The sequence below is a fragment of the Streptomyces sp. NPDC017056 genome (assembly GCF_044332485.1).
Taxonomy (GTDB): domain Bacteria; phylum Actinomycetota; class Actinomycetes; order Streptomycetales; family Streptomycetaceae; genus Streptomyces.
Genome location: NZ_JBIRPD010000003.1, coordinates 57,484 through 114,403, shown reverse-complemented (window position 1 = coordinate 114,403; position 56,920 = coordinate 57,484). Strand labels below are relative to the sequence as shown.

Annotated in this window: 51 protein-coding genes and 4 tRNA genes (2 of these 55 running past the window's edge); 32 read left to right on the top strand and 23 right to left on the bottom strand. The window is 72.6% G+C overall.

Going from position 1 to position 56,920, the window contains the following annotated elements; genetic code table 11:
- The 3 genes in view from grpE to ACH4OW_RS06190 are tightly spaced (at most 42 nt apart) and all read left to right on the top strand, a layout consistent with a single transcriptional unit that may run on beyond the window.
- On the top strand, positions 1-561 hold the 3' portion of the coding sequence (gene grpE, locus ACH4OW_RS06200; RefSeq protein WP_360138550.1) for a nucleotide exchange factor GrpE. It extends 102 nt beyond the left edge of the window; the window shows 561 of its 663 coding nt (coding positions 103-663); its start codon lies beyond the left edge, outside the window; its stop codon occupies positions 559-561.
- A 42-nt stretch (positions 562-603) separates the two neighbouring features.
- Entirely contained in the window at positions 604-1,782 is a 1,179-nt protein-coding gene (gene dnaJ, locus ACH4OW_RS06195) for a molecular chaperone DnaJ (RefSeq protein ID WP_360138547.1), read from the top strand.
- A gap of 5 nt (positions 1,783-1,787) precedes the next feature.
- Complete coding sequence (locus ACH4OW_RS06190) at positions 1,788-2,243, top strand: heat shock protein transcriptional repressor HspR (RefSeq protein WP_360138619.1); 456 nt, start codon at positions 1,788-1,790, stop codon at positions 2,241-2,243.
- 83 nt (positions 2,244-2,326) lie between these two features.
- On the opposite strand, the gene ACH4OW_RS06185 is transcribed toward ACH4OW_RS06190, so the two are convergent.
- The 3 genes from ACH4OW_RS06185 to ACH4OW_RS06175 form a co-directional block, all read right to left on the bottom strand.
- Positions 2,327-2,731, bottom strand: coding sequence for a hypothetical protein (locus ACH4OW_RS06185; protein ID WP_360138544.1), 405 nt, complete (start codon positions 2,729-2,731; stop codon positions 2,327-2,329).
- Entirely contained in the window at positions 2,728-2,976 is a 249-nt protein-coding gene (locus tag ACH4OW_RS06180) for a hypothetical protein (RefSeq protein WP_360138541.1), read from the bottom strand. The genes ACH4OW_RS06185 and ACH4OW_RS06180 overlap by 4 nt, the downstream gene beginning before the upstream one ends.
- 164 nt (positions 2,977-3,140) lie before the next feature.
- The gene (locus ACH4OW_RS06175; protein WP_360138538.1) at positions 3,141-3,545 is read right to left on the bottom strand and encodes a TIGR03618 family F420-dependent PPOX class oxidoreductase; all 405 of its coding nucleotides are present in this window, start codon (positions 3,543-3,545) and stop codon (positions 3,141-3,143) included.
- A 416-nt stretch (positions 3,546-3,961) separates the two neighbouring features.
- Between ACH4OW_RS06175 and clpB the strand changes: the two genes are divergently transcribed.
- Positions 3,962-6,601: an ATP-dependent chaperone ClpB gene (gene clpB, locus ACH4OW_RS06170; RefSeq protein ID WP_398025363.1), complete on the top strand. Its 2,640-nt coding sequence runs from the start codon at positions 3,962-3,964 to the stop codon at positions 6,599-6,601.
- Positions 6,602-6,757: 156 nt separating this feature from the next.
- Positions 6,758-7,294, top strand: a complete 537-nt coding sequence (locus tag ACH4OW_RS06165) for a YbjN domain-containing protein (protein WP_360138532.1) — start codon at positions 6,758-6,760, stop codon at positions 7,292-7,294.
- A 75-nt stretch (positions 7,295-7,369) separates the two neighbouring features.
- On the opposite strand, the gene ACH4OW_RS06160 is transcribed toward ACH4OW_RS06165, so the two are convergent.
- Both ACH4OW_RS06160 and ACH4OW_RS06155 read right to left on the bottom strand, forming a co-directional pair.
- Positions 7,370-8,587 carry a hypothetical protein gene (locus tag ACH4OW_RS06160; protein ID WP_398025361.1) on the bottom strand — a complete coding sequence of 406 codons (1,218 nt, stop codon included), beginning with the start codon at positions 8,585-8,587 and terminating at the stop codon, positions 7,370-7,372.
- A 149-nt stretch (positions 8,588-8,736) separates the two neighbouring features.
- Entirely contained in the window at positions 8,737-9,915 is a 1,179-nt protein-coding gene (locus ACH4OW_RS06155; protein ID WP_398025359.1) for a pyridoxal phosphate-dependent aminotransferase, read from the bottom strand.
- A 250-nt stretch (positions 9,916-10,165) separates the two neighbouring features.
- Between ACH4OW_RS06155 and ACH4OW_RS06150 the strand changes: the two genes are divergently transcribed.
- From ACH4OW_RS06150 to ACH4OW_RS06090, 13 genes are all read left to right on the top strand, one after another.
- On the top strand, positions 10,166-10,447 hold the full coding sequence (locus ACH4OW_RS06150) for a hypothetical protein (protein WP_360138523.1): 282 nt from the start codon (positions 10,166-10,168) through the stop codon (positions 10,445-10,447).
- Positions 10,448-10,833: 386 nt separating this feature from the next.
- Entirely contained in the window at positions 10,834-11,352 is a 519-nt protein-coding gene (locus ACH4OW_RS06145) for a DUF2617 family protein (protein WP_360138520.1), read from the top strand.
- A gap of 232 nt (positions 11,353-11,584) precedes the next feature.
- Positions 11,585-13,270, top strand: coding sequence for a polyamine aminopropyltransferase (locus tag ACH4OW_RS06140; protein ID WP_398025356.1), 1,686 nt, complete (start codon positions 11,585-11,587; stop codon positions 13,268-13,270).
- 103 nt (positions 13,271-13,373) lie between these two features.
- Complete coding sequence (locus tag ACH4OW_RS06135) at positions 13,374-14,156, top strand: SRPBCC domain-containing protein (RefSeq protein ID WP_398025354.1); 783 nt, start codon at positions 13,374-13,376, stop codon at positions 14,154-14,156.
- 78 nt (positions 14,157-14,234) lie between these two features.
- Complete coding sequence (locus ACH4OW_RS06130; protein WP_398025352.1) at positions 14,235-15,074, top strand: aldose 1-epimerase; 840 nt, start codon at positions 14,235-14,237, stop codon at positions 15,072-15,074.
- Positions 15,075-15,116: 42 nt separating this feature from the next.
- Positions 15,117-15,659: an orotate phosphoribosyltransferase gene (gene pyrE, locus ACH4OW_RS06125; RefSeq protein WP_360138508.1), complete on the top strand. Its 543-nt coding sequence runs from the start codon at positions 15,117-15,119 to the stop codon at positions 15,657-15,659.
- Between the two features lie 195 nt (positions 15,660-15,854).
- Positions 15,855-16,877 carry a class II fructose-bisphosphate aldolase gene (gene fbaA, locus ACH4OW_RS06120; RefSeq protein ID WP_360138505.1) on the top strand — a complete coding sequence of 341 codons (1,023 nt, stop codon included), beginning with the start codon at positions 15,855-15,857 and terminating at the stop codon, positions 16,875-16,877.
- A gap of 654 nt (positions 16,878-17,531) precedes the next feature.
- The gene (locus ACH4OW_RS06115) at positions 17,532-17,945 is read left to right on the top strand and encodes a DUF3151 domain-containing protein (protein ID WP_360135907.1); all 414 of its coding nucleotides are present in this window, start codon (positions 17,532-17,534) and stop codon (positions 17,943-17,945) included.
- Positions 17,946-18,172: 227 nt separating this feature from the next.
- Complete coding sequence (locus tag ACH4OW_RS06110) at positions 18,173-19,027, top strand: tryptophan 2,3-dioxygenase family protein (RefSeq protein ID WP_360135909.1); 855 nt, start codon at positions 18,173-18,175, stop codon at positions 19,025-19,027.
- Positions 19,020-20,198 carry a kynureninase gene (gene kynU, locus ACH4OW_RS06105; protein WP_398025348.1) on the top strand — a complete coding sequence of 393 codons (1,179 nt, stop codon included), beginning with the start codon at positions 19,020-19,022 and terminating at the stop codon, positions 20,196-20,198. The genes ACH4OW_RS06110 and kynU overlap by 8 nt, the downstream gene beginning before the upstream one ends.
- On the top strand, positions 20,195-20,953 hold the full coding sequence (locus tag ACH4OW_RS06100; protein ID WP_398025346.1) for an alpha/beta hydrolase family protein: 759 nt from the start codon (positions 20,195-20,197) through the stop codon (positions 20,951-20,953). The genes kynU and ACH4OW_RS06100 overlap by 4 nt, the downstream gene beginning before the upstream one ends.
- A gap of 67 nt (positions 20,954-21,020) precedes the next feature.
- Positions 21,021-22,379 carry a sensor histidine kinase gene (locus tag ACH4OW_RS06095; protein ID WP_398025344.1) on the top strand — a complete coding sequence of 453 codons (1,359 nt, stop codon included), beginning with the start codon at positions 21,021-21,023 and terminating at the stop codon, positions 22,377-22,379.
- On the top strand, positions 22,376-23,032 hold the full coding sequence (locus tag ACH4OW_RS06090; protein WP_360135917.1) for a response regulator transcription factor: 657 nt from the start codon (positions 22,376-22,378) through the stop codon (positions 23,030-23,032). Before ACH4OW_RS06095 ends, ACH4OW_RS06090 begins: the two co-directional genes overlap by 4 nt.
- A gap of 24 nt (positions 23,033-23,056) precedes the next feature.
- Here ACH4OW_RS06090 and ACH4OW_RS06085 read toward each other — a convergent pair whose 3' ends face one another.
- The 4 genes from ACH4OW_RS06085 to ACH4OW_RS06070 all read right to left on the bottom strand — a co-directional run bounded on the left by ACH4OW_RS06085 (position 23,057) and on the right by ACH4OW_RS06070 (position 27,084).
- The gene (locus ACH4OW_RS06085; protein WP_360135919.1) at positions 23,057-23,245 is read right to left on the bottom strand and encodes a hypothetical protein; all 189 of its coding nucleotides are present in this window, start codon (positions 23,243-23,245) and stop codon (positions 23,057-23,059) included.
- Between the two features lie 147 nt (positions 23,246-23,392).
- Entirely contained in the window at positions 23,393-24,103 is a 711-nt protein-coding gene (locus tag ACH4OW_RS06080; protein ID WP_398025341.1) for a DUF6082 family protein, read from the bottom strand.
- Between the two features lie 402 nt (positions 24,104-24,505).
- Complete coding sequence (locus ACH4OW_RS06075; RefSeq protein ID WP_398025339.1) at positions 24,506-26,146, bottom strand: ABC transporter permease; 1,641 nt, start codon at positions 26,144-26,146, stop codon at positions 24,506-24,508.
- Positions 26,143-27,084, bottom strand: coding sequence for an ATP-binding cassette domain-containing protein (locus ACH4OW_RS06070; protein ID WP_398025337.1), 942 nt, complete (start codon positions 27,082-27,084; stop codon positions 26,143-26,145). The genes ACH4OW_RS06075 and ACH4OW_RS06070 overlap by 4 nt, the downstream gene beginning before the upstream one ends.
- A gap of 101 nt (positions 27,085-27,185) precedes the next feature.
- On the opposite strand from ACH4OW_RS06070, the gene ACH4OW_RS06065 reads away from it, so the two are divergent.
- Positions 27,186-27,704: a MarR family transcriptional regulator gene (locus tag ACH4OW_RS06065; protein ID WP_360135927.1), complete on the top strand. Its 519-nt coding sequence runs from the start codon at positions 27,186-27,188 to the stop codon at positions 27,702-27,704.
- A 25-nt stretch (positions 27,705-27,729) separates the two neighbouring features.
- Here ACH4OW_RS06065 and ACH4OW_RS06060 read toward each other — a convergent pair whose 3' ends face one another.
- On the bottom strand, positions 27,730-28,620 hold the full coding sequence (locus ACH4OW_RS06060) for a hypothetical protein (protein WP_398025334.1): 891 nt from the start codon (positions 28,618-28,620) through the stop codon (positions 27,730-27,732).
- A 235-nt stretch (positions 28,621-28,855) separates the two neighbouring features.
- On the opposite strand from ACH4OW_RS06060, the gene ACH4OW_RS06055 reads away from it, so the two are divergent.
- A complete protein-coding gene (locus ACH4OW_RS06055; RefSeq protein WP_360135931.1) occupies positions 28,856-30,142 on the top strand; it encodes an adenylosuccinate synthase in 1,287 nt (428 codons plus the stop codon).
- Positions 30,143-30,242: 100 nt separating this feature from the next.
- Here ACH4OW_RS06055 and ACH4OW_RS06050 read toward each other — a convergent pair whose 3' ends face one another.
- Entirely contained in the window at positions 30,243-31,916 is a 1,674-nt protein-coding gene (locus tag ACH4OW_RS06050) for a serine/threonine-protein kinase (protein WP_360135933.1), read from the bottom strand.
- Between the two features lie 478 nt (positions 31,917-32,394).
- On the opposite strand from ACH4OW_RS06050, the gene ACH4OW_RS06045 reads away from it, so the two are divergent.
- The 4 genes from ACH4OW_RS06045 (at position 32,395) to ACH4OW_RS06030 (ending at position 36,445) form a co-directional block, all read left to right on the top strand.
- Positions 32,395-33,198: a polyphosphate polymerase domain-containing protein gene (locus ACH4OW_RS06045; protein ID WP_398025331.1), complete on the top strand. Its 804-nt coding sequence runs from the start codon at positions 32,395-32,397 to the stop codon at positions 33,196-33,198.
- Positions 33,199-33,472: 274 nt separating this feature from the next.
- Positions 33,473-34,831 (top strand): aspartate aminotransferase family protein, encoded by a 1,359-nt coding sequence (locus tag ACH4OW_RS06040; RefSeq protein ID WP_398025329.1) that lies wholly within the window; start codon positions 33,473-33,475, stop codon positions 34,829-34,831.
- A 233-nt stretch (positions 34,832-35,064) separates the two neighbouring features.
- On the top strand, positions 35,065-35,742 hold the full coding sequence (locus tag ACH4OW_RS06035; protein ID WP_360135939.1) for a GntR family transcriptional regulator: 678 nt from the start codon (positions 35,065-35,067) through the stop codon (positions 35,740-35,742).
- 52 nt (positions 35,743-35,794) lie between these two features.
- A complete protein-coding gene (locus ACH4OW_RS06030) occupies positions 35,795-36,445 on the top strand; it encodes a hypothetical protein (RefSeq protein WP_360135941.1) in 651 nt (216 codons plus the stop codon).
- Between the two features lie 281 nt (positions 36,446-36,726).
- Here ACH4OW_RS06030 and ACH4OW_RS06025 read toward each other — a convergent pair whose 3' ends face one another.
- Positions 36,727-37,470 carry an SLATT domain-containing protein gene (locus ACH4OW_RS06025; RefSeq protein ID WP_360135943.1) on the bottom strand — a complete coding sequence of 248 codons (744 nt, stop codon included), beginning with the start codon at positions 37,468-37,470 and terminating at the stop codon, positions 36,727-36,729.
- Positions 37,471-38,063: 593 nt separating this feature from the next.
- Between ACH4OW_RS06025 and purD the strand changes: the two genes are divergently transcribed.
- The 3 genes from purD to ACH4OW_RS06010 all read left to right on the top strand — a co-directional run bounded on the left by purD (position 38,064) and on the right by ACH4OW_RS06010 (position 43,483).
- Positions 38,064-39,323: a phosphoribosylamine--glycine ligase gene (purD, locus tag ACH4OW_RS06020; RefSeq protein WP_398025326.1), complete on the top strand. Its 1,260-nt coding sequence runs from the start codon at positions 38,064-38,066 to the stop codon at positions 39,321-39,323.
- A 483-nt stretch (positions 39,324-39,806) separates the two neighbouring features.
- Complete coding sequence (locus ACH4OW_RS06015) at positions 39,807-41,714, top strand: hypothetical protein (RefSeq protein WP_398025975.1); 1,908 nt, start codon at positions 39,807-39,809, stop codon at positions 41,712-41,714.
- A gap of 290 nt (positions 41,715-42,004) precedes the next feature.
- Positions 42,005-43,483, top strand: coding sequence for a N,N-dimethylformamidase beta subunit family domain-containing protein (locus ACH4OW_RS06010; RefSeq protein ID WP_398025324.1), 1,479 nt, complete (start codon positions 42,005-42,007; stop codon positions 43,481-43,483).
- Positions 43,484-43,512: 29 nt separating this feature from the next.
- Here the strand turns inward: ACH4OW_RS06010 and ACH4OW_RS06005 are convergent, their stop codons facing one another.
- Positions 43,513-44,433: a LysR family transcriptional regulator gene (locus tag ACH4OW_RS06005; RefSeq protein ID WP_398025322.1), complete on the bottom strand. Its 921-nt coding sequence runs from the start codon at positions 44,431-44,433 to the stop codon at positions 43,513-43,515.
- A gap of 100 nt (positions 44,434-44,533) precedes the next feature.
- On the opposite strand from ACH4OW_RS06005, the gene ACH4OW_RS06000 reads away from it, so the two are divergent.
- Together ACH4OW_RS06000 and ACH4OW_RS05995 are read left to right on the top strand one after the other, a co-directional pair.
- Positions 44,534-45,823, top strand: a complete 1,290-nt coding sequence (locus ACH4OW_RS06000; protein ID WP_398025320.1) for an MFS transporter — start codon at positions 44,534-44,536, stop codon at positions 45,821-45,823.
- A 122-nt stretch (positions 45,824-45,945) separates the two neighbouring features.
- Positions 45,946-46,845, top strand: a complete 900-nt coding sequence (locus ACH4OW_RS05995) for a phosphoribosylaminoimidazolesuccinocarboxamide synthase (protein WP_360135952.1) — start codon at positions 45,946-45,948, stop codon at positions 46,843-46,845.
- Between the two features lie 44 nt (positions 46,846-46,889).
- Here ACH4OW_RS05995 and ACH4OW_RS05990 read toward each other — a convergent pair.
- From ACH4OW_RS05990 to ACH4OW_RS05950, 9 genes are all read right to left on the bottom strand, one after another.
- A tRNA-Gly gene (locus tag ACH4OW_RS05990) sits at positions 46,890-46,962 on the bottom strand.
- Between the two features lie 34 nt (positions 46,963-46,996).
- Entirely contained in the window at positions 46,997-47,638 is a 642-nt protein-coding gene (locus ACH4OW_RS05985; protein ID WP_360136051.1) for a response regulator transcription factor, read from the bottom strand.
- A gap of 55 nt (positions 47,639-47,693) precedes the next feature.
- The gene (locus tag ACH4OW_RS05980) at positions 47,694-49,106 is read right to left on the bottom strand and encodes a sensor histidine kinase (protein ID WP_398025317.1); all 1,413 of its coding nucleotides are present in this window, start codon (positions 49,104-49,106) and stop codon (positions 47,694-47,696) included.
- 2 nt (positions 49,107-49,108) lie between these two features.
- Complete coding sequence (locus tag ACH4OW_RS05975; protein WP_398025315.1) at positions 49,109-49,915, bottom strand: ABC transporter permease; 807 nt, start codon at positions 49,913-49,915, stop codon at positions 49,109-49,111.
- Positions 49,912-50,883 (bottom strand): ABC transporter ATP-binding protein, encoded by a 972-nt coding sequence (locus ACH4OW_RS05970; RefSeq protein WP_360135958.1) that lies wholly within the window; start codon positions 50,881-50,883, stop codon positions 49,912-49,914. Before ACH4OW_RS05970 ends, ACH4OW_RS05975 begins: the two co-directional genes overlap by 4 nt.
- A gap of 221 nt (positions 50,884-51,104) precedes the next feature.
- Positions 51,105-51,177: transfer RNA gene (locus tag ACH4OW_RS05965), tRNA-Gly, on the bottom strand.
- 75 nt (positions 51,178-51,252) lie between these two features.
- Positions 51,253-51,324 (bottom strand) — tRNA-Gly (locus tag ACH4OW_RS05960).
- A 45-nt stretch (positions 51,325-51,369) separates the two neighbouring features.
- A tRNA-Gly gene (locus ACH4OW_RS05955) sits at positions 51,370-51,441 on the bottom strand.
- Positions 51,442-51,649: 208 nt separating this feature from the next.
- Positions 51,650-51,970 (bottom strand): Lsr2 family protein, encoded by a 321-nt coding sequence (locus ACH4OW_RS05950; protein ID WP_360135960.1) that lies wholly within the window; start codon positions 51,968-51,970, stop codon positions 51,650-51,652.
- A 300-nt stretch (positions 51,971-52,270) separates the two neighbouring features.
- Between ACH4OW_RS05950 and purS the strand changes: the two genes are divergently transcribed.
- Genes purS through purL form a run of 3 tightly spaced genes read left to right on the top strand, consistent with a single transcriptional unit; the run spans position 52,271 to position 55,475 of the window.
- The gene (gene purS, locus ACH4OW_RS05945; RefSeq protein WP_360135962.1) at positions 52,271-52,528 is read left to right on the top strand and encodes a phosphoribosylformylglycinamidine synthase subunit PurS; all 258 of its coding nucleotides are present in this window, start codon (positions 52,271-52,273) and stop codon (positions 52,526-52,528) included.
- Entirely contained in the window at positions 52,525-53,229 is a 705-nt protein-coding gene (gene purQ, locus ACH4OW_RS05940; protein WP_360135964.1) for a phosphoribosylformylglycinamidine synthase subunit PurQ, read from the top strand. The genes purS and purQ overlap by 4 nt, the downstream gene beginning before the upstream one ends.
- Positions 53,226-55,475 carry a phosphoribosylformylglycinamidine synthase subunit PurL gene (purL, locus tag ACH4OW_RS05935; protein ID WP_398025312.1) on the top strand — a complete coding sequence of 750 codons (2,250 nt, stop codon included), beginning with the start codon at positions 53,226-53,228 and terminating at the stop codon, positions 55,473-55,475. The genes purQ and purL overlap by 4 nt, the downstream gene beginning before the upstream one ends.
- A gap of 173 nt (positions 55,476-55,648) precedes the next feature.
- Here the strand turns inward: purL and ACH4OW_RS05930 are convergent, their stop codons facing one another.
- A protein-coding gene (locus tag ACH4OW_RS05930) for an MFS transporter (protein ID WP_398025972.1) crosses the window boundary here: on the bottom strand, positions 55,649-56,920 show its 3' portion. It continues 183 nt past the right edge of the window; only the last 1,272 of its 1,455 coding nucleotides appear in the window; its start codon lies off the right edge, out of view; the stop codon is at positions 55,649-55,651.

The following is a 56,920-nucleotide window of genomic DNA, read 5'->3' as shown; positions in this document are numbered from 1 at the left end:
GCGGGCTCGGCCCCGGCCGGGGATGCGAACCAGGACGTAGCCGTCACGGCGCAGCTGGACCAGGTGCGCACCGCGCTCAACGAGCGCACCGCGGACCTCCAGCGGCTCCAGGCGGAATACCAGAACTACCGCCGCCGGGTGGAGCGGGACCGGGTGTCGGTGAAGGAGATCGCCGCGGCGAACCTCCTCACCGAGCTGCTGCCCGTCCTCGACGACATCGGGCGGGCCCGGGAGCACGGCGAACTGGTCGGCGGCTTCAAGTCGGTGGCCGAGTCGCTGGAGACGGTGGCCGCGAAGCTGGGCCTCCAGCAGTTCGGCAAGGAGGGCGAGCCCTTCGACCCGACGATCCACGAGGCGCTGATGCACTCCTACGCTCCGGATGTCACGGAGACCACGTGCGTCGCCATCCTCCAGCCCGGGTATCGCATCGGTGAGCGAACGATCCGCCCCGCGCGGGTCGCGGTCGCCGAGCCGCAGCCGGGCGCGCAGCCCGGCAAGGCCGCCTCGGAGGACGATGCCAAGGCTTCGGACGAGGAGAGCGGTGGCCCGGAAGAGGGCTGACGCGGCGGCGGAAGAAGCAGTACGGGAGGAGGGACGTCGGGGATGAACACCAAGGACTTCGTGGAGAAGGACTATTACAAGGTCCTCGGCGTCCCGAAGGACGCCACCGAGGCGGAGATCAAGAAGGCGTACCGCAAGCTGGCCCGGGAGTTCCACCCGGACGCCAACAAGGGGGACGCCAAGGCCGAGGAGCGCTTCAAGGAGATCTCCGAGGCCAACGACATCCTCGGTGACCCCAAGCGCCGCAAGGAGTACGACGAGGCGCGGGCGCTGTTCGGCAACGGCGGCTTCCGCGCGGGCCCCGGCGGCGCCGGTGGCGGATCGTTCAACTTCGACCTGGGCGACCTCTTCGGAGGCGGCGCCCAGGGCGGCACGGCGGGCGGCGGCTTCGGCGGCGGGCTCGGCGACGTCTTCGGCGGTCTGTTCAACCGCGGTGGTGGCGGCACGCGTACGCAGCCGCGCCGCGGCCAGGACGTCGAGTCCGAGGTGACGCTCAGCTTCTCCGAGGCGGTGGACGGGGCCACGGTCCCGCTGCGGATGTCCAGCCAGGCGCCCTGCAAGGCGTGTTCGGGCACCGGCGACAAGAACGGCACGCCGCGGGTGTGCCCGACCTGCGTCGGCACCGGGCAGGTCAGCCGGGGTGGCGGTGGCGGATTCTCGCTCACCGACCCGTGTGTGGACTGCAAGGGCCGCGGCCTGATCGCGGAGACCCCGTGCGACGTCTGCAAGGGCAGCGGCCGGGCGACCAGCGCGCGCACGATGCAGGTGCGCATCCCGGCGGGCGTCTCCGACGGGCAGCGCATCCGGCTGCGCGGCAAGGGCGCTCCGGGCGAGCGCGGCGGCCCGAACGGCGACTTGTACGTCGTCGTGCACGTCGACGCGCACCCGGTGTTCGGCCGCAAGGGCGACAACCTGACGGTCACCGTGCCGGTCACCTTCCCGGAGGCGGCGCTGGGCGGCGAGGTGCGGGTGCCGACGCTCGGCGGCCCGCCGGTGACGCTCAAACTGCCGGCCGGGACGCCCAACGGACGTACGATGCGCGTGCGCGGCAAGGGCGCGTCGCGCAAGGACGGCACCCGCGGCGACCTGTTGGTCACCGTTGAGGTGAGTGTCCCCAAGGACCTCGGCGACACCGCACGCGAGTCGTTGGAGTCCTATCGCGAGGCGACCGCGGGTGAGGACCCGCGGGCGGAGCTGTTCCAGGCCGCGAAGGGAGCATGAGTCGGATGGATGGCCGGGGCGGGCGTCGGAACCCGTATCAACTGACCGAAGAGTCGCCGGTGTACGTCATTTCCGTCGCGGCTCAGCTGTCCGGTCTGCATCCGCAGACCCTGCGCCAGTACGACCGCCTGGGGCTGGTCTCGCCCGACCGTACGGCCGGGCGCGGCCGCCGCTATTCGGCCCGGGACATCGAACTGCTCAGGGAAGTCCAGCGGTTGTCGCAGGACGAGGGCATCAACCTGGCCGGCATCAAGCGCATCATCGAGCTGGAGAACCAGGTCGCGGCCCTGCGTCAGCGGGTCGCCGAGCTCCAGCACGCGGTCGAGGGCGCGGCTGCCACCATCCAGCAGCGGGAGGCGGCCGTGCACGCCTCGTACCGGCGCGACCTGGTGCCTTATCAGGACGTGCAGCAGACCAGTGCGCTGGTCGTGTGGCGGCCGGGGAAGAAACGGTCCGACTAGCGGATCGTCGTGAGTTGCAGGCCGTGGGGCCGGGGCAGTACGTACCCCGGCCCCACGGCCTTTCGTGTTGGACGACGGCCGTTTCAGCAGCCGTTGTAGCCGGCCGTCGGCATGGACAGGCGGCGGTGCACATGGGACTTCATCGCGCTGGTGTACACCGGCTCTTCGTAGCCGGCGATCTCCAGCCGGACGCCGGCGGCGAGGCAGCGGTCGGTGAACTCGTCGGCCGACGCGATGGCGTTCTCCAGGGCGCGGCGGTTGGCGGCGACGAACACGTCGACCAGGCCCGCTTCCACGTCCTGCCAGAGCGCGGCGTGGCCGGCGGGCAGCTGGTGCAGGCTGAGGCGGCAGGTCAGGTCGTAGTCGCGGGCCTGCGCCCACTGGGTGCACATGGCGTGCTGGCGGCGGTCGTCCACCAGGAACGGGTCGTCGTCGAGCCCCGACAGCGGCATGAGGCAGGCGATCGCCGTCACTCGGACCGAGTTCATCGTGCCCCCCGGGGCGTGGCGAGTGTGGGGGTGACGATACCGCCGCGCGCGTACCGGGGTGGAGGGGCGGCGCCGGGCGGTGAGGCGTAGCCGCAGGCGTGACAGATGGCCCAGCCGTCCTGGTTGACGGCGAGCTGGCCGCCGCAGCGGGGGCACAGCTCGGCGCGCGGGGGCTGCCGGAGGGTGGCGGTCGGGCGGGCACCGGTTCGGGAGTCGACCGGTTCGGTGCGCGATGAGTACGCCATGCGGTCTCCAGCAGCCGTTTTTGCTCTGTGAAGTTCTGTGAGGCTTCGCTTGTGAGCAGTTTTCTCCGCACTCTGGATAGCAGGGCCAAGCCGAGGGGCGGAATCGTGCCGTCCGAATCCGGCCAGGTACGGACCTGCCGCGGCGTGCGCCGCCGGGGCGGGGGTTACGCGCGGCCCAGCGCCCGGGTGACGGTGATCTCCACCATGACCCGGTCCGGGTTGGGCGACGGGACGCGGCCGTACCGCTCGGCGTAGCGCCGTACCGCGTCCGCCACCACGTCGGTGTCCGTACGGATCCGGGCGACGCCCTCCAGGGTGGCCCACCTGCGGCGGGCCACCTGGCACACCGCGACGCGCGCGCCGTCCGCCCCACCGGCCAGGATGTTGGCGACCTTGGTGCTGTCCTTGCGGGTGATGACGCGCGCGATGCGCTGGTTCGCGTCGAAGGTGACACCGACCGGGACGACGTGGGGCGTGCCGTCCGGGCGCAGCGTGGTCAGCGTGCACATCAGGTGCTCGCTCCAGAAGGCGAGGTACTCGGGGGCGAGGTCGTCCAGGTCGTGGGCCATGACCGGAAGAGTAATTGGGGAAACTGTGGGGGCTCGTGCGGAGGGGCTGCAAAGGGACGAAGTAGGCGACGTGAAGAAGGCGTGGAGGCGCGGTGAGAACTGCGGTGCCCTGGGGCTGCGGTGGGCCGGCCGTTCCGGCGCCGCGGCGCCGGTGGCCCGCCGAAACCGGGGCGACGGAGGCAGGTCGGCGCCGGTGACCGGGCCGCGACGGCCTGTCGCGCGGGACTGGGCGGGCCCCGGTGGCATGGTCCGGGGCGCGGGGGTTCACTCGCAGAAAGGGCCGGAAGGCGTCCGTACCGGCCCCGGAATCACCTTGAGTGGAATAGACTCAACTTATCGGACGTTGAGCTGAGCAGGTTCACCCGAACGGACCGGCGGTGCCGGTCACGCACACGAGCACAAGGAGGAGCGCGCGAGTGGACGCCGAGCTGACCAACAAGAGCCGGGAGGCGCTGAGCGCCGCCAACGAGCGGGCGGTGACGGCGGGGCACGCGGACATGACGCCCGCGCATCTGCTGCTCGCGCTGCTCACCGGCACGGACAACGAGAACGTCATGGACCTGCTGGCGGCCGTCGAGGCGGACGCCGCCGCGCTGCGCTCGGGCGCCGAACGCCAGCTGGCCGGGCAGCCCAGCGTGCAGGGCTCCACCGTCGCCCCGCCGCAGCCCGACCGCGACACGCTGGCCGTCATCGCGGACGCCGCGCAGCGCGCGAAGGAGCTGGGCGACGACTTCATCTCCACCGAGCACCTCCTCATCGGCATCGCCGCCAAGGGCGGCCGCACCGGCGAGCTGCTGGCTCAGCAGGGCGCCACGGCCAAGAAGCTGCTGAGCGCCTTCGAGGACAGCCGGGGCGGCCGGCGGGTGACCAACCCGGACCCGGAGGGCACCTACAAGGCGCTGGAGAAGTTCGGTACGGACTTCACGGCCGCCGCGCGCGACGGCAAGCTGGACCCGGTCATCGGCCGCGACCAGGAGATCCGCCGCGTGGTGCAGGTGCTGTCGCGGCGCACGAAGAACAACCCGGTGCTCATCGGCGAGCCCGGCGTCGGCAAGACGGCCGTCGTCGAGGGCCTGGCGCAGCGGATAGTGAAGGGCGACGTCCCCGAGTCGCTGCGCGACAAGCGGCTGGTGGCCCTGGACCTGGGCGCGATGGTCGCGGGCGCCAAGTACCGCGGCGAGTTCGAGGAGCGGCTCAAGACCGTACTGGCGGAGATCAAGTCCAGCGACGGCCAGATCATCACGTTCATCGACGAGCTGCACACGGTCGTCGGCACCGGCGCCGGCGGCGACTCCGCCATGGACGCGGGCAACATGCTCAAGCCCATGCTGGCCCGCGGCGAGCTGCGGATGGTCGGCGCGACGACCCTGGACGAGTACCGCGAGCGCATCGAGAAGGACCCGGCGCTGGAGCGGCGCTTCCAGCAGGTGCTGGTCGCCGAGCCGACCGTGGAGGACACGGTCGCGATCCTGCGCGGTCTCAAGGGCCGTTACGAGGCGCACCACAAGGTGCAGATCGCGGACTCCGCGCTGGTCGCCGCCGCCACCCTCTCCGACCGCTACATCACCTCCCGCTTCCTGCCCGACAAGGCCATCGACCTCGTCGACGAGGCGGCCTCCCGCCTCCGTATGGAGATCGACTCCTCGCCCGTGGAGATCGACGAGCTCCAGCGCTCCGTCGACCGGCTGCGCATGGAGGAGCTGGCGCTCAAGAACGAGACCGACGCCGGCTCCGTCCAGCGCCTGGAGAAGCTGCGCAAGGACCTCGCCGACAAGGAGGAGGAGCTGCGTGGCCTGACCGCCCGCTGGGAGAAGGAGAAGCAGGGCCTCAACCGCCTCGGCGAGCTGAAGGAGAAGCTCGACGAGCTGCGCGGCCAGGCCGAGCGCGCCCAGCGCGACGGTGACTTCGACACCGCTTCCAAGCTGCTGTACGGGGAGATCCCGGGCCTGGAACGGGAGCTGGAGGAGGCCGCGGCGGCCGAGGCCGAGCAGGAGGCGTCCGCCGACGGCAAGTCCTCCATGGTCAAGGAGGAGGTCGGCCCGGACGACATCGCGGACGTGGTCGGCTCCTGGACCGGCATCCCGGCCGGGCGCCTGCTGGAGGGCGAGACGCAGAAGCTGCTGCGCATGGAGGACGAGCTGGGCAAGCGGCTGGTCGGCCAGACCGAGGCCGTCCGCGCGGTGTCCGACGCGGTGCGCCGCACCCGCGCCGGCATCGCCGACCCGGACCGCCCCACCGGCTCCTTCCTCTTCCTCGGCCCGACCGGCGTCGGCAAGACCGAGCTGGCCAAGGCGCTCGCCGACTTCCTCTTCGACGACGAGCGGGCGATGGTCCGCATCGACATGAGCGAGTACGGCGAGAAGCACAGCGTGGCCCGCCTGGTCGGCGCCCCGCCCGGCTACGTCGGCTACGAGGAGGGCGGCCAGCTCACCGAGTCGGTCCGCCGCCGCCCGTACTCGGTCGTCCTCCTGGACGAGGTGGAGAAGGCGCACCACGAGGTCTTCGACGTGTTGCTCCAGGTGCTCGATGACGGCCGGCTGACCGACGGCCAGGGCCGTACGGTCGACTTCCGCAACACGATCCTGATCCTGACCTCCAACCTGGGCTCGAACTTCCTGATGGACCCGCTCCTGAAGGAGGACCAGAAGAAGGAGAAGGTCCTGGAGACGGTGCGGTCGTCGTTCCGGCCCGAGTTCCTCAACCGGCTGGACGACCTGGTGGTCTTCCACCCGCTCGGCACCGACCAGCTCCAGCGCATCGCGCGGATCCAGCTCGACCACCTCCAGCGCCGGCTCGCCGACCGGCGGCTGACGCTGGACGTCACGGACCGCGCCCTGACCTGGCTGGCCTGGCTCGGCCAGGAACCGGCCCTGGACCGGCCGCAGGACGCCCCCGACCTCTCGTACGGCGCCCGCCCGCTGCGCCGCCTGGTGCAGACGGCCATCGGCGACCAGCTCGCGAAGGCGATCCTGGCGGGTGACGTGGTGGACGGCGACACCGTACGGGTGGACGTCGCGGAGGACGGTCAGTCGCTGGTGGTCGGCCCCGTACGGTGAGCGGCGCGGCCCGCGGCGGCGGGCCGCCGTCCGCCGTTCCGCCGTCCGTCGGCCCCGGCCGGTTTTTTAGCCCGCAGCGGAGAGACGGTGCCGGGCTTGCCAGGACGGGGCCAGGATGGTGAAGGATGGCCAGGACCATACGAAGGGAATTCCACGGTGAGCATCGACCCGTCCTCGATCCCGAATTTCGGGGGCCAGCCCGAACCGCAGCCGGCGGGGCCTGATGGTCCCGTCCTGCCCGACCAGGACCTGGTCAAGCAGCTCCTCGACCAGATGGAGCTGAAGTACGTAGTCGACGACGAGGGTGACCTCGCCGCCCCGTGGGAGCAGTTCCGCACGTACTTCATGTTCCGCGGCGAGGAAGAGCAGCAGATCTTCTCCGTCCGTACGTTCTACGACCGCCCGCACGGCATCGACGACAAGCCGAAGCTGCTGGAGGCGCTCGACGACTGGAACCGCCGGACCCTGTGGCCCAAGGCCTACACCCACACCCACGACGACGGCACGGTCCGTCTGATCGGTGAGGCGTCGATGCTGATCGGCACCGGCGTCGCCCTGGAGCACTTCGTCTCCAGCACGGTCAGCTGGGTCCGCGCGTCGATCGAGTTCGACAAGTGGATCGTCGAGCAGCTCGGCCTGGAGGCCGAGATCGACGGTGACGCGGACGAGAAGCCGGGCGACGAGGAGGCGTAAGCCCCTCACCGCCGTCGGCGTAGCGGGCCCCGGAGCACCACGCTCCGGGGCCCGTCGCCGTGCCGCCCCCGCGGTTCACAGCGGGAGGGGCGCCATGGCCAGCAGGTATACGCCGTACCCGAGGGAGAGCACGGCCAGGGAGCCCGCCGTCAGGACGACGGTGCGCGGCCGGGCGCGGGCCAGTACGACCGCCGCCGGGACGAGCAGCGGGAAGGCCGGCAGCAGGAACCGCGGCTTGGAGGGGAAGTAGCCGGTGCCGCCGAGCGCCAGCACCACCAGCACCACGGTGTAGGCGAGCAGCGGCAGGGGCGGCCGGTCCAGCATCAGCAGGGCGAGGAGCAGGATCGATACGGCGACGACCGCGGCGGCCATGGGGTGCACCAGCGGCCCGTCGTGCAGGAACAGCCGCCGCACGGACCGCAGCGTGTCCCGGCCGAAGTCGAAACGGGAGCCCCAGACCTCCTGCACCCGGAAGTAGCCGCGCGGCCCGGCACCGGTGCGGGCCCCCACCCACAGGACGTACCCGAGCCAGCCGGCGGGGGCGATCACGGCCGCGGCCCAGTAGAACCAGAGGGGGCGGTCCCGCCGAGGTACGGGGACGCTCTGCCGGCGCCTGCGTACCCAGGTCCGCGCCGCTGCCGCGGCCATGACGGCGGCGGCGACCGCGAGGCCGTTCGGCCGGGCCAGGCCGGCCGCCAGCGCCAGCGCGCCGGCCCACAGCGGGCGGTCCGTGAGCAGGGCGTACAGCGCCCACGCGGCCAGCGCGGTGAGCAGCGGTTCCGTATAGCTCAGCGACTGGATGACGGCGTGCGGCAGCAGGGCCCACAGCACCACCAGGAACGTCCCGGCGCGCCGCCCGTACAGATGCGCGCCGACCGCGAAGATCCCCCACGCGGCCACGGCGGCGGCCGTCCACGCGAGCAGCAGCCCGGCGTTGAGCGCGCCGATCGGCACGACGGCGGACAGACCGCGGATCAGCCCCGGGTACAGGGGGAAGAAGGCCAGGTCGGCGAGGGCGTCCGGCGGCCACATGTGGCGGGGGGCCGGGGAGCCGTAGCCGTACCGGGCCACGCCCAGGTACCAGTTGGAGTCCCAGGTGGCGCCGAGCAGGCTGCGCGGGTGGCGGCCGGTGTGCCACGCCCAGAGCGCCGTGCACACGACACCGGCGAAGCGGATGGCCGCGAACAGCGCGAGGGCGGGGGCCGCACGGCGCAGGGCAGCCCGGACGTGGACGCGTACGGAACCGGGCCGTACGTCAGCGGCGGTTGCGGTGTCGACGGTCTCGGCGGTCACGGAACACCTCCGGTACGCGCGGCGGTCACCCACCGGGCCTCCGCGCGCCCCGCGCATCCCGGCACCACGACTCTCGGCGCGGCCCGCCCGTCACGCGACCCCGGTAGGCCGACCGGGTGGCCTACGGGGGCGCGCGACGGGGCGTGTGGTCAGAGGCCGCGGAGCCGCTCGACCGCCTCCTGGAGGACCTTCTCCTGCTTGCAGAAGGCGAAGCGTACGTAGGGGGCGCCCTGGTCCTGGTGGTCGTAGAAGACGGCGTTGGGGATCGCCACGACGCCGACGCGTTCCGGGAGGGCGCGGCAGAAGGCGAAGCCGTCCTGCTCGCCCAGGGGCCGGATGTCGGTGGTGACGAAGTAGGTGCCGGACGGGCGGAAGACGCGGAAACCGGCGGCGGCGAGGCCGTCGGACAGCAGGTCGCGCTTGGCCCGCAGGTCGTCGCGCAGGCCGGTGTAGTAGCTGTCGGGCAGGGCGAGGGCCTCTGCGACCGCGTACTGGAAGGGGCCGGCGGAGACGAAGGTGAGGAACTGCTTGGCGGAGCGGACGGCTGCGACCAGTTCGGGGGAGGCGGTGACCCAGCCGACCTTCCAGCCGGTGAAGGAGAAGGTCTTGCCGGCCGAGCCGATGGTGACGGTGCGCTCGCGCATGCCGGGGAAGGACGCCAGCGGGAGGTGCTCGCCTTCGAAGACGAGGTGTTCGTACACCTCGTCGGTGATCACGAGGAGGTCGCGCTCGCAGGCGAGGCGGGCGATCTCGGCCAGCTCGGCGCGGTCGAGGACGGTACCGGTGGGGTTGTGAGGGGTGTTGAGGAGGATGAGGCGGGTGCGGTCGGTGATGGCGTCGCGGAGTTCGTCGAGGTCCAGCGCGTACGTGCCGTCCTCGGCGGACGGCCGCAGCGTCACCGGGACGCGGGTGCCGCCCGCCATCGCGATGCACGCGGCGTAGGAGTCGTAGTACGGCTCCAGCGCGACGACCTCGTCGCCGGGCTCCAGGAGGGCGAGCAGCGAGGCGGCGATGGCCTCGGTGGCGCCCGCGGTGACCAGGACCTCGGTGTCCGGGTCGTACGCGATGCCGAGGTGGCCGTAGAAGCGGCTCTGGTGCTCGGCGACGGCGGCGCGCAGTTCGGGGACGCCGGGGCCCGGCGGGTACTGGTTGCCGCGGCCGTCGCGCAGTGCGCGGACCGCCGCCTCCCTGACCTCCGGTGGCCCGTCGGTGTCGGGGAAGCCCTGTCCCAGGTTGATCGATCCGGTGCGGACGGCGAGCGCGGACATCTCGGCGAAGATCGTCGTACCGAACTCCGCGAGGCGGCGGTTGAGCAACGGTCGTGACATGTCCGCCATCCTCCGCCGAACCTCTGGACTTGCTCAACTGTGCTTTGGGGGCGGCGGGGTCCGGGCATGAGCCCCGCACCCGGTCACGGCACGGGGCCGGGTGATCCGGGCGTCCGGGAAATCCGGAGTGGATCAGCGCGGATCGGAGAGGGATCAAGGACACGGAACAACGGATTCCGCGCCGCACCGGGGGTCACGGTGCAGGCCGGAGCAGGTGCCTCGCTTCGGGGGACGAAAGGAGAGTGGGGCGATGATGGGGTTTGTGGTCTTCTTCGTGATCTGCGTGGCGGTCGCCGCCCTGGTGGCCAAGGCGGCGCAGGGCCGGGACGGCGGTGGCCGCGGCAGTCTCGGCAAGAGCTCGCGGCACGGCGCCGGCTGGTGGGTGGCCGGCGACCCGGGCCCGGGCGGACATCACCACGGCGGTCACCACGGCCATTCCTGCGGCGGTCTCTCCTCGTGCGGTGGTGGCGGGCACTCCTCCTCGTCGTCCTGCGGCGGCGGTGGTGGCTGTGGTGGCGGAGGCGGCTCCTGAGACGGCCTCCGGCAGAGGTACCGGGGCGGCGTCCGGCGCAGCCCCGGAAAGGGTGTTTGGCAGCGTCCGGGGAGCGGTGCGCGGCCCGTTGCTGCCCCGTACACATGCATACGGCCCATGCAGCTCCGCATATGCGCCGTGCAGGTCCAACACCCGCTGGCCAGTGGGCTGTTGAACAACTGAACTGAGTGGCCCTCTGAGGGATGGAAACCCGGCGAAGATGGGTAAAAACGCTGTGGGCCCCGCTCGTTTCATGATTCCCTCTCCCTAGAGAATCCCAGTTCTCGGACCCCACGTGGGCACGAGCCGGCAGACAGTCGTACACCCTGATCCCGTCTCCGGGGCAGGCCGGCCCACCATCCACTGCGTGCTTGCGGAGCCGACCCATGCTCACGATCCTGAAAACTGCCTACACCGATACCCGCGCATCCGACCTGGCCTGGGCGCTGGGCAGGGAGCCACTACCGGCCCTTGCCGTGCTCGACCTCCAACTGGCCGACGTACGCGTCCAGTTGAGACTGCTCGGCGCCTCCCACCAAGTACTCCTGGAGGAAGAGCACGGCACTTGCTCCGAGACGGTCGCCTGCATACCCGGCAGCAGTACCCCGCTCCCGCTGGGAGTGGCGAAACGGATCGGCGACTGGGAGTACGAGTTCGCCGCCCACGTGGAGACGCTCTCCCACGGCTCGTTCGCCGGCCGCGCGCAGGAGCTGCTCGCGCTGGTCTCCGAACACCCCCACGGCCTTGCCGGAACGTTCCCTGGCTCGCCGCACGCGTTCACCGCCATGCTGGCGCAGCGCGAGCACGGCCAGGTGCGCTGGCGCACCTGGCACGCCTACCCGCAGGAAGGGCGCCTGGTCGCGACGCGTACACGGGTGGGGGTCCGGGTCGCGGCGGCGCTGTAGCCGGGCCCTTCGCGCAGCCCGAACGGCCGGGGTTCCGCGGTGGCGGGCGCCCCGGCGGCCGCGCCGGCGAACGGGCTGCGGGCCCTTTCGCGACGGCCCGCACCGCCTGGCGCTTTTACTGGCTCGCGGGACCGGACGCGTGCCCGTAGTGCTCCAAGTCGCCCGTGTGGGAAGCCCACTACGCCCGTGTGGGTGACATAGGGCGATCCGGGTGTCACGTAGCGTTCACGGCATGATCGACCCGCCTGATCTAGTCCGCCGCGGTTCCCAGGGCCCGCCGGAGACCAGAAGTCCGGCGCGACTGCCCGTACCCGCCGGGACCGGCCGGCTGCTCGTCCTGGCCACGGTCTTCGTCTGCGCCGCCTGCGGCCTCGTCTACGAACTCGAACTGGTCGCCCTCTCCTCCTACCTGAGCGGCGACTCGGTCACCCAGGCCTCCGTCGTACTGTCCGTCATGGTCTTCGCGATGGGCGTCGGTTCGCTGCTCGCCAAGCGGCTGCGCTGCCGGGCGGCGGTCGGTTTCGGAGCACTGGAGGCGGTCCTCGCGCTCGTCGGCGGCTTCTCCGCCATGGCCCTGTACGCCTGCTTCGCCTGGTTCGGCCAGTCCCGCCCCGTGCTGGTCGCCTTCTCCCTGGCCATCGGCGTGCTCATCGGCGCCGAGGTGCCGCTGCTGATGACGCTCATCCAGCGGGTGCGCCGCCAGGACCCCGGCGGCGCGGTGGCGGACCTGTTCGCGGCGGACTACGTAGGCGCCCTGGTCGGCGGCCTGGCCTTCCCCTTCCTGCTGCTGCCGACCCTGGGCCAGGTCTCCGGCGCGCTGCTCACCGGCTCGGTCAACGCGGTGGCCGGCGGCGGGCTGGTGCTGTGGCTGTTCCGCCGCGACCTGTCCGTACGGACCCGCTGGACGCTCATCGCCGCCAACGCGGTGGTGCTGGCCCTGCTCGCCGCCGGGACGGTGCTGGTGTCCCCGTTCGAGCGGGCCGCCCGCGACGCGGTGTACGGGACGGCGGCGCGGGTCGCGGTCCGTACCGGCGTCCAGGAAGTGGTGATCACGGGCGGTACGGGACCGGCGGCCGCGGACGGCAAGGCCGGCGGGCCGCTCGGGCTCTACCTGGACGGCCGGCTGCGGGCCAGCGCCGAGGACGAGTCCCCGTACCACGAAGGGCTGGTCCACCCGGCCATGGCCGGCGGCCCGCACCACCGGGTGCTGGTGCTGGGGGGCGGCGACGGCCTCGCCGCGCGCGAGGTGCTGCGCTACCCCGGCGTGGACTCCGTGACGGTCGTCGACCTCGACGCCGGCGTGGTGCGCCTGGCCCGTACCGACCCGGGCCTGTCCGCCCTCAACCGGCACGCGCTGGACGACCCGCGGGTACGGGTGGTCACGGGAGACCTGTTCGACTGGCTCCGGCGGTACGGGGCGCACGCCCGCGACGGCGGCCCCTACGACGTCGTCGTCGCCGACCTCCCAGGGCCCGGCGGCACCGCCGGCGCCAAGCTCTACTCCCAGGAGTTCTACGGCCTCGCCACCCGCACGCTCGCCGAAGGGGGACGGCTGGCGGTGCACGCGGGAACGCCCGCGGTCCGGCCCCGCTCGTACTGGACCGTGGACGCCACCGTACGGGCCGCCGGGCTGGCGACCGTCCCGTACCGCGTCCCGGGCCGGCGCACGGGCCTGACCAGCGCGGCGGAACGCTCCTGCGCCCCGGCCGCCGACCGCGCGAACCGCCGGGGCGCCGCCTGCTGCTGGGGCTTCGTCCTGGCCGCCCGCCGTACGCCGTACCTGGGCCTGGCGCCCGACGCCCCCGCGCTGCGCTCCCTGACCCGTGGCGGACTGCGGGCCGCCGCCCGCGCGACCGCCCGCGACCGCGTCACCGGCCTGCCGCCCTCGACCCTGATGCACCCACGCCACCTGGACTGACCCCGTCAGGACCGGCACGCGCCGCCCGCCCACCCGCCCCACGGGAGAAAAATGGTGCCGCACCAGGCACGAGCACCCGGAGGGCTGGGTAGGCTCCCATGCCATGGAGCACGAGGTGTACGTTCCGTTTCCCGTCGAGACCGTACGGCAGGCACTGACCGAGCCGGAGCGCGTGGCACGCTGCATCCCCGGATGCCAACTCGACGCCGACGCGGATCCCGGCACCCCCGGCGGGCGGCTGCGCCTGCGCATCGGCAGTTCCACCATCACCTACCGCGGCACCCTGACCGTCACGGCCCGCGGCGCCGATACGGTCACGGTCGAGGCCGGCGGCATCGAGTCCCGGGGCGACGGCTCCGCCGAGCTGTCCCTGACCGTACGGCTCGCCGCCCGTCCGGACGACTCCGCAGCCACGGCCCTGCACTGCGCCGGCACCGTCACCAGCACCGGCCGCCTCGCCGAGGCCGCACCCCAGACGGCCGAGTCCGCCGCCCGCCGCCTCCTGGACCGCTTCGCGGCCAACCTCGCGGCCGACCTCGCCGACGAACCGCCGCAGGACCGGCCCGCCGAAACACAGCCCGCACCCCCCGCCCACGCGACACCGGGCGTCTTCGACTCCGAGGTACCGCCCCCGTCGCTCGACCCGCTCGCCGACGCCGACGACCAGGACGGCACGGCGCCCGCCGAAGCCGCACACGCGCGCCGCACGATGATCGGGCGCAGCGCCGAAGAGGTCGACCACGCCCCGCCCCGCGGCCGGTACGCGCCCGTCCCGGCGCCCCAGTCGACGACCACCTCCGCCACCCTGCGCTGGGCGGCCCCCGCCGCGGCCCTCGCGCTGGCGTCGGCAGTGGTGGTGGGCCGGGTCCTGCGACGCCGCCGCTGAACCGGCCGGCACGGGCCGCGGACGACACCGGCCCCGCCGCGCCGTGGCGGCGCGCCGACGCCCCGTTAGGGTCGGACCGTGAGTGACAACGACACGCGAAACGCCCCGCGAGGGCAGGTGCGGCTGGCCGCAGGCGACACGGAACTGACCGTCGACCCGGCCAACGGCTGCCGGCTCGCAAGCCTGCGCACCGGCGGCACGGAACTGCTGCGGCAGGGCGCCAAGTACGGCAGCTTCCCCATGGTGCCGTGGTGCGGACGCATCGAGAACGGGCGCTTCCGCAACGGCGGCGAGACACACCAGATGCCGGTCAACTCCCCGCCGCACGCCATCCACGGCACCGGCCGCAACGTCGCTTGGAAGACGGCGCGCGCGGACGCCACCAGCGCCGTGTTCACCTACGACCTCCTCGACCCGGCCGCCCTCCCCTGGCCGTACCCGGGACGCGTCACCCAGCTGGTCGAACTGGCCGCGGACGGCACCTCGCTCACCCTGACGATGGGCGTCGAGGCGAGCGCCGACTCCTTCCCGGCCCAGGCCGGCTGGCACCCCTGGTTCCTGCGCAGGCTGGACGGGGACAGCGAGCCCGTAAGGATCGGCTTCACGGCCGCGTGGCAGGAGGAACGGGGCGAGGACCACCTGCCCACCGGGCAGCGGATCGACCCGCGTCCCGGTCCCTGGGACGACTGCTTCGGTATGCCGGACGGCGTGGACGTCACCCTCACCTGGCCGGGCCGGCTGGAGCTGAACGTCACGAGCCGCGCCGAGTGGGTGGTCGTCTACGACGAACAGGAGGAAGCGGTCTGCGTCGAACCGCAGTCCGGCCCGCCGAACGGCCTCAACACGCTGCCGCGCCTGGTCACGCCCATCGAACCGCTGGAGATCTCCACCACGTGGTCCTGGCGCCCGCTGTCCTGACCCGTCCGGCCGGGGCCCGGCACACGTTCTAAGCTCGTCGGCATGACTGACGACGTACGCGGCGATCTGCTGCGGCAGATCAAGGACAAGGCCGTGGTCCACGGCAAGGTGACGCTCTCCTCCGGCAAGGAGGCCGATTACTACATCGACCTGCGCCGGATCACCCTCGACGGTGAGGCGGCGCCCCTCGTCGGGCAGCTGATGCTGGACATCACCGCCGACCTGGACTACGACGCGGTCGGCGGGCTCACGCTCGGCGCCGACCCGGTCGCGACCTCGATGCTGCACGCTTCCGCGGCGCGCGGCCGGCGGCTGGACGCGTTCGTCGTACGCAAGGCGCAGAAGACGCACGGCATGCAGCGCCGCATCGAGGGCCCGGACATCAAGGGCCGCCGCGTCCTGGTGGTCGAGGACACCTCCACCACCGGCGGCTCGCCGCTGACCGCCGTCGAGGCGGCGCGCGAGGCGGGCGCCGAGGTGGTGGCGGTCGCCACGATCGTGGACCGCGGGGCGGAGTCGGCCATCGCCGGCGCGGGTCTGCCGTACATCACCGGCTACCAGCTCGGCGACCTCGGCCTGGCCTGAGCCACTGCGGCGCTGACCTGCGGTTACCTTCGGGGAGCGGCTGGTTTCACGTGAAACCGGCCGCTCCTTCGCGTGCGCGCGGCGTGTACGGGATGTGGAGCAAACGGCCAAGTCTGGGAAGATGAGCTACGGCGATGTCGTCGCCCCCTGGTCAGGGCCAAGAACGCACACCCGCACATCACAAGGAGCGGACAGATGCCCATCGCAACTCCCGAGGTCTACAACGAGATGCTCGACCGGGCGAAGGCAGGCAAGTTCGCCTACCCGGCCATCAACGTGACCTCGACGCAGACTCTGCACGCAGCGCTGCGTGGTTTCGCCGAGGCCGAGAGCGACGGCATCATCCAGATCTCCACCGGCGGTGCGGAGTTCCTGGGCGGCCAGTACAACAAGGACATGGTGACCGGCGCGGTCGCGCTGGCGGAGTTCGCGCACATCGTGGCCGAGAAGTACGACGTCACCGTCGCGCTCCACACCGACCACTGCCCCAAGGACAAGCTGGACGGCTACGTCCGCCCGCTGCTGGCCGTCTCCGAGCAGCGTGTGGCCCGGGGCCAGAACCCGCTGTTCCAGTCCCACATGTGGGACGGCTCCGCCGAGACCCTGGCCGACAACCTGTCCATCGGCCAGGAGCTGCTGGCCAAGGCCGCCGCCGCGAAGATCATCCTTGAGGTCGAGATCACCCCGACCGGTGGCGAGGAGGACGGCGTCACCCACGAGATCAACGACGAGCTCTACACCACCGTCGACGACGCGCTGCGGACCGCCGAGGCGCTGGGCCTGGGCGAGAAGGGCCGCTACCTGCTCGCCGCCTCGTTCGGCAACGTGCACGGCGTCTACAAGCCGGGCAACGTCGTGCTCCGCCCCGAGCTGCTGAAGGACCTCCAGGAGGGTGTGGGCGCCAAGTACGGCAAGTCCTCGCCGTTCGACTTCGTCTTCCACGGCGGCTCCGGCTCCACGGAGCAGGAGATCGCCACGGCGCTGGAGAACGGCGTCGTGAAGATGAACCTGGACACGGACACGCAGTACGCGTTCACGCGGCCGATCGCGGACCACATGTTCCGCAACTACGACGGCGTGCTGAAGGTTGACGGCGAGGTCGGCAACAAGAAGACGTACGACCCGCGCAGCTGGGGCAAGCTGGCCGAGGCAGGCATGGCCCAGCGCGTCACCGCGGCCTGCGCGAACCTGCGCTCCACCGGCACCAAGATCAAGTAGCCGTCGTTTGGCGTTGAGGCCCCATGCCCACTGGGCGTGGGGCCTTTGCGTAGCGCGCTGGCGCGCGGTTTTGTGCTTGCCTGGTCGCGCTGCGCGCGTTTGCGCGTTAGGTCCGGTGGGTGGGGGGCCGGGGCCCCGCAGGGGGCACTCCTCACCGCAGTCGCGGAAGCCATGTCTGGAACGCTGAACCTGGTGTTGCGACGTGTCGGCTGCGGGGAGCCCCCTGCGTGTCCCCGGCCCCAAGGCCGAATAGCGACTATCCCGCCGCGACGGCCGGGGCCCACTGGTGGCGGTCTTTGCCCGCCCACAGCCGGGTGGGTCTGGCCTCCTGGTTGCTGCGCTGCTGGTGTCTTTTTCCTCCCCCACCCCCACTCGCGCGGGGCTGCCGAACCGGCCGGAGGGGACGTGCAGGGGGGTGTCCCCGCAGCCGACAGCTCGCTACACCAGGTTCAGCTTTCAAGACATGGCGTCCGCGAGTGCGGTGAGGAGACACCCCCCTGCGCGGCCCCGACCCACAACGAAACCAGCGCAACCCCGCGCGAAGCGCGAACCGCAACCCCGCGCGACAGCGCAAAGCCGCGCGCAGCGCAAACAACCGCGACCACCGCGGGGGCTGAGGTGCATACGCGCCCACCCCCCTGGGAGGCTATGGCTATGGCCATTCACGAAAATCTCCTCGGGGGTCCGCCCCCGACCGAACTGCCCGACGACCCCGAGCCCCGCGAGCTCCTCGCTTCGGGGGCGGCGCCGACCGACGTGGCGGCGAAGTACCCGACCTCCTCGCTGGCCTGGGCGCAGCTTGCCGATGACGCGTTCCAGGCGGGGCGTACGGTCGAGTCGTACGCGTATGCCCGTACGGGGTACCACCGCGGTCTGGACGCTTTGCGTCGGGCCGGGTGGAAGGGGCACGGGCCGGTGCCGTTCGAGCACGAGCCGAACCGTGGTTTCCTGCGTGCCCTGCACGCCTTGGCGCGTGCCGCGCACGCGATCGGTGAGCAGGAGGAGTACGAGCGCTGCACGACGTTCCTGCGGGAGTCGTCGCCGACTGCGGCGGACACCCTTTCGTAGGGCGCTGAGCTGGGTTTCCGGCTGACGCCCGGAGGAGGTTCGCGGGCCGGTCGCGTAAGCGCGACCGGCCCTTCGCACGGGTGCGGCCGGCCTCTTGCGCGGCTTCCGTGGAGCACGGATGATGCCAGTGGGCCGGAAGATTCCGTGCCCGAGGGGACCGGGGCTCCGTTGCCGACGGGAAGGAGCGGACCGCTACCCGGAAGCCGAGCAGCACTGAGGAGTTCCTCATGTCGCAGCAGTCCGCCTCGCAGCTACAGTCCGGAGGGCCTCGGCGGCCCGATTTGAGCATAGGCAGTACGGGGACGACGCCGTACGAGGACTATGTGCACGCGGATGTGCTCACCCACCTTCAGGATCCGTTGTCCGATGATCCGGGTGAGATGGCGTTTTTGGTGACGACCCAGGTGATGGAGCTGTGGTTCACGGTCGTCGTGCACGAGTGGCATACGGCCGCGCAGGCGTTGCGCGGGGACGACGTGCCGGCGGCGATGGAGGCTCTGGGGCGTTCGGCGGATGAGTTGGAGGCGCTGAACGCGGCGTGGAAGCCGTTGGCGCGGCTGACGCCCGCGCAGTTCAACGCGTTCCGGGGGGCGCTGGGGGAGGGTTCGGGTTTTCAGTCCGCGATGTACCGGCGGCTGGAGTTCCTGCTGGGGGAGAAGTCCGCTTCGATGCTCGTGCCGCACCGGGGTGCGCCGCGTGAGTACGCGGAGTTGGAGAAGGCGTTGCAGGAGCCGAGTTTGTGGGACGAGGTGCTGCGGCTGCTGGCGCGCCGGGGGTATGCGATTCCTCATGAGGTGCTGGCGCGTGACGTGACGGCGCGGTACGAGCCGGATGCGCGGGTCGAGGCCGTGTGGGCCGAGGTGTACGCGGGGCCGCGGGGTGGCGAATTGGTGCGGCTCGGTGAGGCGTTGACGGACGTGGCGGAGCTGGTGTGGCGCTGGCGAAACGATCATTTGGTGGCGACGCGGCGGGCGATGGGGGCCAAGATGGGCACCGGTGGTTCGGCGGGTGTGGCCTGGTTGGAGAAACGGGCCAGCAAGAACGTTTTTCCGGAGCTGTGGACGGCGCGCAGCCATGTATGAGGAGCGGGCCGCCGCGCTGGACGCGGAGGACGAACTCGCCGGTATGAGGCGCGAGTTCGTGTTGGACGACGCCGTGTACCTGGACGGGAACTCGCTGGGGGCGCTGTCCCGCCAGGTCCCCGGCCGGGTCGCCGAGGTCATCGGCCGTGAGTGGGGCGAGCTGCGTATCCGGTCCTGGACGGAGTCGGGCTGGTGGACCGCGCCGGAGCGCGTCGGCGACCGGATCGCCCCGCTCCTGGGCGCGGCGCCGGGGCAGGTGGTGGTCGGCGACTCGACCAGCGTCAACGTGTTCAAGGCGGTGGTCGGCGCCGTACGGATGGCGGGCGAGGGCCGGGACGAGATCCTGGTGGACGAGGCGACGTTCCCGGCCGACGGGTACATCGCGGAGTCCGCCGCCCGGATGACGGGGTGCACCCTGCGCGCCCTGCCGCCCGCCCGTATCCCCGAAGAGGCCGGGCCCCGCACCGCGCTCGCGCTGGTCAACCACGTGGACTACCGGACCGGCCGGCTCAACGACCTGCCGGGCATCACCGCGGCGCTGCACGCGGCCGGGGCGCTGGCGGTCTGGGACCTGTGCCACAGCGCGGGCGCGCTGCCGGTCCGCCTGGACGCGCACGGCGTGGACCTCGCGGTCGGCTGTACGTACAAGTACCTCAACGGCGGGCCGGGCGCGCCCGCGTACCTGTATGTGCGCGAGGAACTCCAGGCGCGCTTCGACTCGCCGCTGCCCGGCTGGAACTCGCACGCCGTGCCGTTCGGCATGGACGCCGCGTACGCACCGGCCGACGGCATCACCCGCGGCCGCGTCGGCACCCCGGACATCCTGTCGATGCTCGCGCTGGAGGCGGCCCTGGAGGTGTGGGACGGCGTCCGCATCGAGGCCGTACGGGCCAAGAGCCTGGCGCTCGGCGACTTCTTCCTGGAGTGCGTGGGCGCCTCTGTGCCGGAGGGGCGGGTCCGCTGTATCACCCCGGCCGAGCACCGGCTGCGCGGCAGCCAGGTCGCGCTGGCGTGCGCGGACGCGGGGAAGGTGATGACGGAGCTGATCCAGCGCGGCGTGATCGGCGACTTCCGCCACCCCGACGTGCTGCGCTTCGGCTTCACGCCGCTCTACACCTCCTTCTCGGACGTGGCGCGCGCCGCGCGGGTGCTGGGCGAGGTCGTGGGGTGAGCGCTCCGGGCGCCGCGGACGAGGAGGCGGCGCTGCTCGGCCTCGCTCCCGTGGCTCCCGACGCGACCCTGTCGTACGGGCCGCATCCGGACCAGGTGATCGACCTGTACGGGCCGCGGGCCGGCGGGCCGGTGGTCCTGGTGCTGCACGGCGGGTTCTGGCGCGCGGCGTACGACCGTACGCACCTGTCGCCGTTCGCCGCCGAGCTGGCCAGGCACGGGCTGCCGGTCGCCCTCGCCGAGTACCGCAGGGTGGGCGCGGGCGGGGGCTGGCCGCAGACGTACGAGGACGTGGTGGACGCGGTGGCCGCCGTGGGGCGGCCCGTGGTGGTCGTGGGGCACTCGGCGGGCGGGCACCTCGCGCTGCTCCTGGCGGACCGCCGCGGTCCGGAAGCGCCGCGGCGGATCGTCGCCGTGGCGCCCGTCGCCGACCTGGCGCGCGGCCACGAGCTGGGGCTGAGCGACGGCGCGGTGGCACGGTTCGTCGGCGCCGGGCCCGGGTGGGCGGACCGGCTGGCCGCGGCGGACCCGGTGCGGCGGCTGCCGGGCGCGGTGCCCGTGACGCTGGTGCACGGCACCGAGGACGCCGACGTGCCCGTCGCACTCTCCCGGCGCTACGTACGGCAGGCGCGGGCGGCAGGCGGCACGGGCCCGGTGCCGGAGCTGCGGGAGCTGGCCGGTGTGGGGCACTACGCGCCGTTCGTCCCCGGCACCGACGCCTTCCGCGTCCTCCTCGCCACCCTGGGTAGTACTTGAGGAGGACGCCCGCAGATCCGCTCAGGAGGGGACGACCGCGGGCCGTCCTCTGCTTACCGTGGTGTGCGTGAACCAGACGACCCACTCGCAGCGCGACGACCTGCGCTCGGAGGCCCGACTCGTCCGCGGCGCGCTGCACCGGCTGCGCCAGGACCTGATCGTGGACGCCTTCGCCTTCCGCCCGATGCTGCCCTTGGACGACGCGCGTGTGTCCGGGTGGTCGTGGGCGCCCCAGCGGCTGCGCCGTCAGGTGCGCTGGGCCCCGCACTTCGTCCTCGCGGGCATCGCGGCCGTCGTGTTCCTCGGGGTGACGAGCGTGCTGGCCCGCTCCGGCCCGCTGTCCTTGCTCTTCACGGTGGTCCAGAGCTCCCTGCTCGCCGCGCCGATCGTGCTCACGCTCTTCCGGCCGGTCGGGGCGTTCTGGCTGTCGGGCGCGGCGCTGCTCTGCACGATGGCGGTGTACGCCGTCACCGGGTCCGATTCCGCCGGGTACGAGATCGGCGCCTTCCTCCACATCGCGGTGATGGCCCTGGTCGTGCTCCGCACCCGGCCCCGGCTGGCCGCCGAGATGTGGCTGACCACGATGGCCGCGGGCGGCCTCATGGTGGTGTTCCTGCCGCGGCGGCTCTCGGACGTGGTGGCGTTCGCGGTGTTCACGGTGTTCGTGCTGGTCCCCGCCGCCGCCATCCGCGCCTGGCGCGAGGAGCGGCAGAACGTCGTCGAGACGCGGACCGCCACCGCCGAGGAGCGGTCCCGGCGCACGCTGCTGGAGGAGCGTGCCCTGATCGCCCGCGAGCTGCACGACGTGGTCGCGCACCACATGTCCGTCATCGCCATCCAGGCCGAGGCCGCCCCGTACCGGGTCAAGGACACGCCGCCCGAGCTGGCCACCTCCTTCTCGACCATCCGGGAGAACGCGGTGGCGGCGCTGACCGAGCTGCGCCGCATCCTCGGTGTCGTACGGTCCGAGGACCCGGACGCCTTCGCCGACTCCGACCCGGAGGCGCCGCAGCCGACGCTGGCCAGCCTCGATTCGCTGCTGGAGAGCGTGCGCGGTGCGGGGCTGGTCGTCGAGACCGTGGTCACCGGCTCGTCGCGGCCGCTGCCGCAGGGCGTCGAGCTGTCCGCGTACCGCATCGTCCAGGAGGCGCTGAGCAACACGCTGCGGCACGCGCCGGGCGCCGAGGCGCGGGTGGAGATCTCGTACGTGCTCGGCGGGATCGGGCTGCGTATCGTCAACGGCAAGGCGAGCCGGCTGGCCAAACCGTCACCGGGGGCCGGACACGGCGTACTGGGGATGCGGGAACGGGTGCAGATGCTGGGCGGGGAGATGACGGCGGACCACACCGAGGAAGGCGGGTTCGAGGTCGCGGCCTACATCCCGGTCTCGGCGGCGCAGGGCACGGCGGGGGAGAAGACGGCATGATCCGGGTACTGATCGTGGACGACCAGGTCATGGTCCGCGAGGGCTTTTCGGTGCTGATGGGCGCGATGCCCGACATCGAGGTCGTCGGCGAGGCCGTGGACGGCCGGCAGGCGGTGGCCAAGGTCGCCGAGCTGCGCCCGGACGTGGTGCTGATGGACATCCGGATGCCCGAGATGAACGGGCTGGAGGCGACCCGCGAGATCGTCGCCGCCGACGCGGACGCCAAGGTGCTGGTGCTGACCACCTTCGACCTGGACGAGTACGTCTACCAGGCGCTGCGGGCCGGCGCGAGCGGCTTCCTGCTCAAGGACGCCTCGGCGGGCCAGCTGGCGGAGGGGGTGCGGATCGTGGCGGGCGGCGAGGCGCTGCTGGCGCCGACCGTCACCAAGCGGCTGATCTCGGAGTTCTCCAAGCTGGACACGCCGCGGGCGCCCACGCAGGAGCGCGTCGGCGATCTCACCGAACGGGAGACGGAGGTGCTGGTCCTGGTGGCCCAGGGCCTGTCCAACGGTGAGATCGCCGAGCATCTGGTCGTGGCCGAGTCGACGGTGAAGACGCACGTCAGCCGGATTCTGGTGAAGCTGGGGCTGCGCGACCGCACGCAGGCGGCGGTCTTCGCCTACGAGGCCCGGCTGGTCACGCCGGGCGGCTGAGGAGTCGCGGGCCGGGCCGCCGGGTCACAGCGCGGCGATGTCGGCCTGGGCGCGCAGCAGGGTGTCGCGGGTGATCACCACGATTCTCTCGTAGTCGGCGCGGCTCGCGTCGCCCGGCAGCTTCGCGTCCAGGTCGGCCGTCATGTCGGTGCCGATGACGGCGAAGCGTCCGTCGGTCAGCTCGAAGAGGTCGGGGCAACTGCCGTTGCCCACACTGCCGCGCTCCTGAGGGGTAGCGCCCAACCGTCGAGAGATATCGAGTGCTGTCACCGGGCCGGAATACCCCGGCGGTGTGCGGCAGCGCGAGCCGAATTACGGAAGTGTTCTCTTTCGGTGGAATTTGCTACACCTGCGAGCATTTCACTGCTCGGTGTGTTGGCCGTCGATCAAACGCAGATTCGGCATCTGCGGTGTTTGTGCGTTCGTCTGGGTCAGCGCCTCGTCGACGAGGACGGCGAAGTGGTGTTCGTGCGAGGCCGGGTCCATCTCGTCGCGCATGGCTTGCGCGGACGCCCAGTACCCCCGGAAAGCCGGCGTGTTGGTGATGTAGCGCAGATGGCCGAGCATTTCGCGGTCGTCCGCCATCCCCAGCTTGTGGACGAGCATGCTGTGACAGTAGATCAGGTTCGCGTACAGATATTGACGGTTCTCCTTCACCGTCAGATCCGGCGCGAACTGGGGCCAGACCTCGGCCAGCTCCGGGTCGGCGATGCTCATCTTGAGCAGGTCCATGTGGAGGCGCCGCAGACCGGCCTCGGCGCTGCGGTGCAGTTCGCCCGCCGACCGGCGCATCTCGTCCCGCTGGAGCTCCAGTTCGGTCCGTTGCAGCCGCATCTCGGCGCGCTGTAGTTCCAGTTCCTGACGTTGCAGCGAGGTCTCGTCCCGCTGCAGGCGCAGCGTCCTCGCCATGTAGAAGAGCACCAGTACGGCCGTGGAAGAAGCCGCGGCGCCGTAAGCCTGGCCCGCGTTTCCACTCCCCGCGGTACGCAGCCCGGGCACCGTCGTCATGACCAGGCTGAGCAGAATGCACGCTGCTCCGGCCGCCATGACGACACCCAGATTCTGCAGCACCCATATCGCCCCGCGGTGTTCCCTTTGATTCACGGATACCTCCGCCCGCCCCTAGGCGCGAATCGGCGGCGTGCCGGCTTTTCTGCGCCGCCATCGCCGCTCGCGGAGGGTGTGCCCGGTTCGAAAACTCGTAAAACCGTGTCGTATGCCAGCGGAATGGCCGGGCGGGGGCGGAATGCCTCACTCCCGCTCCGTTGGTATTCCGTGGGCGCTCCCGAATCAGGGGTGGCGGCGAGAGGTCTCTACCAGTTGGAGCGGGTAAGGAGCGCGCGGGGCGGTACGGCGTACGCCCCCCATCGTGGAGCGCTCCCGGCGAACATCGTTCCCGGCCGTACGGCGAACAGTGCGGCACCGGAGTCCGCTACGGCTCCGGTGCCGCACGTACGAGGGGCCGGCCGGCGGTCAGCCGATGTCGCGGCGGCGCAGCGCGGCCAGGCCCGCCGCCACGAACACCGCCGTCAGGCCGAGCAGCCACAGGAACGGCGCCGCCGTGGCCTCGCCGCCCGGCAGCTTCGGCAGGTGGCTGAACGGCGACAGGTCCATCACCCACTGGGGGAGCCGGGCCGCCGGGCCCAGCCAGCCGATGCCGAGGCAGCCGCCGACCACGGCCCAGGTGCCGGCCGCCGCCTTGGGCAGTGCGCCGACGAGGAGGACCGCGAGGCCGGTGAGCGCCCAGACCGCCGGGGCCTGGGCCAGTGCGGCGCCCACTGCGGGGCCGAGCTGCCCGCCGACGTCGCCGACGGTCAGGCCGTACGTGAAGCCGAGGCCCAGGCCGCCCAGGAGGAGGACGAGGGCGGTGCCGAGGAAGGCGATGGCCAGGTGGCCCGCGGCCCAGCGCAGCCGGCCGACGGCGCCCGCCAGTACGGGTTCGGCGCGGTCGCCGGTCTCCTCACCGCGCAGCCGGAGCACCGCGCCCGCCGCGTAAACGGCCGCGACCATGCCGAGCATGCCGGTCAGGGCGGACGTGAACGCCTCGGTCAGGCCCTGCTGCCCGCCCATCCGCCGGAAGATCTCGCGGGTCTGCTCGTTGCCGCCGACCAGGTCGGACGCGCCGTCGATGATCCCGCCGAAGACGGCACCGGCGGCGAGGAAGCCGATCGACCAGCCGAGCAGGGTGGTGCGCTGGAGGCGCCAGGCCAGGCCGGTGGGGCCGTTCAGGGAGGCGGGCGCGCGGGCCGGTCCCGGGCGGGCGGGCAGGAAGCTCATGCCGAGGTCGCGGCGCGCGGTGAGGGAGTACGCGGCGCCGACCGTGACGGCCGTGCCGGCGAGGAAGAGCAGCAGCACCCACCAGCGCTCGCCGGCGAACGCGCGCAGGTTCTCGGCCCAGCCGACGGGGGAGATCCAGGTCAGCGGGGAGGCGGCGTCCTCGGTGGCGGCGTCGCCCGCGGCCCGCAGGACGAAGGCCGCGCCCAGTACGGCACCGGCCAGGCCCTTGGCGGCCCGCGCGCTCTCGGTGAGCTGGGCGGTGACCGCCGCCAGGCCCGCGAAGACCAGACCGGTGCCGCCGACGGCGAGGCCGAGGGCGAGCGAACCGCCCGCCGGGCGGCCGGCCCGGGCGAGCCCCGCGGTGATCAGCAGGGCCAGCGCAACGTTGGCGGCGAGCGCGGCGAGCAGGGCGGCGGTGAGCGGTGCCCGCCGGCCGACCATGGCCGCGGAGAGCAGCTCCTGACGCCCCGTCTCCTCCTCTTCGCGGGTGTGGCGTACGACGATGAGCAGGCTCATCACGCCGGCCAGCAGCGCCGCGAAGCCGCCGATGCGCCAGGCGGTCAGGCCGCCAAGGGTGTCGCTGAACACCGGCCCGTAGACGGCGCGCAGTGAGCCGTTGGCGGTCATCGAACTCGCGACGTCCGCGCGCTTGGCGGGGGTGTCGTAGAGCTTTTCCAGGGCGGTGCTCATGCTGACGACGGTCAGGCCGAGCAGTACCACCCAGGCCGGAATCATCAACCGGTCCCTGCGCAGGGCCAGGCGTAGCAGGGCGCCGGTGCCGGCCAGGTCGCGGGTGCCGCCGCTGCGGGCAGCCGCGGGGAGAGTGACGGCAGTCATCGCAGAGTCGCCTTTTCAGGAGCGGACGTGGAGGCCGAATACTGGGCGCCGTGTACGTCGTCCTGGTAGTGACGCAGGAACAGCTCTTCCAGTGTGGGTGGCGTACTGGTCAGGCTGCGTACGCCGGACTGGCTGAGCGAGCGCAGCACCGCGTCCAGCTTGTCGGTGTCCACCTGGAGCCGGACCCGGCGTCCCTGGATGTCGAGGTCGTGGACGCCGGGGAGGTGCGAGAGCCCGTTGGGCGCTCCGGCCAGTTCGGCGGTCACGCTGGTGCGGGTGAGGTGCCGCAGGTCGGCGAGCGACCCGGACTCGACGGTGCGGCCCTTGCGGATGATGCTGACGCGGTCGCACAGCGCCTCGACCTCGGACAGCACGTGGCTGGAGAGCAGCACCGTACGGCCGCGGTCGCGCTCTTCCGCGACGCAGTCCTGGAAGACCTCCTCCATCAGGGGGTCGAGCCCCGAGGTCGGCTCGTCGAGGATGAGCAGGTCCACGTCGGAGGCGAACGCGGCGACCAACGCGACCTTCTGCCGGTTGCCCTTGGAGTACGTGCGGCCCTTCTTGGTGGGGTCCAGCTCGAAGCGCTCCAGGAGGTCCGCCCTGCGGGCCTTGTCGAGGCCGCCGCGCAGCCGCCCGTAGAGGTCGATGACCTCGCCGCCGGAGAGGTTGCGCCAGAGCGTGACGTCGCCGGGGACGTACGCGATACGGCGGTGCAGGGCGACGGCGTCGCGCCACGGGTCCCCGCCCAGCAGCCGCGCGGCACCCCCGTCGCCGCGCAGCAGGCCGAGCAGGACGCGGATGGTGGTGGACTTGCCCGCCCCGTTGGGTCCCAGGAACCCGTGCACCTCGCCGGTCTCGACGTCGAGGTCGAGACCGTCCAACGCCTGGGTCCGGCCGAAGGACTTGCGGAGGCCGGACACCGAGATTGCCTTCGTCATGGTTTGGAAATTACGCTTCTTTCACAAATTTGTGAAGTTAAGGAACCGTATAAAGTTGGGGCCGGGCGACGGACCGGGGGAGCAGTGGAGAGGATGAGACGGTGAACGAGCAGGCAGCGCGGCACCAGGGCGAGGACACCGGACGCGACGAGGAAGCCGTCTCCCGGTTCGTGGAACGCTTCGCGGCGGAGCTGACCGAAGCGGGCATGCAGCGGATGGCCGCCCGGGTCTTCGCGGCGCTGCTCGCGTCCGACTCCGGCGCCCTCACCTCCGCCGATCTCTCCGAACGGCTCCAGATCAGCCCCGCCGCCGTCTCCGGCGCGATCCGCTACCTGGTCCAGGTCGGCATGGTCCGCCGGGAGCGCGAGCCGGGCACCCGCCGGGACCGCTACCGGCTCCAGAACGAACTCTGGTACGAGACCCTGGGCAAACGCGACCACATGCTGACGCGCTGGGAAGGCGTGCTGAGAGAAGGCGCGAAGTCGCTGGGCCCCGGCACCCCGGCCGGCGCCAGGGTCGCCGAGACCGTCGCCTTCTTCGAATTCATGCAGGGCGAGCTGGCCATGATGCTGGACCGCTGGCGCGAGTACCGGGACGAGCACCTGCGCGGCGAGGGCTGAGGACCCTCCGCCGGGCGCCGCCGCGTCAGTCGTGCGGCAGCGTCAGCCGCCACGCGTCCGGGTGCACCGTCCACGTACGGGTCCTGACCGGCCCGCCGACGACCACGTCCGCCCGGTAGCGGAAGTCCGTGCCCGACACGGTCACCGCCCGCGCGCGGGCGCGTACCGGCGGCTCGGCCTCCTGCCAGTGGACCACCACCTCGGCCAGCCCGGTGCCGTCGTCGCCGTCGCCGGGCGTCACCGAGACCCACCGCACCGGCCGGTCCAGATCGGCCAGCACCACGCCGTCCGCCTCGACCCGCAGCCGGTGGCCCGCCGTACGGGAGCGCCGGCCGCCGGGCGCGCCGGCCGCGGCCGTCAGCAGGGACAAAGCCGTACGGACCCTGCGGACGAGCGGGACCCACCAGGCGTCCCGGCGGCCCGCCCGGACGTCGGCCCCGGGCCCGGCCCCCGGCACCGCCTCGTACGCGGTCTCGTCCCCGCCCTCGCGCTGCCTCGGCAGGCGCCGTCCGCACGGGATGTCCAGGCCGCCCAGCACGATGCCGTCACTGTCGTCGGTGAGCAGGTCGAGGCTGTGCTCCGTGCCGTCCAGGACCGCGCGCGCGGCCGCGACGGCGTCCGTCGGCACGCCCAGCGCGCGGGACAGCGCGACCGCGCCCGGCGCGCCCACCGGCACCACCGCGAGAGCCACCTGCGCCAGATCGCGCTCCTTGTGCAGCAGCGCCACGGCACGCAGCAGCGCGCGGTCGTCGCCGATCACCACGGGGCGGCGATGACCGCGGCGGGCGAGCGCCCGCGCGTACTCCTCCGGGCCGTCCGGAAGGCAGATTTTTGCGGCCGCGCCCGCGCACAGGACATCCTTGGCGATACGTACGGACTCCCCGTCCGTACTGCGGGCGACCGGGTCGATGACCACGAGCAGGGGGTGTCCCCGGACCCCGTCCGGAGGGCAGTGCCCAGAAGGCTGCGCCGACACCTCGGTCCTTCCTCAGGTAGCATCTCGGTGCAAGAGCCCCTTGCGCTATTGCGCCAGGGGCTTCGTCTATTCCGGGGCACCGGTTCGACGGCTCTAGCGAGGACGTACCCATGCATCCGCATGAATACGGCCTCACGCACGTTGGACATGCCCCGCCCGGAAGGGGTGTACGCCTGTGCCCGCACTTGTGCTGCTCGGTGCTCAGTGGGGTGATGAGGGCAAGGGAAAGGCCACCGATCTGCTCGGTGGGTCCGTCGACTATGTGGTGCGCTACCAGGGCGGCAACAACGCCGGTCACACGGTTGTCGTAGGCGACCAGAAGTACGCGCTGCATCTTCTCCCTTCCGGAATCCTCTCGCCGGGGTGCACCCCGGTCATCGGCAACGGTGTCGTCGTCGACCCGGCGGTCCTGCTCTCCGAGCTGAGCGGACTCAACGAGCGCGGCGTCGACACGTCCAAGCTGCTGATCAGCGGTAACGCGCACCTGATCACGCCGTACAACATCACGGTCGACAAGGTCACGGAACGTTTCCTCGGCAAGCGGAAGATCGGTACGACCGGCCGCGGCATCGGCCCGACCTACGCCGACAAGATCAACCGCACCGGCATCCGCGTCCAGGACCTCTTCGACGAGTCGATCCTGCACCAGAAGGTCGAGGCGGCCCTCGACTTCAAGAACCAGGTGCTGGCCAAGCTCTACAACCACCGCGCGGTGGTCGCCGAGCAGGTCGTCGAGGAGATGCTCAGCTACGCGGACCAGATCAAGGGGTACGTGGCCGACACCACCCTCCTGCTGAACAACGCGATCGACGACGGCAAGGTCGTCCTCTTCGAGGGCGGCCAGGGCACGCTGCTCGACGTGGACCACGGCACGTACCCGTTCGTCACCTCCTCCAACCCGACCGCGGGCGGCGCCTGCACCGGCGCGGGGGTCGGCCCCACGAAGATCAACCGGGTCATCGGCATCCTCAAGGCCTACACGACCCGCGTCGGCGCCGGGCCGTTCCCGACCGAGCTGTTCGACGCGGACGGCGAGGCGCTGCGCACCATCGGCGGCGAGCGCGGTGTGACCACCGGCCGCGACCGGCGCTGCGGCTGGTTCGACGCGGTCATCGCCCGCTACGCGACCCGCGTCAACGGCCTGACCGACTTCTTCCTCACCAAGCTGGACGTCCTCACCGGCTGGGAGCAGATCCCGGTCTGCGTCGCCTACGAGATCGACGGCAAGCGCGTCGAGGAGCTGCCCTACTCGCAGACCGACTTCCACCACGCGAAGCCGATTTACGAGACCCTGCCGGGCTGGTCCGAGGACATCACCAAGGCCAAGACCTTCGCCGAGCTGCCGAAGAACGCGCAGGCGTACGTCAAGGCCCTGGAGGAGATGTCCGGCGCCCCGATCTCCGCGATCGGCGTGGGCCCGGGCCGGGACGAGACGATCGAGATCAACTCGTTCCTGGACTGACGCCGTCCGCCGCGGCAGCGGCAGCAGCGACACGGAAGCCGCGCACCACTCCGGTTCGGAGCGGTGCGCGGCTTCCGCGTTCCCACAGGCCGGCGGGGCCTCAGCCCTTCTTCGCATACGTCAGCGCCGGCTTGCCGTCGTCGCGGACGCGGCGCAGCTTGCCGTCCGGCTGGATGCGCAGCGTGCTGGGGCCGCCCGCGCTGCAACTGGTCGCCGGGCCCGCCACCACGGTGGTCGGGCCGAGGCGCAGCGGCGGGCCGGGGTTCATGAGCATGGCCTTGAACTCGCAGCGGTAGGAGGTGTCGCGCATCTCCATCGACAGGACCGTGTCGCCGACCGCGCCCTGGGTGAGGGTGAGGCGGCTGGTGCCCGTCTTGCCGAGCTTCGTCTCCCAGACCCCGAGGAACTTCTGCGGGATGGCGCCGGGCTCCTTGCCGGCCTGGCCGATCTGCCCGTCCGTCGAGGCCGCGGCGACACCGCCGTCGGCCTGCGCGGACGCCTTGCCGTCGTCGCCCGGCCCGGAGACGAGGTACGCGGTGGCCGCGCCCGCGGCGGCGAGGACGAGGGCGAGGGCGGCGGCCAGGGTGGTGGTGCGGGTGCGGCCCTTGCGGCGGCGCCCGTGCGTGGTGGCGTGGGCGGCGGAGGACTGCGGTGGCGGAGTGGGGCCGCCGCCGGCCGGCGGGGGCGTCGCGGCGTGGGCCGCCGCGTACGGGGACGGCGGCGCCGGTCCCGGAGCGGGCGCCGGTGCCGGCGTCGGTGTCTGCTCCCACGCGGCGCCCGAGCCCGTCCAGGACCGGCCCGAACTCTCCCAGGAGGCGGCGCCCGGCTCCTCCCACGCGCCGTTGGGGTTCTCCGCGTCCAGCAGCCCGACCGCGTGCCGCCCCAGCTCGGCTATCAGGGCGCCGGGCAGCCAGGGCTCCGCCCCGTCGTCGTCGGACGCGGTGTACGCGATCAGCTGCTCCGGCGTCGGGCGCTGCGCCGGGTCCTTGGCCAGACAGGCGGCGACCAGGCTGTGCAGCCCGTACGGCAGCCCCGCCAGGTCGGGGTCCTCCTGGGCGATGCGGTACATCAGCGCGTGCACACCACTGTCGGACGTGCCGAAGGGCAGCCGCCCGGTGGCCGCGTACATCAGCACCGACCCCAGACAGAACACGTCGCTCGCCGGAGTGACCGGCCGGCCGCGCACCTGCTCGGGCGACATGAAGCCGGGCGAGCCGACCGCCTGGTTGGTGCGGGTGAGCCCGCCGCCGACGGTGACCGCCTCCATGGCCCGCGCGATGCCGAAGTCGATGACCTTGGGGCCGTCGATCGTGAGCAGGATGTTGGAGGGCTTGAGGTCGCGGTGGACGATGCCGGCGGCGTGGATGCTGCGCAGCGCGCCCGCCAGCCCGGCGGCGAGGATGCGGACGGAGCGTTCGGGCAGCGGCGTACGGCCCTCGGAGATCACCTGCCGGAGCGAGGGCCCCGCGATGTAGCCGGTGGCGACCCAGGGCGTCTCGGCCTCGGTGTCGGCGTCCAGGACGGGCGCGGTCCACTCGCCGCCGACCCGCAGCGCGGCCCGCACCTCCTGCCGGAACCGGGCCCGGAAGTCGTTCTGGTCCGACAGCTCGGTCTTGACCAGTTTGACGGCGACCGTGCGACCGCGGTCGGAGCGGGCGAGGTAGACCCGGCCCATGCCGCCCTCGCCCAGCCGCCCGAGCAGCCGGTAGGCCCCGATCCGCTGCGGGTCCTGGGGGCCGAGCTGCCCGAGGCCGCGCTCTGCGCGCTCATTCACGTTCCGCTTGCCCTTTCACCTGGTTCGCCCTGATCCCGGACATGCCCTGCGGGGACGGTGCCGCAGGCGCGAACGTATCGGACGACGCCGCCGGTGCCGTTCCGGTTCCCCGGTGTCCTGCCGGCCGTGGTCGAGCGGTGTGTCGGTGCGGCCGGGCGGGCCTGGGCGGGCGGTCGGCGGTCGGCGGGACGCGGGCGTGCCTCACGCGGGGTGGATTCCGTAGCCGAGGTTATCGAGCGCCCGCGGCAGCGTCGCCACCGCCTCCGGGACGGCCGGGAAGTTCCCGGTTCCGCCCGGTTGTCCGGGCAGGGCGCCACCGGTGGCGCGAACTGACGGTGGTGGACGTCCGTTTCCGGTTTCCGGAACCTTCCGTACGGCCCACTCGTACGACATCACAAGGCGCACACCGCAGCCGGACCCGCACGATCGCCCGAACCGACGACCGCCCGCAGTCCCGTCCCCTTTCCGAGGAGAGCGTGTGATCCCCGCCTTACGGGCCATCGCGCGTGCCGCCATGGCCGCGCGCCCCGTCACCCTGTCCGAACTCCAGGCCCGCGCGGAGCTGATGGCCCGCATCGACCACAGCTACCTCGTGCCGGTCGGCGTCTTCGCCGACTTCGCGGCCGGGCTGACCGATCCGCGCAGGCCGGGCGGCCCCTTCCGGGCACTGTGCGTCAACGGCCGCCGCTGGTTCGCCTACCACTCCGTCTACTACGACACCCCGGAGCTGCGGTCCTTCCACGACCACCGGCAGGGCCACCGGTGCCGCTTCAAGATCCGCGAGCGGGTGTACGAGGACTCGGGCGAGCGGCAGTTCGAGGTCAAGCTCAAGGGGCGGCGCGGCGAAACGGTCAAGCGGCGGCAGCCGCTCCTGCCCGGCGAGGCGACGCTGGGCCGCGGCCCGCGCGGCTTCCTGGCGTCCGTCCTGCACGGCACGTACGGCATCGCGGCTCCCGAGGACCTGGTGCCGTCGCTGGTGACCGACTACCGGCGGGCCACGTTCGTCGCGGACGGCCAGCGCATAACCTGCGACGCCGGTCTGGTCTGCCGGGACGCGGGGACCGGCCACAACGTACGGGCCGACGGCGGCCTGGTCCTGGTCGAGACGAAGACCGCGGTGACCGGCCGCCTGACGGAGGCGGACCGCCAACTGCACGCCTACGGGCTGCGCGCCGCCGAGTTCACCAAGTACTGCGGCGCGATGGCGGCGCTGCGCCCCGGCCTGACCGCCGATCAGTGGCGGCGGTCGGTCAGGACGGCGTTCCCGCGTTCGGCGGCGTGACCCCGGCCCGGGACCCGCCTGCACGGGCGGGCCGGGCCGAAGCGCGCCGTAACGCGGGCCCCCACGGCGGCGTCCCCTCCCACTCCACCGCGCCGCCCGACTTCTCCGCCCCCGGCCTGCCTGGAGGTTCCTACAGCCCCACCGACAGTCTGTAAGCGGCCGTCGTGCGTGCCATACACAGTGTCGGTACCGACCGGTGTGTCCCGGTCCCTAGGCTGACGGCGTCCGCCGATCCGTGTCCCCGGGCGGGCCCGAGCGATCCGAGGTAGTGACCGTGAGCACGACGCAACCCGACCCGGCAGCCGGCGCGGCGGTCAAGGCCGCCGACCGCGCGCACGTCTTCCACTCCTGGTCCGCGCAGGGCCTGATCGACCCGCTGGCGGTCGCCGGCGCCGAGGGCTCGTACTTCTGGGACTACGACGGCAACCGCTACCTCGACTTCTCCTCCCAGCTGGTCAACACCAACATCGGCCACCAGCACCCGAAGGTCGTCGCCGCGATCCGGGAACAGGCCGGCAAGCTGTGCACCATCGCGCCCGGCTTCGCCGTGGACGTCCGCTCCGAGGCCGCCCGCCTGGTGGCCGAGCGCACCCCCGGCGACCTCGACAAGATCTTCTTCACCAACGGCGGCGCCGAGGCCGTGGAGAACGCGGTACGGATGGCCCGGCTGCACACCGGCCGTACCAAGGTGCTGTCCACGTACCGCTCCTACCACGGCGCCACCGCCGCCGCGATCAACCTGACCGGCGACCCGCGCCGCTGGCCCTCCGACACCGCCTCGGCCGGTGTCGTGCACTTCTGGGGCCCCTTCGCGTACCGCTCGCCCTTCCACGCGGAGAACGAGGCCCAGGAGTGCGAGCGCGCCCTCGCGCACCTGGAGGACACGATCGCCTTCGAGGGGCCGCAGTCGGTCGCCGCGGTCATCCTGGAGACCGTCCCCGGAACCGCCGGGATCATGGTCCCTCCCCCCGGCTACCTGGCCGGCGTCCGCGAGATCTGCGACCGGCACGGCATCGTCTTCATCCTCGACGAGGTCATGGCGGGCTTCGGCCGTACGGGCCGCTGGTTCGCCGTCGACCACTTCGGCGTCACGCCGGACCTGCTGGCCTTCGCCAAGGGCGTCAACTCCGGCTACGTACCGCTGGGCGGCGTCGCCATCTCCGCCGAGATCGCCGCCACCTTCGACCAGCGCCCCTACCCGGGCGGCCTGACGTACTCGGGGCACCCGCTGGCCTGCGCCTCCGCCGTCGCCACGATCAACGCGATGGCCGAGGAGAAGATCGTGGAGAACGCCGCGGCGATCGGCGAGCAGGTCATCGGCCCGGAGCTGCGCGCCATCGCGGAGCGCCACCCGTCGGTCGGCGAGGTGCGCGGCCTGGGCGTCTTCTGGGCGCTGGAGCTGGTCAAGGACAAGACCACGCGCGAGCCGCTCGTCCCGTACAACGCGTCGGGCGCGGCCAACGCGCCCATGGCCGAGTTCGCGGCGGCCTGCAAGCGTGGCGGCCTGTGGCCCTTCGTGAACATGAACCGCACCCACGTCGTACCGCCCTGCACGATCACCGAGGCGGAGGCCAAGGAGGGCCTGGCCGCACTGGACGAGGCGCTGACGGCAGCAGACGCCCACACGGTCTGAACCGCCCCGCGCCACCCGTACGCGGAGGCCCCCGGCGCCCGCCGCGTACGGGTGGCGCGGGGGCCGCTGGGCGCTCGCCGGGGACCTCCGCGCGCCCAGCGGCCCCGAGCCGCCCCATGCACCACCGTCGCCCCGCCCGCACCCCTCGCTTATCGTGAGGGCCAGGGCCGCTCTCCTCGCACGCGGTCACACGGACCAGCCGGCCCGCAGGGCCGCCGAAGGAGACGGACACGATGCCCGCCGGCCCAGGCAGCGGAGTCATACGGCGCAACACACTGCGCCAGCAGATCGCCGATGCCCTGCGCGACGAGGTGCTGGCCGGGCGGCTGCCCTGCGGACACCAGTTCACGGTCAAGGAGATCGCCGAGCAGTACGGGGTCTCCGCGACGCCCGTGCGCGAGGCGCTGCTCGACCTGTGCGCCCAGGGCCTCCTGGACGTCGAACAGCACCGCGGTTTCCGTGTGCACGCCTTCACCGCCACCGACTACCGGGCCATGGTCGAAGCCCGCACACTGATCATCGAAGGCATCTTCCGCACCCGCGCCGAACGCGCGCTGAGCACCGCGCCCGCCGCGGTCCTGGTGTCGGTGAGACGCCGCGCCGAGGAGGCCGAACGGGCAGCGCGGGCCGGCGACTTGGACGTACTGATCGGGTACGACCTGCGGTTCTGGCGTGAACTGGGCAGCCTGGTGGGGAACCCGTACATCAGCGACTTCCTGGACCGGGTACGCGTGCAGAGCTGGGTCTTCGCCGTGCCGCTGCTGCGGCGCGAGACCAGCCTGCGCGGCCGGCTGTGGCACGGCCACCGCGACCTGGTCGCCGCCGTCGTCCGGCACGACCTGCCGGAAGCACAGCGGCTGGTACGCGAATACAACGAGCATTCCCTCGCCCTCGTCGGGGGACCCTCCTAGCACTACGCTGTCCCGACCTGCCCCCCACCCGACTGGAAGCGAGCCTTATCTCGTGGCATGTGACCTGTGGCTGGTCCCCCTTGTCGATGTGCTGTGCCACAGCCCCGACAACCCCTTTTCCGAAGAGATCGCGGCCTACGACAAGGCCCTCACGGAAGCGGGCCTGCCGCCCGTCCCCGTCTTCAGCTACATGCCGGGCCTCTCCGGGGACGTCGCCCCGGTCGCGGGCTTCGACTACGACGCGCTGCACTTCCTGCGCCGCGCGTACCTGCTGCGGATCTGCGGGCTGGAGGTGACGCCGGTGGACGAACTGGGCGGGGACTACGAGCAGTTGCTGGAGATGTTCGAGACCACGGCCCAGGAGTCGCACCTGGTGTGGCACTACGACCACGCAGGGGCGTACGTCCCGGTCGACTTCCCGCACCCGCTGGCCAACGACGAGCTGCTGGAGGGCGGCGGGCCGCTGGGGTCCGCGCACGGCCTGCTGCGTGATCTCGAACTGGTCGCGCCGTCCATCGGTATCGATCCGGCCAATCCGCCGGCCGCACCGGAACCGCCGTCCCGGCCCACGACGCTGGAGGAACGCGTCGAGGGGCTGCCCCTCGACGACAGCCCGTACGCGCGGGAACGGCACGTATGGCTGGGGCTGCACGCCGCGGCGACGCGCAGCCTGGGCCAAGGCTCGATGATCGTCTTCAGCTGACGGCCGCACCACCGCCGCCGGTACCTCCGGACTTTCCCCTCAATGTGCGGTGCCTGGTGGGCTCGCCTTTCGTTATGCGGTGACCGGCAGGCTTGGCTCTAGCTGTGCGGTGCCCGGTGGTCTTGGCTCTCGCTGTGCGGTGCTCGGCGGGCCTTGCCTCTCGCTGTGCGGTGCCAGCTCACCTCCCGCTGTGCGGTGCCCGGCGTCCGGTATCCGGTACGCGGCGGGGCGCGTCAGGCACGCGGTACGCCCGTCCGGCAGTGCGCGCGCGGGCGTGCGCCTCACCGCGGCGGCTCCGGCGGCCGCTGCCGCGGCATGTTCGGGCGGGTGCCCGGCGGCAGGCTGATCCGGCCGGGCTGCGGCACGGACTCCGGCCGCTGCGCCCACTGCGCCGACGCCCGGGCGGCCGGCGGCAGGGGACCGGACCGGAACTGCGCCATCCAGTCCGCGGTCTCCGCCCGTACGAGCTCCGCGACGTCCTCGTTGAACCGCCGCAGCACCCCGAGACAGCGCTCCGCCGCCTCGCTGGCCGTGCCGTCCGTCGGGCCGAGGACCTCGCGCACGTTCTCCGAAGCCCACTCGAACTGGAGTGCGTCCAGCCGACGTTGCACCGCCTGCGCGGTTGCCACGTCCCGCATCCAGCCGGCCGTCACGCCGAAGAACCGGTCGCTGCCCACGCACACCGCCGCCACCAGCAGCGCCAGATACCCCCACTTCGCGCCCCCGGGAGCCGCCCCGGTCAGGTCGAGCAACGGCACCAGGCCGCCCACCGCCACCCCGGCCGCGGCGCCCAGCCGCAGCCCGCGCGCCGCGCGCCGCTTGGCCACCCGGTCGCGCAGGTACCAGGAAGCGGCCTGCAAGGCCCCCTCCTCGACCCAGTGGTACAGCTCATCGAGGCGCTCAGCCGGCTCCCCCCAGTCCCCGAGCGGGAAGGGGCGGCCCCCCAGGTCGCCGCGACCGCGGTCGCCCCCAGGCCCGCGCTCCTCCCGAGGGGGCCCCTCGGGCTGCATCTCCGGCTGACTCACCCGTGCACTCCCTCAAGCAGATACGTGCGATGCGCGCGGTACGTAACGAGACAACCGATGCGCACCCACCTTCCTACCGCCGAACGGTGGGCCTCGCCCCCAAGATCGCTTTATTTCCGCCCGGAAGTGGGGCGGACTCCGGTATAGGACCGTGCCGCCTCTCACTCGAAAGAGTTGCCCCGGTCAGGGCCTGGCTCCGGCCGCCGGGGTTCTGGCCGACCGCCCTCGGGTAAGCCCCCGCCGGGGGATGGGGGTGTTCGAGGGCCCTGGAGGCGGCCGCCTGGCGCGCCGGCTCGGGGCCCGGCCCCGGCTCGGCACCCGGCTCGGCTCCGGCCCCGCCCCTCGGGGTTCTGGCCGCCCGCCCTCGGGTAAGCCCCCGCCGGGGGGATAGGGGTGTTCGACGGCCCTGGAGGTGGCCACCTGGCGCGCCGACTCGGGGCCCGGCCCGGCTCGGCACCCGGCTCGATTCGGCACCCGGCCCCGACTCGGCGCCCGCCCCGGGCCTGCCCCACCCCCGCCCCATCCCTGCCCCGTCCTGCCCCGGGCCCGCCCCGGGACCGTCCGGTCGTGGTGGGGGCGACTAGGCTGCTCACGTGAAGGTCCTCGTCATCGGCGGCGGCGCCCGCGAACACGCCCTGTGCCGCTCACTGTCCCTCGACCCCGACGTCACCGCGCTGCACTGCGCCCCCGGCAACGCCGGCATCGCGGAAGTGGCCGAGCTGCACACCGTCGACGCCGTCGACGGTGCGGCCGTGGCGGAGCTGGCGCGGCGCCTGGAAGCGGACCTGGTGGTCGTCGGCCCCGAGGCGCCGCTGGTCGCCGGGGTCGCCGACGCCGTCCGCGAGCACGGCATCCCGGTCTTCGGCCCGTCCGCGCGGGCGGCCGAGCTGGAGGGTTCCAAGGCGTTCGCCAAGGACGTGATGGCCGCCGCCGGGGTGCCCACGGCGCGCAGCTATCTGTGCACCACCCCGGAGGAGATCGACGCCGCGCTGGACGCGTTCGGCGCCCCGTACGTGGTCAAGGACGACGGGCTGGCGGCCGGCAAGGGCGTCGTGGTCACCGAGGACGTCGCGGTTGCCCGCGCGCACGCGCTGGCCTGCGACCGTGTGGTCATCGAGGAGTTCCTCGACGGGCCGGAGGTCTCCCTCTTCGCCGTGACCGACGGCGAGACCGTCGTACCGCTCACGCCCGCCCAGGACTTCAAGCGCGCCCACGACGGCGACGAAGGTCCGAACACCGGCGGTATGGGCGCCTACAGCCCGCTGCCCTGGGCGGACCCCAAGCTGGTCGACGAGGTGCAGCAGACCGTGTTGCAGCCCACCGTCGACGAGATGCGCCGCCGCGGCACGCCGTTCTCCGGGCTGCTGTACGCGGGGCTGGCGATCACCTCGCGCGGCGTGCGCGTCATCGAGTTCAACGCGCGCTTCGGCGACCCGGAGACCCAGGTCGTCCTCGCCCGGCTCCGCACCCCGCTCTCCGTGCTGCTGCACGCGGCGGCGACCGGCACGCTGGCCGCCCTGCCGCCGCTGCGCTGGAGTGACGACGCCGCGGTCACCGTCGTCGTCGCCGCGCACAACTACCCGGGTACGCCGCGTACCGGCGACCCGATCGGCGGGCTCACCGAGGTCGCCGAGCTGGACGCCCCCGGCGCGTACGTCCTGCACGCGGGGACGAAGAAGGACGCCGCCACCGGCGAGGTCGTCAGCGCGGGCGGCCGGGTGCTGTCCGTGACGGCGACCGGCGTCGATCTGGCCGCGGCCCGGGAGCGGGCCTACCGGGCGGCCGGCCGGATCTCGCTGGACGGTTCGCACCACCGCACGGACATCGCGGCGCGGGCGGCCGGCCAGGACTGAGCCGACCGGGAGCGAGCCGAACGGGACTGGGCCGGTCGGGAGTGGGCCGGCCGCCGTCCCACGCGGGCCGCCGTCCCACGTCGGCCGCCGTCCCGTGCCGGCCGCCGTCCCACGCGGGCCGCCGTCCCACGTCGGCCGCCGTCCCGTGCCGGCCGCCGTATTCGGCCGGTACGAGGCTTCCCCCGGCTTTACCCAAAGCCATTCCATCGAGTGACCGCACCGCTATCCGGCTGACGGGGAGGCAACCCCCAACTAGGGTTCCCCGCAAGCGTCCTGTGGCGCCCGTGCCGCCCGGCGGCACGGCTGCCGCTGTGGCGTCCGGCAAGTGGCTCACCGGCATTGCGATGTCAGTGGCCGGTGCCACAGTGGTGGAGAGTGAGCAATGCGGCCGGAGGCCCTCCACGCCCCCGGCGCCGTTGCCCCGCTCTCGTCGTCCCGTGTTCTCTCCGTCCCGTTCGATCAGGGCAGCAGGGGGTGTACAGGCTGGTGGCAGGTCCGGAAGCAGGAGCTGAGGCGGCGCGCGCCCGCGCGCTCGCGGTGCTGCGGATCCGCGGCGCGGCGCTGGGCGTGGCCCTGGTGCCGGCGGCGGTGGCCGTGGTGCTGCTCGTCGGCGGGCTGACCGGGCGCATCGGCCGCGCGGATCCGGTCACGAGCTCCGGTGGCTGGGATACGGCGCGCTGGGTCGTGACGGGTCTCGCGCTGGTCGTGCTGCTGCTGGCGGCGCTGGTCACGGCCGTCGTCGTACGGGCCAGGCCGGCGCTCAGCCCGTCCGTGCCGATAGCGGAGGCGTCGGCGCCCGACCTGTACCGCCTCGTCCGGGATCTGGCCGATCGCCTGGAGGTGCCCGCACCGTCCGCGATAGCCCTGACGCCGGACTGCGACAGCTGGCTGGAGGACCGTACGCACCGCGCGCACGGGCCGCCGCACGGCAAGGCGGCGGGCGGCGGCGCGGCGAACGCCGGAGCGCGGGTGGGTGCGCGCGCCGCCCAGGCGCCGGTCCTGGTGATCGGCTCGCCGTTCATGTGGTGGATGCGGGTCGCCGAGCTGCGGGCGCTGCTGGCGCCCGTCGTGGCCGGCACCGGGCCGTCCGCCAACCCGGACATAGCCGCGGCCCGGCGCTTCGTGCGGGGGCTGGACGCCGCGGTGGCGGTCTCGGCGCGGGGCAAGGGGCCGCTGCGCGCGCCGGCGGCTGCGTTCGTCGGCTGGGTCGCGCGTCTGCTGCTGCGGGCCTGCCGGGAGCACGCCACGGAGATGGAGCGGTGCGTCGCGGCCGCCGCCTCCGAGCGGGCCCAGAGCGTCGACTACGGCCTGCGGATCGTCGCCCAGGAGCAGGTCGGCCTGGCGTACGCGGGCTGGGACCGGCTGCTGACCAGGGTCGCGCTGCCGGCCTGGCGGATGGGCCGCTGGCCCTCCCGGCTGGATGCCGGGGTGGTGTCCGCGCTCACCGAGCTGTCCCGCCGTGACCGGTTGGCCGAAGGTTTCACCTCGCGGCTGGGCGAGCGCCCCGCGTGCGACCTCCTGGAGGAGCCCGGTGCGGTCGACCGCGCCGCCTCCCTGCTCGCCGCCCGCCTCTTCCACGGTGGCCCGGCCGAGCCGGGCCCCGACTGGTCGCCGGTCGGCTGGCAGCAGTATCCGGAGGAGGTCGTCGACCGTAAGTGGCGCTTGGAGGCGGCCAGGCTGCACCGTGCGCTGGACGCCCTTCCGCCGGTCGCGGCCGGTGGTTCCCAGCCCCGGGCCGGCCGCCGCGTACCGCGCCTGCTGCCGGAGCCGTCGGCGCCGCGGGATCAGCCCGTGCCCGCCGAGGCGCCCCCGGAGGCGGAGACGGAGACGGGGGCGGAGACGGGGGCCGAGGCGGGGGCGGACACAGAGATGGTTACTGCCATGGGGTCGGCGGCCGTTCCGCCTGCCGATCCGGGTCCGGAGAGTTCCGCGCCGACGCTCATACGGGTCATCGAGCGGCTGGTGGCCGACGAGCGGGCGGGGGATCTGGTGGCCGCCCGGCTGGGGGCCGAGCTGGCGCGCGAGGAGCGCGCCGAGGCGGCCCGCCAGGCGGCCCGCGAGCCTGCGGGCGACGGGCCGGACGCCGGTGTGACCTGGGGTGACGGTCTCGCCGACGGGCTGCCGCTGTTCCCGATGCAGCCCCCGCGCACGGGCCGCGAGCTGCTCGCCGACCATGTCACGGCGATGGTCTGCTGCGCCGCCGTGGACACCGCCGGCGCCGCCCCCGGCCTGGACTGGCTGGACGGACCGATACTGCTCGTCGACGGCGCCCGCCGCTCGGACCTGGCCCACCCGGTGCTCCGGCTCGTCGACGACGGTGACGCCGGTCCGCTCGGTGAGTGGCTGGGCGAGGTCGGCGTGCGGCCCGAGAAGCCGGTCAGACTCGTGTGAGGGGCGCCAAGGGCGCGCGGGGAGCGTACGGGGGCGCATTCGGGGGCATTCAGAAGCTGGGTGCGCCCGTTTCCGGTGGCCACTCCGCATCACCCGCACGACCGGGCTGAATGTTTCCCTCCAGTTCGCCGTTCATGGCCGGAACCCTCGCTAATTCACGACGAAGGGTGACGGGATGAGTGCGTAATGTGATGTGCTGGGGTCGGCCCCAGTCGTTCAATCGAGCACGACATCTGAGTGCCGCGGCGGCCTGCTCAGTCGGCGGGGGGACGCAGGGAGGGGAGTACGAGGTGGGGACGGAGCAGATCCGGCGCTGGGAGTCGGGAGCGCTTGCGCACGCGGTCACGGACCCGTTCGGCCAAGGGCCGCTGCCCTGGCTGCGCGGCAGCGAGAACTACTTCGACTCCGGTCAGGTGGTTCCCTGGTACGTCGACCCGGCCGTCGTTCCCGGAGAGAAGCGCGTGCCCCCGCCCCGCTCCAGTGCGGGCCCCCGCACGGCGGACGACGTACGGCGGCAGATCAAGGGCTTCGTGAGCACCGGAGCGGTCGCCCCGGGCGAGGCCATCGACTTCCGCGTCACGGTCGACCCGCCCCAGCCGTTCAGCATCGACGTCTACCGCATCGGCCACTACGCGGGCACCGGCGCCGCGAAAATCACCACCAGCCCCCGGCTGGCCGGCATCGTGCAGCCCCCGCCGCTCACCGCCGACCGCACGGTCTCCTGCCACCACTGGTGGCTCTCCTGGCGCCTCCAGGTCCCCGCGTACTGGAAGCTGGGCGCCTATGTCGCCGTCCTGACCACCGCCGACGGCCACCGCAGCCACGTGCCCTTCACGGTCCGCGACGCGCACCCCGCCGACCTCCTGCTGCTCCTTCCGGACATCACCTGGCAGGCGTACAACCTTTACCCGGAGGACGGGCGCACGGGCGCCAGCCTCTACCACGCCTGGGACGCGGACGGCTCGCTGCTCGGCGAGGCGGACGCCGCCACCACCGTCTCCTTCGACCGCCCGTATGCCGGCGCCGGCCTGCCGCTCCACGTGGGACACGCCTACGACTTCATCCGCTGGGCCGAGCGGTACGGCTACGACCTCGCGTACGCCGACGCCCGCGACCTGCACGCCGGGCTGGTCGACCCGTCCCGCTACCGCGGCCTGGTCTTCCCCGGCCACGACGAGTACTGGTCCCAGCCCATGCGCCGGACCGCCGAACTGGCCCGCGACAGCGGCACCTCGCTGGTCTTCCTGTCCGCCAACACCATGTACTGGCAGGTCGAACTGGCCCCGTCGCCGGCCGGCCCCGACTCGCTGCTGCGCTGCCGCAAGCGCCAGGGGCCCGGCCGCCCGGCCCTGTGGCGCGAGGTGGGCGAGCCGGAACAGCAGCTGATGGGCATCCAGTACGCGGGCCGGGTGCCGGAGCCCGCGCCCCTGGTCGTCCGCAACGCGGACCACTGGATGTGGGAGGCGACCGGCGCCCACGAAGGCGACGAGCTGCCGGGCCTGGTCGCGGGCGAGGCCGACCGCTACTTTCCGCGGACGCCGCTGCCCGAGCACAGCCGCCGCATCCTGCTGGCCCACTCCCCGTACGAGGACGGCGAGGGCGCCCGCCGCCACCAGGAGACCTCGCTGTACCGGGCGCTCAGCGGCGCCCTGGTCTTCGCCTCCGGCACCTTCGCCTGGTCCCCGGCCCTGGACCGCCCCGGCCATGTCGACGAGCGCGTCCAGCGCGCCACGGCCAATCTGCTCGACCGGATCTGCAAGCGGGACTGAGCGCCCGTCCGTGGCGCGGGAGCGCGCGGTCACCGTGCCGCGAGGGGCCCCAGTTCCCGGGCCAGCGCCACCGTCAGCGCCCGGAAGATCCGTACCTCCGGGTTGGGGTCGCCGGCCCGCGTCACGAGCACGCTGTGCGCGCACGGAGCGTCCAGTACCGGTACGTACACCGTTCCCGGCCACGGGTAGTAGCGGGCGAACGACTTCAATCCCGAGCCGGCGCCGCGGCCCGCCGCGACGCTGGTCAGCACGTCGTGCGGGGTCAGCGCGCAGTCCGGCGCGCGGCGCTCGCCCTCGTCGAAGTACAGGTAGTCGGTGAACGGCCGCGGCGTGTGCCGGGGCAGCCGCAGGTACGGCAGGTCGATGATGTCCGCGACCCGTACGCCCGTCCCGGCCGCGTCCGCGAGCTGTGAGGCCGCCGGGACCGCCACGATCCGCTGCTCGGTCGTCAGGATGTCCACCTCGATGCCTTCGCTCTGGATCGCGGGCCGGACGAACGCCACGTCCACCCGGTCCTCGCGCAGCGCGCTGCAGTGCTCCGTGAAGGTCAGCTGCACCAGCTTGAGCGGCACCTCGGGCCGCGCCCGGCGGAAGGCGTTGACGGCCGCCGGGGTCACCTCGGCCGAGCCGTGCCCCATCACGCCGACCCGCAGCCCGCGCGCCGCCAGGGCCGACGCCGCCGAGGTGCGGTGCGCGGCCTCGGTCACGTCCTCCACGGCGGCGTTCGCGGCGGCCAGCAGCGTACGGGCGTGGGAGGCCAGCCGCTGCCCGGCGGCGGTCGGCCGTACGGGGCCGTTGCCGCGGTCCAGCAGCCGGGCGCCGAGCTCCCGCTCCAGCTGCTGCACGTGCTGGGTGACCGCGGCAGGCGAGAGGAAGAGCCGTGCGGCGGCCCGTCCGAAGTGACCTTCCTCGACCACCGCCAGGAAGGAAGACAGCCGTCGCAGATCCATACGTGCCACGATAAGTCGCGCGGGGCCGGGGTCGGGGGTTCCTTCACGAATCGTGAACGGAGGCGGCGCCGGGCCCCCGCCGCCTCGTACAACGGCTCCTATGAGCACGTCCTCCGCCGCCTCCCGCACCACTGCCCCCGCCGACGCCCGCGTGGGCCCCTCGGCCCGTAGGTCCGACGAACCGTTCCGCCCCCGCCACTGGCTGCGCGCGGGCTGGCTGATGACGGCCTCCGGATGGAGCGCCAACCAGTTCTCGGCCCTCCTGGGCGCCTACCGCGGCGACCTCGGCCTGACCACGGCCACCACCACCGCCCTCTTCGCGGTGTACGTCCTCGGCCTGATCCCCGGGCTGCTGCTGGGCGGTCCGCTGGCCGACCGGCGCGGCCGCCGCCCCGTCGTCTTCGCCGCGCTCGGCACGGCCGCCCTGGCGACCTGCCTCCTGATGGCGGGCCCGGCCGCCGCCTGGCTGCTGTGGCCCGGCCGCTTCCTGACCGGCCTCGGCGCCGGCACCCTGCTGACCGCGGGCAGCGTCTGGATCAAGGAACTCTCCTCCGCCCCGTACGACACGAAGGCCGCACCCGGCACGGCCGCCCGCCGCTCCGGGCTCTTCCTCTCCGCCGGCTTTGCCTCCGGAGGTCTGGCCGCCGCCCTGATCGCCCAGTGGGCACCGGCCCCGATGGTCACGGCGTACGTCCCGCACCTCGTCCTGTCGGCGGTCGCGGCGGTGGCGTCGGCCAGGGCGCCGGAGACGGTGCGTACGGCGGCGGCCCCCCACCGCGCGCCGGAAGCGGTCACCGGAGAGGGCCGGGCGCCGGGCGGGGCCGGTTCCCGCGCAGCCTTCCGGTGGCTGGTCGCCCCGCTGGCGCCCTGGGTGTTCGCCGCGCCCACCATCGCCTTCGTGACGCTTCCCGGGCTCGTCGGCGACCGCCTGGCCGGCTGGCAGACCGTGTACGCGGGCGTCGCCACCGCCGTCACGCCCGGCGCCGGCCTCCTCGTCGCGCCCCTCGCCCGGCGCCTCGCCGCCCGGCACCGCCTCGCCACCGCCGTCACCGGGCTGGCCGCCGTCGCGGCCGGCCTGCTCGTCGCCGCGCTCGCCGTCGCGTACACGCAGCCGGTTGTGGCGCTGTTCGCCGCGGTGGTGCTCGGCGGCGGCTACGGCCTGTGCGTCGCCTACGGCCTGACCGAGGTCGCGGCCCTGGCGCCCCCGCACCGGCTGGCCCGTCTCACCGCCCGCTTCTGGACCCTCGCCTACCTGGGGTTCTTCGCCCCCTACGGCATCACGTTGCTCAGCACCCGGTTCACCCCGCAGGCCGTACTCGCCGCCGCCGCGGTCCTCGCCGTGCTCACCCTGGGGGCGATCGTCCGCGGGGCGCGCCGTCTCCGGCTCTGAGGCCCGTGCCGGGACGCCGGCCGGGCACCCGCAAACCAGCCACCACCGACCCTGCGACGCCGTGATGCCCCCGCATACGGGAGAATCGAACCGACGCCTGGATCAATCTACGCGGAGGCAGCGTGTCCGGTTTTGTAGAAAAGCCCGAGGCCGTGGAGGTCCCGGGGCTCACCCACCTCCACACCGGCAAGGTGCGCGACCTCTATCAGAACGCCGCCGGTGACCTGATCATGGTCGCCAGCGACCGCATGTCCGCCTACGACTGGGTACTGCCCACCGAGATCCCCGACAAGGGCCGCGTACTGACCCAGCTCTCGCTGTGGTGGTTCGACCAGCTCGCCGACCTCGTCCCCCACCACGTCCTGTCCACGGAGCTGCCGCCCGGCGCGCCGGCCGACTGGGAGGGCCGGACGACGGTCTGCAAGTCGCTGGCGATGATCCCGGTCGAGTGCGTGGCCCGCGGCTACCTCACGGGCTCCGGCCTGGCCGAGTACGAGCAGACCCGTACCGTCTGCGGCCTGGCGCTCCCGGAGGGCCTGACCGACGGCTCCGAGCTGCCCGGGCCGATCTTCACGCCCGCCACCAAGGCCGCCGTCGGCGAGCACGACGAGAACGTGCCCTACGAGGAGGTCGCCCGCCAGATCGGCGCCGAGGTCGCCGCCCAGCTCCGGCAGTCCACCCTCGCCGTCTACGGGCGGGCCCGCGACATCGCCCGCGAGCGCGGCATCATCCTGGCGGACACCAAGTTCGAGTTCGGCTTCGACGGCTCGGAGCTGACGCTGGCGGACGAGGTCCTCACCCCGGACTCCTCCCGCTTCTGGCCCGCGGACGGGTGGCAGCCGGGCCGCCCCCAGCCCTCCTTCGACAAGCAGTTCGTCCGCGACTGGCTCACCTCGCCGGCCTCCGGCTGGGACCGCACGAGCGAGCAGCCGCCGCCGCCCCTTCCGCAGGAGACGGTCGAGCGCACCCGCGCCAAGTACGTCGAGGCGTACGAGCGGCTCACCGGCCTCGCCTGGTCGTGAGCGCGCGAAAGGCCCCGGTCGCGGTGACCGGGGCCTTTCCTCTGAGCGGACGACGAGGCTCGAACTCGCGACCTCAACCTTGGCAAGGTTGCGCTCTACCAACTGAGCTACGTCCGCCTGCCCCGCGCTCAGCGGCGCGGTGCGGGCTCCACTATAGCCAACCTCGCGCGCGGGCGATGCGCGCCGCCGCGTGCCGGTTCTCGGCGGAGAGCTTCGCGGTGGCCGAGGAGAGGTAGTTGCGGACCGTCCCCGGCGACAGCGCGGCCCGCTCCGCGATCTCCGTCACGGGGGCGCCGTTCTCCGCGTACTCCAGCACTTCCGCCTCCCGCGCGGTCAGCGGCGAGTCCCCGGCGCTGATCGCGTCGGCCGCCAACTCCGGGTCGACGTAACGGTTTCCCGCGTGCACCGCGCGGATGATCTCGGCCAGCCGCTGCGCCGAAACGGTCTTCGGGACGAACCCCCGCACCCCCGCTTCCAGGGCCCGCTTGAGGTGTCCGGGGCGCCCGTGGCTGGTTACGATCATGGTCCGGCAGCCGGGCAGCCGGCCGCGCAGGGATGTGGCCACCGCCACACCGTCGGCGCCCGGCATCTGAAGATCGAGTACGGCGACGTCGGGCTGGTGGGCGAGCGCCATCGCCAGCGCCTCGGGCCCCGAAGCGGCCTCCGCCACGACCTGGAGGTCGTCCTCCAGCGACAGCAGCGCGGCCAGCGCCCCGCGAATCAGGTGCTCGTCGTCGGCCAACAACACCCGCACGGTCTCCGGGGCCCCCGCCGCCCGCTGCGACTCCGCCATGGTCTCCGCTTCCCTCACGTCGTTCCGTCCCTCCGGCCAGGCTCCAGGCAGTGACTCACGGCCGTACCCCCGTAACGCCCGTCCGTCCTGCTACCGTCCCTGCCGCGTCGGCATCCCCGTCCTCTTCCGGCGCCCAGTCCTCGGCCAGTGGCACATGGGCCCGCAGCCAGAAGCGGCCGTCGGGGCGGGGGCCGACGGTCAGGGTGCCGCCGAGCGCGGCGAGGCGCTCCCGTAGACCGGCTATGCCGCTGCCGGCACTACGGTGCACGACGTCCTCCAGCGCACCGTCGTTCTCCATCGTGAACACCACCGCCGCTGCGGGCGGGGCGTCCGCGGCAGCCTGGGCGCCCGCCTTCCCGTCGGACGAGCCGTGGGAACGGGTCTTGTCCGTCACCACCCGCAGCGTCAGCCAGCACGTGCCCGCGTTCGCGTGCCGCAGCACGTTCGTGGTGCCCTCCCGCACCACCCAGGCCAGCACCGACTGCACCCGCTGCGGCACACCGGCACAGTCCTCCTGGTCGATCAGGCACTCCACCCCGGCGGCCCGGAGCACCGCACGTGCCCCCGCGAGCTCCACCTCCAGATCGGCCTGCCGGTAGGCGCGGACCACGTCCCGTACCTCCCGCTGGGAGTCCTGGGCCAGCTGCTGCACCTCCGCCATCTGGTCGGCGCCCTCCGGGCGCCCCTTGCGCGCCAGCCGTACCGCCAGCTCGCTCTTGAGCGCGATCACGGCCAGGTTCCGGCCGACCACGTCGTGCATGTCCCGCGCGAACCGCAGCCGTTCCTCGGCCACGGCCAGCCGGGCCTGGGCACCCTTCGCCTCGTCCAGCTCGCGCATCGCGGCGAGGATCCAGGCCCAGCTGCGGCACGTCAGCGGGGCGAAGGCGGCGGAGAGGGCGAGAGCGACCGGCAGACCTGCCACGAATTCGAGCGGGGCGCCCGCCAGCGCCATCCCCGTCGTGATCAGCACCGTGGTCACGACGTACAGCAGCGCCTGCCAGCGCTTCTTGAGCACCAGGGACAGGAGGGAGTTGAGGGGAAGGGTGGGGAACAGCATCACCGTGAACCAGTGCTCGGAGCCCGCCCGCATCCCGGATTCCTTGAACAGCATCCCGACCACGACCACCGCCGCGATCGCCAGCACCCCCGACGCGGCGATCAGCCGCCACGGCGCGGCGGTGCCGTACACGTAGTGCGACAGCCCACGCCGTACGCCGGGGATGTAGACGGCGCACTGCACCAGCCCCAGCACCGTGACCGGCAGGACCGACGTCAGGGAAGGCTGCGTGGGGGCCGTCACGGAGGCGAGCGGTGCGATCTCCCAGCCGAGGAGCATCAGCCACGGGCAGACGTACAGCGTCCACCGTGCCCACATGTAGACCTGCGCGACCCTGCCACGCCCCCGCAGTTTGCGCAGCTGCCCGTGGAACACCGGCTCCGCACCCCCGTCGTCCTCAATGCCGTTCATCGTCAGTGCCGTGGCTCCCAGCGGAACCACCGACGTACAGCAAACACCGCGAGCCCGCCCCAGACCAACGCGATGACCAGCCGCTTCAGCAGGTCGGCGGGGTCGGTCGCGCCGGTCCAGCCGTCCCGCACCAGGCCCATCACCGGCGACAGGGGCAGCAGCTCCAGGATCGAGGCGACGCGGTCGGGCAGGATGTCGAGCGGTACGACCATCCCGGAGCCGCCCAGGGATACGAAGACGAACGGCATCGTGGTCAGCTGCGCCGCTTCGGCGCTCTTGGTGATGGCCGTGGAGGCCGCCGCCATCGCCACCACGATCACCATGCCGAGGAGCACCCCCAGCAGGACCAGGTGCGGGGCCTTGGGCAGGCCCGCTTTCAGGACCAGCCCGCCGCAGACCGTCAGCAGGAGGCACTGCGCCAGCCCGATGAGCACGGTCGGCAGCGCCGTCCCGGCCAGGATCTCCCGGTCCGTCAGCTCGCCGCAGCGCAGCCGCTTGAGCACCAGTTCCTCGCGCCGCGTCACCAGCGCGCCCGTGACGGTCGAGTACACCGCGAAGACCAGCACGAAGCCGAGGGTCCCCGGTAGCAGGACCGTGCCGACCGACAGGCCGTTCTCCTGGAGCGGCATCTCGGAGACCGCCCGCTGCATGGCGAAGGCCATGATCAGGGGCATCAGCAGTGCCATGAACAAGGTGGTCTTGTTGCGGAACAGCAGCGTCAGCTCCGCGCGGGCCAGTGCGGCCAGCCGGTCGCGCGCTCCCTTGCGGGCAGGCGCCGCGGACCTCGTATCGGTGACGGCGATGCTCACTTGTCCTCCAAACCCTTGGCGATCCGCAGGAACGCCTCTTCCAGCGACGCCGAGCGGGCGTCGAGACCACGCAGTTCGATCCCCTTGTCCCGCGCCCACAGCAGTACGCCGGTCGCGGCCCGCTGCAGGTCGGAGGTCTGGAGCCGGATCGTGCGGCCCGCCGTCTCGTGTCCGTCGACACCCAGTTCCGGCAGCGGCGGCAGATCGCCCGCCAGGAAGCCGTCGGGCAGTTCGAAGGAGATCTGCGCCGGGTGGCTGGCCACCACCTCAGCGACCGTGCCGGTCGTCGCTATCCGGCCCCGGTGCATGATCGCGAGGCGGTCGGCCAGCCCCTCGGCCTCTTCCAGGTAGTGCGTGGTCAGCACGACGGTCGTGCCGTCGGCCCGCAGCTCGCGGATCAACTCCCAGGTCGCGTGGCGCGCTTCGGTGTCCAGGCCGGTGGTCGGCTCGTCGAGGAACAGCACCTCGGGCCGCCCCAGCGTCGCCATGGCCAGGTCCAGCCGCCGCCGCTCACCACCGGAGAGCATCTTGACCCGTACGTCCCGGCGCCGGGACAGGCCGACCACCTCCAGCGCCTCGTCGACCGGCCGGGCGCCGCTGGTCGTGCCGGCCCACATCCGTACGGCCTCGGCGGCCGTCAGGTCCGAGGGGAAGCCGCCCTCCTGGAGCATCACGCCGACCCGCGGCCGGACCCGGGCCCGCTCGGTGTACGGATCGTGGCCCAGCACGCGTACTTTGCCGCCGGTCGGCGCGGCCAGCCCCTCAAGCAGCTCGACGGTGGAGGTCTTGCCCGCCCCGTTCGTGCCGAGCAGGGCGAACAGCTCCCCGCGGGCGACGGAGAAATCTATGCCCCGCACCGCCTCGAAGCCCGCTTCGCTCTTCTTCTTCCGGCCGCCCCCGGACGGTCCGTACCGCCTGCGCAGCCCCGTGACGTCAATCACGTTCGTGCCGTAGTCCCCGATGTTCATGCTTCAAGGCTCCCGCCGGAACCCGGCCGGGGGCAGTGCGGCATGTCATCAGGGCAGATGACAAATGTCAGGTGGAGGTGGAGGTGGAGGTGGTCCGGGGCGCCGGGAGGGCAGGGCGGCGGGGGCGCGGCGCGCGGCGGGGGAGTGGTGCGCGGCGGCGGCGCGGTTTGCGCGGGCACACGCGAAAGGCCCCGGTCGCGGTGACCGGGGCCTTTCCTCTGAGCGGACGACGAGGCTCGAACTCGCGACCTCAACCTTGGCAAGGTTGCGCTCTACCAACTGAGCTACGTCCGCACGCATCCGACCGGCTTTCACCGGGCGGCGCGACAGCTACTCTACCTGATCCTTTGGACCGGTCGGTACTGTCGGAGCGGGTGACAGGGATTGCACACTGCGCCTCCCCCTTGGAAAGGGGGCGCTCTACTACTGAGCTACACCCGCGTGATCACCATCCACCGGGCCCGAGGGACCGGTCGATGCTGTCAGAGCGGGTGACAGGGATTGCACACTGCGCCTCCCTCTTGGAAAGAGGGCGCTCTACTACTGAGCTACACCCGCGTGACTCCTCGGGATCCGGCCTTTCGGCCTCGCCCCTCGGCGTGCTCCAGACTCTAGCTGATCAACAGGGGTGTTGTGCAACTCGGCTGCGGGGCAGCGGAACCCGGCCCGGCGGCCGGGTTCCACCGGGGTGCCGCCCGGGCGGCACCCGCCCGCCGCCGGCCAGCGGGCGGCCGGTCGGCGGGCGGGCGTCCGAGGTGTCCTGCGGTCAGTGGTTCGCCGCGTCGAACGCCTCGTAGACCTTCTTCGGGATGCGGCCTCGCGGGGGCACGTCCATGCGGTTGGACCGCGCCCAGGCGCGCACGGCGGCCGGGTCCGGCGTCACGGAGGTGTGGTGGTAGGCCCTGCCGGACTTCGACCGCTTGCGGCCGGCCTCCACGAACGGGGCGAGGGTGCCGCGCAGTTTCTTCGCATTGGCGGGATTGAGGTCGATCTCGTACGACTTCCCGTCCAAACCGAAGGTGACCGTCTCTGCGGCTTCTCCGCCTTCGATGTCATCGGAGAGCGTGACTACTACGCGCTGCGCCACGGATATCGGTCCTTTCGAGCAGCAACCCTGTGCTGACATGGCGGGATGCTGCAGATCCGGCTGATTGGGATCAATGCATTTTCATTTGTACAGCGGTGGGCATTGCATTGTGAAGCCCAGTTAATTTCCTCAGCGTGTCCTTCCGCAATGTGGACCCTAGGTCTTTTCTGAGATTTTCCCCACCGCTTACCGCGCCTGTTGCCGCACCGTGACCGCCTTGTCACGATATCTATGCGCGTAGATTTTCGAACACGGTACTGTGATGGCACCGCCTTACGCACCACACCATCGGGAGTGCCAGTGGCACGCGTCGTAGTCGACGTCATGCTCAAGCCGGAGATCCTCGACCCGCAGGGCCAGGCGGTGCAGCGCGCACTGCCCCGCCTGGGATTCGAGGGGATCGCCGACGTCCGTCAGGGCAAGCGTTTCGAACTTGAGGTGGAGGGCCCGGTCGACGACGCCGCCCTCGCCCGTATCCACGAGATGGCCGAGACCTTCCTCGCCAACACCGTCATCGAGGACTTCACCGTCCACGTCGAAGACCAGGCCGGGTCATGACGGCGCGCATCGGAGTCATCACCTTTCCGGGCACGCTCGACGACCGCGACACCCAGCGCGCCGTCCGGCTCGCCGGGGCCGAGGCGGTGCCGCTGTGGCACCGCGACAAGGACCTCAAGCAGGTCGACGCCGTGGTCCTGCCCGGCGGCTTCTCCTACGGCGACTACCTGCGGGCCGGCGCCATCTCCCGCTTCTCGCCGGTGATGGACACCGTCATCGAACAGGCCAAGGGCGGCCTGCCGGTGCTCGGCATCTGCAACGGCTTCCAGGTGCTGACCGAGACCCACCTGCTGCCGGGCGCCATGCTGCGCAACGAGAGCCTGCACTTCGTCTGCCGCGACCAGCGGCTGCGGGTGGAGAACGCGGACACCGCCTGGACCGCCGACTACACCGCCGGCCAGGAGATCTCCGTACCGTTGAAGAACATCGACGGCCGGTACGTCGCCGACGAGCGCACGCTCGACATGCTGGAGGCCGAGGGCCGCGTCGCCTTCCGCTACCTGACCGGGGGCGACGCCGCCGACGGGTACGGCAACCCCAACGGCTCGCTGCGCGACATCGCCGGCATCACCAACGAGGCGGGCAACATCGTCGGCCTCATGCCGCATCCCGAGCACGCCGTCGAGCCGCTGATCGGCACCGGCCGCACGGACGGCCTCGGATTCTTCACCTCGATCCTGAAGAAATTGGTCAACGCATGACGCTCGACACGGTCAAGCACGCAGCCGAGACGCCGGACACCGACCAGCCGTGGGCCGAACTCGGCCTGAAGCAGGACGAGTACGAGCGCGTCCGCGAGATCCTCGGCCGCCGTCCCACCGGCGCCGAACTCGCGATGTACTCCGTCATGTGGTCCGAGCACTGCTCGTACAAGAGCAGCAAGGTCCACCTGCGGCAGTTCGGCCAGAAGGTCCCCGAGAACGACGCGATGCTCGTCGGCATCGGCGAGAACGCGGGCGTCGTCGACGTCGGCCAGGGCTACGCGGTCACCTTCAAGGTCGAGTCGCACAACCACCCGTCCTACGTGGAGCCGTACCAGGGCGCGGCCACCGGCGTCGGCGGCATCGTCCGCGACATCATCGCCATGGGCGCCCGCCCGGTCGCCGTCGTGGACCCGCTGCGCTTCGGCGCCGCCGACCACCCCGACACCAAGCGCGTCCTGCCGGGCGTCGTCGCGGGCATCGGCGGCTACGGCAACTGCCTGGGCCTGCCCAACATCGGCGGCGAGGTCGTCTTCGACTCCTGCTATCAGGGCAACCCGCTGGTCAACGCCGGTGCCATCGGCGTGATGCGGCACGAGGACATTCACCTCGCCAAGGCGTCCGGCGCCGGCAACAAGGTCATCCTCTACGGCGCCAGGACCGGCGGCGACGGCATCGGCGGCGCCTCCATCCTGGCCTCCGAGACCTTCGACGACGCGAAGCCGTCCAAGCGCCCCGCCGTCCAGGTCGGCGACCCCTTCCAGGAGAAGCTGCTCATCGAGTGCACCCTGGAGGCGTTCGCGGAGAAGCTGGTCGTCGGCATCCAGGACCTCGGCGCGGCCGGCCTGTCCTGCGCCACCAGCGAGCTGGCCTCCAACGGCTCCGGCGGCATGCGCGTGGAGCTGGACGACGTACCGCTGCGCGACTCGACGCTCTCGCCCGAGGAGATCCTCATGAGCGAGTCGCAGGAACGCATGTGCGCCGTCGTCGAACCGGCGAAGGTCGAACGGTTCCTGGCGATCTGCGAGAAGTGGGACGTCACCGCCACCGTCATCGGCGAGGTCACCGACGGCGACCGACTGGAGATCTTCTGGCACGGCGAGAAGATCGTCGACGTCGACCCGAAGACCGTCGCCCACGAGGGCCCGGTCTACGAGCGCCCCTACGCGCGCCCCGCGTGGCAGGACGCCCTCCAGGCCGACGACGCGGGCAAGCTGCCGCGCCCGGAGACCGGCGAGGCGCTGCGCGAGCAGGTCCTCAAGCTGGTCGCCTCGCCCAACCAGGCGTCCAAGTCCTGGATCACCAGCCAGTACGACCACTTCGTGCAGGGCAACACCGTGCTGGCGCAGCCGGAGGACTCCGGCATGATCCGCATCGACGAGGAGTCCGGGCTGGGCGTGGCCATCGCCACCGACGGCAACGGCCGCTACGCCAAGCTGGACCCTTACCACGGTGCGCAGCTGGCGCTGGCGGAGTCCTACCGCAACGTCGCGGCGACCGGCGCCAAGCCGCTGGCGATCTCCGACTGCCTGAACTTCGGCTCGCCCGAGGACCCGGCCGTCATGTGGCAGTTCGCCGAGGCCATCCGCGGCCTCGCCGACGGCTGCCTGGAGCTCGGTACGCCGGTCACCGGCGGCAACGTCTCCCTCTACAACCAGACCGGCGAGGCCGCCATCCACCCGACCCCCGTGGTCGCGGTGCTCGGTGTGATCGACGACGTCGCGCGCCGTACCCCGGTCGCGTTCGCGGACGAGGGCCATCTCGTCTACCTCCTCGGTGACACCAGGGACGAGCTGGGCGGCTCGGCCTGGTCCCAGGTCGTCCACGACCACCTGGGCGGCCTGCCGCCGCGGGTGGATCTCGGCCGGGAGAAGCTGCTCGCCGAGATCCTGATCTCGGCCTCCCGCGACGGCATGATCGACGCGGCGCACGACCTGTCCGACGGCGGTCTGATCCAGGCCCTCGTCGAGTCGTGCCTGCGCGGCGGCAAGGGCGCCCGGATCGTCGTACCCGACGGACTGGACCCCTTCGTCCTCCTGTTCTCCGAGTCGGCGGGCCGCGCCATCGTCGCGGTCCCGCGCAGCGAGGAGCTGCGGTTCAGCGACATGTGCGGCGCGCGCGGCCTCCCGGCCACCCGCATCGGTGTCGTGGACGGAGAAGAGATCGACGTCCAGGGGCAGTTCACCCTCTCGCTGAGCGAGCTCAGGGAAGTCCACGAGGCGACGATCCCGGCCCTGTTCGGCTGAGCACTCCCGCACGGTGGCCCGTCCTCTCCCGGGGGCGGGCCACCGGCGCGCCGAACGCGCCGCCCCCGCCGCAGACCGTTTCGTCCCTGCCGGTCACGCCGTCCTCCTTTCCCTGTCACTGCGTCCCACCGCTGGTCGCTCCGTCCCATCGCTGGTCATTCCGTCCCCGCCGGTCATGTCCCCTCGGCCGCCGGCGCGGCCGGTCGTATGCGCAGGGACAGGAGCAGCGCCAGGGCCAGGACGCCTGCGGAGCAGAGGAAGACCACGCCCGTGGAGGAGCTGAAGGCGTCCACCGCGCGGGTGTGGGCCTCGCCCTTGAGCGTGGGTATCGCGCTGGTCGAGCCGCCGGGGCCGCGGTCGGCGTAGACCCGGGCCAGCACCGTCCCGAACAGGGCGGCGCCCAGCGAACTGCCCAGGGTCTGGAAGAACCGGATGCCGGTCGTCGCCACCCCGAGCTGATGGTGCGGCGCGGCCTGCTGGACGAGCACGATCAGCCGGCCCAGCGTCTGGCCGAACCCGGCGCCGAGGAGGAGCAGTTCGGCCCGTACGGCCCACAGGCTGGTGTCGGCGCCGTTCGTCGAGAGCAGGACCGTGGCCACGGCGGCGCAGGCCGTACCGCTGATCACGAAGGTCCTCTCCGTCCACCCGCGGGAACCGAGCCTGGCGGTCAACAGGCCCGAGCAGGCCATGCCGAGCGCTGTGGGGATCATGAACATGCCCGCCGCGGCGGGCGCGATGCCGCGGGCCAGCTGGAGGTAGACGATCACGTAGACCATCGAGCCCATCAGGGCCACGCCGACCAGTCCCTGGACCGCGAAGCCGGTGCGCAGCGTGTGGTTGCGGAACATCGACAGCGGTAGCAGCGGCTCGGCGGCGGTGGCCTGCCGCCACAGGAACAGCCCGAGCAGCGCCACGGCGCCGGCGGCCAGCCCCAGGATCACCGGGGAGCCCCAGCCGTAATCCCGGCCGCCCCACTCCGTCACCAGCAGCAGCGCGGTGGAGAACGCCGCCGCCAGGGCCGCGCCGAGGAAGTCGATGCGCCGCCGTTCCCCGTGTAGGGGGAGCTTGAGGACCAGCGCGGACGCGACGAGCACGGCGATGCCGACCGGCAGGTTGACGTAGAAGATCCAGCGCCAGTCCGCGTGTTCGGCGAGCAGCCCGCCGGCCACCGGACCCAGGGCCATGCCGGCCCCCGCGACCAGCCCGCCGATGCCGGAGAACCGGCCCGCGCCCTTCTCGCCCGGCTCCTTGAGCCGGGCGATGACGACCATGGTGACGCTCATCAGCCCGCCGCCGCCCAGCCCTTGCAGGGCACGGAAGGCGATCAGCTGCTCCATGCTCTGAGCGGCTCCGCACAGGGCCGAGCCGAGCAGGAAGGTGGCGACGGCCCCGAGGAAGACCTTCTTCGCGCCGAGGGAGTCGCACAGCTTGCCGTACAGGGGCAG

What these genes read in the sequence shown, in the direction of transcription:
- ACH4OW_RS05985 (WP_360136051.1), bottom strand. Translation starts at nt 47,638, where the DNA reads ATGGCGGAGTCGCAGCGGGCGGCGGGGGCCCCGGAGACCGTGCGGGTG.
- pyrE (WP_360138508.1), top strand. Translation starts at nt 15,117, where the DNA reads ATGACTGACGACGTACGCGGCGATCTGCTGCGGCAGATCAAGGACAAG.
- ACH4OW_RS06145 (WP_360138520.1), top strand. Translation starts at nt 10,834, where the DNA reads ATGCTCACGATCCTGAAAACTGCCTACACCGATACCCGCGCATCCGAC.
- purQ (WP_360135964.1), top strand. Translation starts at nt 52,525, where the DNA reads ATGACGGCGCGCATCGGAGTCATCACCTTTCCGGGCACGCTCGACGAC.
- kynU (WP_398025348.1), top strand. Translation starts at nt 19,020, where the DNA reads ATGTATGAGGAGCGGGCCGCCGCGCTGGACGCGGAGGACGAACTCGCC.
- ACH4OW_RS06150 (WP_360138523.1), top strand. Translation starts at nt 10,166, where the DNA reads ATGATGGGGTTTGTGGTCTTCTTCGTGATCTGCGTGGCGGTCGCCGCC.
- ACH4OW_RS06175 (WP_360138538.1), bottom strand. Translation starts at nt 3,545, where the DNA reads ATGGCCCACGACCTGGACGACCTCGCCCCCGAGTACCTCGCCTTCTGG.
- ACH4OW_RS05970 (WP_360135958.1), bottom strand. Translation starts at nt 50,883, where the DNA reads ATGAACATCGGGGACTACGGCACGAACGTGATTGACGTCACGGGGCTG.
- ACH4OW_RS06090 (WP_360135917.1), top strand. Translation starts at nt 22,376, where the DNA reads ATGATCCGGGTACTGATCGTGGACGACCAGGTCATGGTCCGCGAGGGC.
- ACH4OW_RS06000 (WP_398025320.1), top strand. Translation starts at nt 44,534, where the DNA reads ATGAGCACGTCCTCCGCCGCCTCCCGCACCACTGCCCCCGCCGACGCC.
- ACH4OW_RS06075 (WP_398025339.1), bottom strand. Translation starts at nt 26,146, where the DNA reads ATGACTGCCGTCACTCTCCCCGCGGCTGCCCGCAGCGGCGGCACCCGC.
- ACH4OW_RS06035 (WP_360135939.1), top strand. Translation starts at nt 35,065, where the DNA reads ATGCCCGCCGGCCCAGGCAGCGGAGTCATACGGCGCAACACACTGCGC.
- ACH4OW_RS06190 (WP_360138619.1), top strand. Translation starts at nt 1,788, where the DNA reads ATGGATGGCCGGGGCGGGCGTCGGAACCCGTATCAACTGACCGAAGAG.
- ACH4OW_RS06185 (WP_360138544.1), bottom strand. Translation starts at nt 2,731, where the DNA reads ATGAACTCGGTCCGAGTGACGGCGATCGCCTGCCTCATGCCGCTGTCG.
- fbaA (WP_360138505.1), top strand. Translation starts at nt 15,855, where the DNA reads ATGCCCATCGCAACTCCCGAGGTCTACAACGAGATGCTCGACCGGGCG.
- ACH4OW_RS06110 (WP_360135909.1), top strand. Translation starts at nt 18,173, where the DNA reads ATGTCGCAGCAGTCCGCCTCGCAGCTACAGTCCGGAGGGCCTCGGCGG.
- ACH4OW_RS06155 (WP_398025359.1), bottom strand. Translation starts at nt 9,915, where the DNA reads ATGTCACGACCGTTGCTCAACCGCCGCCTCGCGGAGTTCGGTACGACG.
- ACH4OW_RS06135 (WP_398025354.1), top strand. Translation starts at nt 13,374, where the DNA reads ATGGAGCACGAGGTGTACGTTCCGTTTCCCGTCGAGACCGTACGGCAG.
- ACH4OW_RS06005 (WP_398025322.1), bottom strand. Translation starts at nt 44,433, where the DNA reads ATGGATCTGCGACGGCTGTCTTCCTTCCTGGCGGTGGTCGAGGAAGGT.
- ACH4OW_RS06115 (WP_360135907.1), top strand. Translation starts at nt 17,532, where the DNA reads ATGGCCATTCACGAAAATCTCCTCGGGGGTCCGCCCCCGACCGAACTG.
- ACH4OW_RS06140 (WP_398025356.1), top strand. Translation starts at nt 11,585, where the DNA reads ATGATCGACCCGCCTGATCTAGTCCGCCGCGGTTCCCAGGGCCCGCCG.
- dnaJ (WP_360138547.1), top strand. Translation starts at nt 604, where the DNA reads ATGAACACCAAGGACTTCGTGGAGAAGGACTATTACAAGGTCCTCGGC.
- purL (WP_398025312.1), top strand. Translation starts at nt 53,226, where the DNA reads ATGACGCTCGACACGGTCAAGCACGCAGCCGAGACGCCGGACACCGAC.
- ACH4OW_RS06070 (WP_398025337.1), bottom strand. Translation starts at nt 27,084, where the DNA reads ATGACGAAGGCAATCTCGGTGTCCGGCCTCCGCAAGTCCTTCGGCCGG.
- ACH4OW_RS05980 (WP_398025317.1), bottom strand. Translation starts at nt 49,106, where the DNA reads ATGAACGGCATTGAGGACGACGGGGGTGCGGAGCCGGTGTTCCACGGG.
- ACH4OW_RS06180 (WP_360138541.1), bottom strand. Translation starts at nt 2,976, where the DNA reads ATGGCGTACTCATCGCGCACCGAACCGGTCGACTCCCGAACCGGTGCC.